Source organism: Peribacillus sp. NPDC097198, from assembly GCF_044762055.1.
Taxonomy (GTDB): domain Bacteria; phylum Bacillota; class Bacilli; order Bacillales; family DSM-1321; genus Peribacillus.
The window spans coordinates 1-57,671 of sequence record NZ_JBIWDO010000006.1 but is presented as its reverse complement, the minus strand read 5'-3'; the positions used below and the strand labels follow the sequence as shown (position 1 = coordinate 57,671).

Annotated in this window: 56 protein-coding genes and 1 other annotated feature (1 of these 57 running past the window's edge); of the genes, 44 read left to right on the top strand and 12 right to left on the bottom strand. The window is 43.0% G+C overall.

Going from position 1 to position 57,671, the window contains the following annotated elements; translation table 11 throughout:
- Positions 1–324, bottom strand: partial view of a universal stress protein gene (locus tag ACIQXQ_RS12185; RefSeq protein WP_402874335.1) — the 5' portion only. Its footprint begins 126 nt before the window's first position; only the first 324 of its 450 coding nucleotides appear in the window; it begins with the start codon at positions 322–324; its stop codon lies off the left edge, out of view.
- An 86-nt stretch (positions 325–410) separates the two neighbouring features.
- Positions 411–1,508, bottom strand: a complete 1,098-nt coding sequence (locus tag ACIQXQ_RS12180; RefSeq protein ID WP_402957729.1) for a M24 family metallopeptidase — start codon at positions 1,506–1,508, stop codon at positions 411–413.
- A gap of 114 nt (positions 1,509–1,622) precedes the next feature.
- On the opposite strand from ACIQXQ_RS12180, the gene ACIQXQ_RS12175 reads away from it, so the two are divergent.
- The 3 genes from ACIQXQ_RS12175 to ACIQXQ_RS12165 all read left to right on the top strand — a co-directional run bounded on the left by ACIQXQ_RS12175 (position 1,623) and on the right by ACIQXQ_RS12165 (position 4,092).
- On the top strand, positions 1,623–2,303 hold the full coding sequence (locus ACIQXQ_RS12175; protein ID WP_402874340.1) for a metal-dependent hydrolase: 681 nt from the start codon (positions 1,623–1,625) through the stop codon (positions 2,301–2,303).
- Between the two features lie 173 nt (positions 2,304–2,476).
- Complete coding sequence (locus ACIQXQ_RS12170) at positions 2,477–2,704, top strand: hypothetical protein (RefSeq protein ID WP_402874343.1); 228 nt, start codon at positions 2,477–2,479, stop codon at positions 2,702–2,704.
- 68 nt (positions 2,705–2,772) lie between these two features.
- On the top strand, positions 2,773–4,092 hold the full coding sequence (locus ACIQXQ_RS12165; protein WP_402874345.1) for a DRTGG domain-containing protein: 1,320 nt from the start codon (positions 2,773–2,775) through the stop codon (positions 4,090–4,092).
- Between the two features lie 27 nt (positions 4,093–4,119).
- Here ACIQXQ_RS12165 and ACIQXQ_RS12160 read toward each other — a convergent pair whose 3' ends face one another.
- Entirely contained in the window at positions 4,120–4,422 is a 303-nt protein-coding gene (locus tag ACIQXQ_RS12160) for a YtpI family protein (protein WP_402874347.1), read from the bottom strand.
- A gap of 165 nt (positions 4,423–4,587) precedes the next feature.
- Between ACIQXQ_RS12160 and ACIQXQ_RS12155 the strand changes: the two genes are divergently transcribed.
- Positions 4,588–5,526, top strand: coding sequence for a DHH family phosphoesterase (locus ACIQXQ_RS12155; protein ID WP_402874350.1), 939 nt, complete (start codon positions 4,588–4,590; stop codon positions 5,524–5,526).
- Positions 5,527–5,545: 19 nt separating this feature from the next.
- Here ACIQXQ_RS12155 and ACIQXQ_RS12150 read toward each other — a convergent pair whose 3' ends face one another.
- The 3 genes from ACIQXQ_RS12150 to ACIQXQ_RS12140 are packed head-to-tail and all read right to left on the bottom strand — an operon-like array spanning position 5,546 to position 6,728.
- Positions 5,546–5,929, bottom strand: a complete 384-nt coding sequence (locus tag ACIQXQ_RS12150; protein ID WP_402874354.1) for a VOC family protein — start codon at positions 5,927–5,929, stop codon at positions 5,546–5,548.
- Between the two features lie 20 nt (positions 5,930–5,949).
- A complete protein-coding gene (ytrI, locus tag ACIQXQ_RS12145) occupies positions 5,950–6,453 on the bottom strand; it encodes a sporulation membrane protein YtrI (protein WP_402874357.1) in 504 nt (167 codons plus the stop codon).
- A complete protein-coding gene (locus ACIQXQ_RS12140) occupies positions 6,450–6,728 on the bottom strand; it encodes a YtrH family sporulation protein (protein ID WP_402874635.1) in 279 nt (92 codons plus the stop codon). The genes ytrI and ACIQXQ_RS12140 overlap by 4 nt, the downstream gene beginning before the upstream one ends.
- On the opposite strand from ACIQXQ_RS12140, the gene ACIQXQ_RS12135 reads away from it, so the two are divergent.
- The 11 genes from ACIQXQ_RS12135 (at position 6,613) to aceA (ending at position 21,084) form a co-directional block, all read left to right on the top strand.
- Positions 6,613–6,885, top strand: a complete 273-nt coding sequence (locus ACIQXQ_RS12135) for a hypothetical protein (RefSeq protein ID WP_402874647.1) — start codon at positions 6,613–6,615, stop codon at positions 6,883–6,885. The genes ACIQXQ_RS12140 and ACIQXQ_RS12135 overlap by 116 nt on opposite strands.
- Positions 6,886–6,970: 85 nt before the next feature.
- Positions 6,971–10,330 carry a DNA polymerase III subunit alpha gene (gene dnaE / locus ACIQXQ_RS12130; RefSeq protein ID WP_402957727.1) on the top strand — a complete coding sequence of 1,120 codons (3,360 nt, stop codon included), beginning with the start codon at positions 6,971–6,973 and terminating at the stop codon, positions 10,328–10,330.
- A gap of 110 nt (positions 10,331–10,440) precedes the next feature.
- Entirely contained in the window at positions 10,441–11,682 is a 1,242-nt protein-coding gene (ystJ, locus tag ACIQXQ_RS12125; protein WP_402874363.1) for an NADP-dependent malic enzyme, read from the top strand.
- 5 nt (positions 11,683–11,687) lie between these two features.
- Positions 11,688–12,317, top strand: coding sequence for a FadR/GntR family transcriptional regulator (locus ACIQXQ_RS12120; RefSeq protein ID WP_402874365.1), 630 nt, complete (start codon positions 11,688–11,690; stop codon positions 12,315–12,317).
- 91 nt (positions 12,318–12,408) lie between these two features.
- On the top strand, positions 12,409–13,272 hold the full coding sequence (accD, locus tag ACIQXQ_RS12115; RefSeq protein WP_402874367.1) for an acetyl-CoA carboxylase, carboxyltransferase subunit beta: 864 nt from the start codon (positions 12,409–12,411) through the stop codon (positions 13,270–13,272).
- Positions 13,269–14,267, top strand: a complete 999-nt coding sequence (accA, locus tag ACIQXQ_RS12110; protein ID WP_402957724.1) for an acetyl-CoA carboxylase carboxyl transferase subunit alpha — start codon at positions 13,269–13,271, stop codon at positions 14,265–14,267. Before accD ends, accA begins: the two co-directional genes overlap by 4 nt.
- 274 nt (positions 14,268–14,541) lie before the next feature.
- Complete coding sequence (gene pfkA / locus ACIQXQ_RS12105; RefSeq protein WP_402957721.1) at positions 14,542–15,501, top strand: 6-phosphofructokinase; 960 nt, start codon at positions 14,542–14,544, stop codon at positions 15,499–15,501.
- Positions 15,502–15,584: 83 nt separating this feature from the next.
- Positions 15,585–17,345: a pyruvate kinase gene (pyk, locus tag ACIQXQ_RS12100; protein WP_402957718.1), complete on the top strand. Its 1,761-nt coding sequence runs from the start codon at positions 15,585–15,587 to the stop codon at positions 17,343–17,345.
- An 81-nt stretch (positions 17,346–17,426) separates the two neighbouring features.
- Complete coding sequence (locus tag ACIQXQ_RS12095; protein ID WP_402874380.1) at positions 17,427–17,819, top strand: FxsA family protein; 393 nt, start codon at positions 17,427–17,429, stop codon at positions 17,817–17,819.
- A gap of 340 nt (positions 17,820–18,159) precedes the next feature.
- Positions 18,160–19,752, top strand: coding sequence for a malate synthase A (gene aceB / locus ACIQXQ_RS12090; RefSeq protein WP_402874382.1), 1,593 nt, complete (start codon positions 18,160–18,162; stop codon positions 19,750–19,752).
- Positions 19,753–19,800: 48 nt separating this feature from the next.
- Positions 19,801–21,084 (top strand): isocitrate lyase, encoded by a 1,284-nt coding sequence (gene aceA / locus ACIQXQ_RS12085; protein ID WP_402874385.1) that lies wholly within the window; start codon positions 19,801–19,803, stop codon positions 21,082–21,084.
- Positions 21,085–21,136: 52 nt separating this feature from the next.
- Here the strand turns inward: aceA and ytvI are convergent, their stop codons facing one another.
- On the bottom strand, positions 21,137–22,279 hold the full coding sequence (gene ytvI, locus ACIQXQ_RS12080; protein WP_402957716.1) for a sporulation integral membrane protein YtvI: 1,143 nt from the start codon (positions 22,277–22,279) through the stop codon (positions 21,137–21,139).
- A gap of 188 nt (positions 22,280–22,467) precedes the next feature.
- On the opposite strand from ytvI, the gene ACIQXQ_RS12075 reads away from it, so the two are divergent.
- From ACIQXQ_RS12075 to ACIQXQ_RS11955, 25 genes are all read left to right on the top strand, one after another.
- Positions 22,468–22,929 (top strand): DUF441 domain-containing protein, encoded by a 462-nt coding sequence (locus ACIQXQ_RS12075; RefSeq protein WP_402874391.1) that lies wholly within the window; start codon positions 22,468–22,470, stop codon positions 22,927–22,929.
- Positions 22,930–23,472: 543 nt separating this feature from the next.
- Positions 23,473–24,588: a citrate synthase gene (gene citZ / locus ACIQXQ_RS12070; RefSeq protein WP_402874394.1), complete on the top strand. Its 1,116-nt coding sequence runs from the start codon at positions 23,473–23,475 to the stop codon at positions 24,586–24,588.
- A 155-nt stretch (positions 24,589–24,743) separates the two neighbouring features.
- Positions 24,744–26,012, top strand: coding sequence for an NADP-dependent isocitrate dehydrogenase (gene icd, locus ACIQXQ_RS12065; RefSeq protein WP_402874397.1), 1,269 nt, complete (start codon positions 24,744–24,746; stop codon positions 26,010–26,012).
- A 123-nt stretch (positions 26,013–26,135) separates the two neighbouring features.
- Positions 26,136–27,071, top strand: coding sequence for a malate dehydrogenase (mdh, locus tag ACIQXQ_RS12060; protein WP_402957714.1), 936 nt, complete (start codon positions 26,136–26,138; stop codon positions 27,069–27,071).
- 252 nt (positions 27,072–27,323) lie between these two features.
- On the top strand, positions 27,324–28,040 hold the full coding sequence (locus ACIQXQ_RS12055; RefSeq protein ID WP_402874401.1) for a response regulator transcription factor: 717 nt from the start codon (positions 27,324–27,326) through the stop codon (positions 28,038–28,040).
- Positions 28,037–29,815: a two-component system histidine kinase PnpS gene (pnpS, locus tag ACIQXQ_RS12050; protein WP_402957711.1), complete on the top strand. Its 1,779-nt coding sequence runs from the start codon at positions 28,037–28,039 to the stop codon at positions 29,813–29,815. The genes ACIQXQ_RS12055 and pnpS overlap by 4 nt, the downstream gene beginning before the upstream one ends.
- Before the next feature lie 220 nt (positions 29,816–30,035).
- Positions 30,036–31,049 carry an FtsH protease activity modulator HflK gene (hflK, locus tag ACIQXQ_RS12045; protein WP_402958065.1) on the top strand — a complete coding sequence of 338 codons (1,014 nt, stop codon included), beginning with the start codon at positions 30,036–30,038 and terminating at the stop codon, positions 31,047–31,049.
- Positions 31,046–31,975, top strand: coding sequence for a protease modulator HflC (gene hflC, locus ACIQXQ_RS12040; RefSeq protein ID WP_402957709.1), 930 nt, complete (start codon positions 31,046–31,048; stop codon positions 31,973–31,975). Before hflK ends, hflC begins: the two co-directional genes overlap by 4 nt.
- A gap of 128 nt (positions 31,976–32,103) precedes the next feature.
- Entirely contained in the window at positions 32,104–34,731 is a 2,628-nt protein-coding gene (gene polA / locus ACIQXQ_RS12035; RefSeq protein WP_402957707.1) for a DNA polymerase I, read from the top strand.
- A gap of 19 nt (positions 34,732–34,750) precedes the next feature.
- Positions 34,751–35,581 (top strand): DNA-formamidopyrimidine glycosylase, encoded by an 831-nt coding sequence (gene mutM / locus ACIQXQ_RS12030; protein WP_402957705.1) that lies wholly within the window; start codon positions 34,751–34,753, stop codon positions 35,579–35,581.
- Positions 35,582–35,658: 77 nt separating this feature from the next.
- Positions 35,659–36,291, top strand: coding sequence for a sporulation membrane protein YtaF (ytaF, locus tag ACIQXQ_RS12025; RefSeq protein WP_402957703.1), 633 nt, complete (start codon positions 35,659–35,661; stop codon positions 36,289–36,291).
- Positions 36,292–36,314: 23 nt separating this feature from the next.
- Positions 36,315–36,914, top strand: coding sequence for a dephospho-CoA kinase (gene coaE / locus ACIQXQ_RS12020; protein ID WP_402957702.1), 600 nt, complete (start codon positions 36,315–36,317; stop codon positions 36,912–36,914).
- Positions 36,915–37,071: 157 nt separating this feature from the next.
- On the top strand, positions 37,072–38,109 hold the full coding sequence (locus tag ACIQXQ_RS12015) for a glyceraldehyde-3-phosphate dehydrogenase (protein WP_402874420.1): 1,038 nt from the start codon (positions 37,072–37,074) through the stop codon (positions 38,107–38,109).
- Positions 38,110–38,425: 316 nt separating this feature from the next.
- Entirely contained in the window at positions 38,426–38,806 is a 381-nt protein-coding gene (gene speD, locus ACIQXQ_RS12010; protein WP_402874640.1) for an adenosylmethionine decarboxylase, read from the top strand.
- A 239-nt stretch (positions 38,807–39,045) separates the two neighbouring features.
- Positions 39,046–39,507 (top strand): transcriptional regulator NrdR, encoded by a 462-nt coding sequence (nrdR, locus tag ACIQXQ_RS12005; RefSeq protein WP_402874421.1) that lies wholly within the window; start codon positions 39,046–39,048, stop codon positions 39,505–39,507.
- Positions 39,508–39,565: 58 nt separating this feature from the next.
- Complete coding sequence (locus ACIQXQ_RS12000; protein ID WP_402874424.1) at positions 39,566–40,984, top strand: replication initiation and membrane attachment family protein; 1,419 nt, start codon at positions 39,566–39,568, stop codon at positions 40,982–40,984.
- Positions 40,971–41,909, top strand: a complete 939-nt coding sequence (gene dnaI, locus ACIQXQ_RS11995) for a primosomal protein DnaI (RefSeq protein ID WP_402874427.1) — start codon at positions 40,971–40,973, stop codon at positions 41,907–41,909. Before ACIQXQ_RS12000 ends, dnaI begins: the two co-directional genes overlap by 14 nt.
- Before the next feature lie 124 nt (positions 41,910–42,033).
- Positions 42,034–42,870, top strand: coding sequence for a sporulation protein YtxC (gene ytxC / locus ACIQXQ_RS11990; protein ID WP_402874430.1), 837 nt, complete (start codon positions 42,034–42,036; stop codon positions 42,868–42,870).
- 438 nt (positions 42,871–43,308) lie between these two features.
- Positions 43,309–45,240, top strand: a complete 1,932-nt coding sequence (thrS, locus tag ACIQXQ_RS11985; RefSeq protein ID WP_402874433.1) for a threonine--tRNA ligase — start codon at positions 43,309–43,311, stop codon at positions 45,238–45,240.
- Positions 45,241–45,321: 81 nt separating this feature from the next.
- On the top strand, positions 45,322–45,498 hold the full coding sequence (locus ACIQXQ_RS11980; RefSeq protein WP_402874436.1) for a hypothetical protein: 177 nt from the start codon (positions 45,322–45,324) through the stop codon (positions 45,496–45,498).
- Positions 45,499–45,782: 284 nt separating this feature from the next.
- Positions 45,783–45,919: a sequence feature (ribosomal protein L20 leader region), on the top strand.
- A gap of 98 nt (positions 45,920–46,017) precedes the next feature.
- On the top strand, positions 46,018–46,518 hold the full coding sequence (gene infC, locus ACIQXQ_RS11975; protein WP_402874439.1) for a translation initiation factor IF-3: 501 nt from the start codon (positions 46,018–46,020) through the stop codon (positions 46,516–46,518).
- Between the two features lie 34 nt (positions 46,519–46,552).
- Positions 46,553–46,753, top strand: coding sequence for a 50S ribosomal protein L35 (gene rpmI, locus ACIQXQ_RS11970; protein ID WP_034309070.1), 201 nt, complete (start codon positions 46,553–46,555; stop codon positions 46,751–46,753).
- A gap of 35 nt (positions 46,754–46,788) precedes the next feature.
- On the top strand, positions 46,789–47,148 hold the full coding sequence (gene rplT, locus ACIQXQ_RS11965; protein ID WP_402874442.1) for a 50S ribosomal protein L20: 360 nt from the start codon (positions 46,789–46,791) through the stop codon (positions 47,146–47,148).
- 67 nt (positions 47,149–47,215) lie between these two features.
- Positions 47,216–47,488 (top strand): DUF1294 domain-containing protein, encoded by a 273-nt coding sequence (locus tag ACIQXQ_RS11960; protein ID WP_402957701.1) that lies wholly within the window; start codon positions 47,216–47,218, stop codon positions 47,486–47,488.
- Between the two features lie 63 nt (positions 47,489–47,551).
- Entirely contained in the window at positions 47,552–48,124 is a 573-nt protein-coding gene (locus ACIQXQ_RS11955; RefSeq protein ID WP_402874448.1) for a TVP38/TMEM64 family protein, read from the top strand.
- A gap of 37 nt (positions 48,125–48,161) precedes the next feature.
- Here the strand turns inward: ACIQXQ_RS11955 and ACIQXQ_RS11950 are convergent, their stop codons facing one another.
- Positions 48,162–48,542: a sigma-w pathway protein ysdB gene (locus ACIQXQ_RS11950; RefSeq protein ID WP_402874451.1), complete on the bottom strand. Its 381-nt coding sequence runs from the start codon at positions 48,540–48,542 to the stop codon at positions 48,162–48,164.
- 106 nt (positions 48,543–48,648) lie between these two features.
- Between ACIQXQ_RS11950 and ACIQXQ_RS11945 the strand changes: the two genes are divergently transcribed.
- The gene (locus tag ACIQXQ_RS11945; RefSeq protein ID WP_402957700.1) at positions 48,649–49,137 is read left to right on the top strand and encodes a dUTP diphosphatase; all 489 of its coding nucleotides are present in this window, start codon (positions 48,649–48,651) and stop codon (positions 49,135–49,137) included.
- 63 nt (positions 49,138–49,200) lie between these two features.
- Positions 49,201–50,286: a M42 family metallopeptidase gene (locus ACIQXQ_RS11940; protein ID WP_402874454.1), complete on the top strand. Its 1,086-nt coding sequence runs from the start codon at positions 49,201–49,203 to the stop codon at positions 50,284–50,286.
- A gap of 54 nt (positions 50,287–50,340) precedes the next feature.
- On the opposite strand, the gene ACIQXQ_RS11935 is transcribed toward ACIQXQ_RS11940, so the two are convergent.
- From ACIQXQ_RS11935 to ACIQXQ_RS11920, 4 genes are all read right to left on the bottom strand, one after another.
- Positions 50,341–51,042: a LutC/YkgG family protein gene (locus ACIQXQ_RS11935; RefSeq protein WP_402874456.1), complete on the bottom strand. Its 702-nt coding sequence runs from the start codon at positions 51,040–51,042 to the stop codon at positions 50,341–50,343.
- Entirely contained in the window at positions 51,039–52,469 is a 1,431-nt protein-coding gene (locus ACIQXQ_RS11930) for a LutB/LldF family L-lactate oxidation iron-sulfur protein (RefSeq protein WP_402874459.1), read from the bottom strand. Before ACIQXQ_RS11930 ends, ACIQXQ_RS11935 begins: the two co-directional genes overlap by 4 nt.
- Positions 52,470–52,490: 21 nt before the next feature.
- Positions 52,491–53,207, bottom strand: a complete 717-nt coding sequence (locus ACIQXQ_RS11925) for a (Fe-S)-binding protein (RefSeq protein WP_402874462.1) — start codon at positions 53,205–53,207, stop codon at positions 52,491–52,493.
- 167 nt (positions 53,208–53,374) lie between these two features.
- The gene (locus ACIQXQ_RS11920) at positions 53,375–54,106 is read right to left on the bottom strand and encodes a FadR/GntR family transcriptional regulator (protein WP_402957697.1); all 732 of its coding nucleotides are present in this window, start codon (positions 54,104–54,106) and stop codon (positions 53,375–53,377) included.
- Positions 54,107–54,367: 261 nt separating this feature from the next.
- Here ACIQXQ_RS11920 and ACIQXQ_RS11915 point away from each other — a divergent pair, with 261 nt between their 5' ends.
- The gene (locus ACIQXQ_RS11915) at positions 54,368–56,059 is read left to right on the top strand and encodes an L-lactate permease (protein ID WP_402874468.1); all 1,692 of its coding nucleotides are present in this window, start codon (positions 54,368–54,370) and stop codon (positions 56,057–56,059) included.
- 375 nt (positions 56,060–56,434) lie between these two features.
- The gene (locus tag ACIQXQ_RS11910) at positions 56,435–57,514 is read left to right on the top strand and encodes a YsnF/AvaK domain-containing protein (RefSeq protein WP_402957695.1); all 1,080 of its coding nucleotides are present in this window, start codon (positions 56,435–56,437) and stop codon (positions 57,512–57,514) included.
- The last annotated feature ends 157 nt before the right edge of the window (positions 57,515–57,671 follow it).

The following is a 57,671-nucleotide window of genomic DNA, read 5'->3' as shown; positions in this document are numbered from 1 at the left end:
AATCGTATGTTTTTTCGCTAAGTCTCTTGGTATTTTGACTTTAGGAGAACCATACTCCACTTCCGTAATTACGTTAGTGATGCCAGAGGCAACCGCTTCTGTTTTATACTTTTCCAATAAGTCATTGGCAAAGGTTTCAGAACGATCGCGGATAGTCATATCGTAAGCTTCGATAGTCGGGAAATTCCTGGTGTCGACGATATGAGCCAGAACTAGAGTCGCGTTACTTAGTTTTGCAAGGTATATCGCTTTTTTTAAGGCCCATTCTGCTTCTTCAGAACCGTCCACCGCTACAAGGATATTTTTATAATCTATCGTACCCATTATGAATCTCCTCCTTCTACTTCACTCCCATTATACTATAATTTTCCTTATTGAATTGTAACAAATTTACGAATTTTTGGTGAAGTCTATCTTAATATTTGGAGGCTTTTCGGATATTTCGTCAAGACTTCACAACCTGTTTCGGTTATATACAGATCATCCTCTATCCTCACACCAGCCACATCGGGAACATAGATACCTGGTTCGATTGTATAAACCATGCCCTTTTGTAACTTAAGTGAATTCGTTTCCTTTAACGATGGATATTCGTGGACGCTAATGCCAAGTCCGTGCCCAAGACGGTGTGGGAAATAGTCGCCGTAGCCTTTGTTCTGGATGATGCTTCTGGCAGTCCGGTCGATCTCGGAGCAAGCAACACCGGGTTTGCTTGCTGCAATGGCAGCTTCCTGCGCTTTTCGAACCGTTTCATAGATCTCGGCTTGCTTGTCATTGATGTCCCCGAACGCGACGGTCCTGGTGATGTCTGAGCAATACCCTTCATATACGACACCTAGATCAAAAAGAACGAGGTCACCACGCTGAACTTTCGATGCCCCTGGTGTTCCATGAGGCGAAGCTCCGTTCTTTCCAGTCAGGACCATTGTAGAGAATGACATGTGGCTAACGCCGACCTTCTTCATTTCGAATTCAATTGCAGCCAGGATTTCCATTTCGGTTTTCCCTTCACGGATTTCGCTGACTCCGACTTCGATAGCCACGTCGGCAAGTCGGCAGGCTTCACGAATCTTGACCATTTCATCTTCGGATTTGATCATTCGCATCTTTTGTAGCTTCTCCTCGGCTGAAACGAGTACCGGCGCATCAAAATGATGCTGTATGTTTTCATAGCGTTCCACATTCATATGTTGTTTTTCAATCGCGATTTTCTTCAAGGATAATCCACGTTGACTAACCGCTTTCTGGATTTTCAACCATGGATCTTCAATATCGGTGTAGCCAGTGATCTCGCCTTGCCATCCAGCATTCTTGGCATCAGGCACTTCCATTTGGGGACAAACCAAAAATGGCTCTGCGTTCGCAAAAATGGCTAGTGCCAGCAGTCTTTCATTCGGGTCACTAAAGAATCCACTGCAATAAAAGACGTTTTCGGTAGAAGTTAGAATGGCTGCGTCCAACTCATTGGTTTGCAACCAGTTTTGTATTTCATTCAAATGTTTATTCATGACGATTCCTCCATAGATAGGATATAATTACCTTAGCAATAACTATTTAAATAGTAAATGGTAAAGCTTTTGAAAAAATTCAAAAAAGTGTGTATCGGAAAGGAGCATCATTTAATGAAAGTATCTTTTCATGGACATGCCATCGTGAAAGTGGAGACCAATGGCAAGACGATTCTTTTTGACCCATTCATCACTGGAAATGAACTAACGGATCTAAAGGTGGCGGACGTAAAGCCGGATGTAATCATCTTAACACATGGTCATAATGATCACATTGGTGACACGGTGGAATTAGCGAAAAAGCACGATGCCCTTGTCATCGGAATTGCTGAAATAGCCGTTTATTTAGGAAATCAAGGCGTCAGGACACATGGCATGAGCATTGGTGGTGCTTATGAATTTGATTTTGGCACTGTGAAGTTGACCCCTGCATTTCATGGAACCGGATTCAATACGGCAGATGGTCAGATCATCTATCTAGGGATGCCTGCCGGCGTATTGTTGACTGTAGAAGGAAAAACGATCTATCATGCTGGTGACACGGCCGTTTATTCCGACATGAAACTAATTGGGGAAAGACATCCGATTGATCTGGCATTTCTGCCTATCGGCGATAACTTCACAATGGGGCCGGAAGATGCAGCGCTTGCCGCAAAATTCCTCCAGGCGAAGCAGGTCGTGCCGATCCACTACAACACGTTCCCGGTCATCAAACAGGATCCTAACAAATTCATCGATATACTAGAAGCAAAAAATGGACTGGTTATGGAACCCGGAGATGCAATCGATTTATAATGACACAACAACAGGGGCCTGATTCGGAGGCTCCTTTTTATATAGGAAATGAATAATCAAGAAGCATGGATGTAGTATGTCTCGACGACAAGCTTAAAAATCCCCTGTAGGCTCCATTCTTTTTATTCATCCTCTTGCATAAAATTAAGGGATGGAATGAAGGAGGGGGTTGGATGAAGCAAAGGTTATTGCTCTGTTTGCTTTTATGCGGTGTGATGCTGTATTATGCAGTGCCGCGCCTATCGTTGGAAAGCGGGGGCCCAGAGAGTTTGTTTGGGGGAACTTGGCTTTTGTTCGCGCTATTAGCCGTGGCGGGGAATTTGACAGGCATTCTGTATTCACCTGCAAAACGGAAAGTGAAACGGCAGCATCAAAAGAAAAGGTTGCGTGAATATCAGTAGTTGTTTGATAATCTAGGCTCTTTGACCTTATAATGGGATATAGGAATACCGTGAAAAGGGTGAAGCGCTTGGCTACAAAGCATGAACAAATATTAAAACATATCGATGGACTTCCGGTTGGTGAAAAGATTTCCGTCCGCCAGATTGCCAAAGTCCTGAATGTAAGTGAGGGCACGGCATACCGTGCGATTAAAGAGGCGGAGAATCAAGGCTATGTAAGTTCCATTGAGCGGGTCGGCACGATCCGTATTGAGAAAAAGAAAAAAGAGAATATTGAGAAGCTAACGTTTGCCGAGGTAGTCAATATAGTTGATGGACAAGTCTTAGGTGGAAAAACGGGTCTTCATAAAACGTTAAATAAATTCGTTATCGGTGCGATGAAGCTTGAAGCGATGATGAGATATACGGGTGCAGGAAACCTGTTGATTGTAGGGAATCGTACCCAGGCGCATGAGCACGCATTAAAAGCGGGTGCAGCGGTGCTGATTACCGGTGGGTTCGATGCCGAAGAATCCGTTAAGATATTGGCCGATGAATTGGAGATGCCGGTCATTTCAACGAGTTACGATACCTTTACTGTCGCGACCATGATCAATCGGGCCATTTATGACCAATTGATCAAAAAGGAAATCCTATTGGTAGAGGATATTTTGACGCCCGTTCAGGAAACGACCTTCTTAACCGTGGGTGATCGGGTTCAAAATTGGCATGAATTGAATCAGGAGTCGGGTCATAGCCGTTTCCCTGTCGTTGATGAAAACATGAAGGTTCAGGGTATGGTCACCTCAAAAGATGTCATGGGCCAAGAAGAAACGACGCTCATTGATAAGGTGATGACGAAGAATCCGATGACCGTAGGCGACAAAATGAGTGTTGCCTCATCTGCCCATATGATGGTGTGGGAAGGGATCGAGTTGATCCCAGTCGTTAGTGACAGTCACATCCTGAAAGGGATCGTGAGCAGGCAGGATGTACTGAAGGCGTTACAGATGAGCCAAAGACAGCCACAGGTCGGTGAAACGATTGACGATACGATCACGAGTCAGCTGGTGATGACGTCAAACCAAGGCAAGGGACAAGAAGTGTATAGCTATGGTGTTACACCTCAAATGACCAATTATCTTGGTACGATTTCAAGTGGGGTGTTCACGACACTGGTTACGGATTCAGCCAATCGTGCGCTCAGAGGCTATAAACGCGGCGATTTAGTCGTTGAAAATATGACGATTTACTTCATCAAGCCTGTTCAGATCGACAGTACGCTTGAAATTCATCCTCGTGTCCTGGATGTGGGGCGTAAGTTCGGGAAAGTGGATGTCGAGGTATTTAACCAAGGCAAGCTTGTAGGGAAAGCCATGCTGACATGTCAGTTGCTTGATCGTTCTTAACTAGCGAAAGAGGATAATCGAATTCGATTATCCTCTTTGATTTGTGGCTTCTTCAATGGCATGTGGGAGGTAGAACTTATACATTTTATAACCGCCCCAAACGCTGAATAGTCCGACAACAATGAATACGGCAGCAATGATGTATGTAACGGTCGTTTGGAAAAGGAAAAGCTGATTGACTCCAAATAAGGCTACAAAGGCACCGAGGGCAATGGATGATTTTCCTGAAATCCACTTTTTCTCCATCGGCATTTTCGTGCGTACCATTTTAATTTTGTAAAATACATAAATCCCTAGTGACAGAACGATCAAGGTGACAAGGATAGGCATGGTTTATAATTCCCCCAATTTAACATATGTACCTTATTATTGTAGCGGGAAACTCTGGAGATTGCCACCTAAAACAAGATGAGCCTTCCTATTTCGCCAATTTTTTGATTAAATAAAATATATCGTCTTAATTTGTACAATAACATATATAAAAAGGAGATTTATATGAAGGCTGAAATTTTAGCAGATATAAAGCGTTATGATACGATTATCATTCATCGCCATGTCCGGCCTGACCCGGATGCTTATGGTTCGCAAGGGGGATTGGCTGAAATTCTGAAGGCGTCATTTCCTGAGAAGCGCATTTTCACGGTCGGGAAAGAAGAGCCTTCGTTACATTATTTAAGGAGGCTTGATGTGATTTCGGATGAAATGTACCAAGGGGCTTTGGTCATCGTTTGTGACACCGCCAATACTGACCGAATCTGCGACAGCCGTTATCCGACAGGGGATAAGCTGATCAAGATTGATCACCATCCAAACGAAGATCCCTATGGAGACATGCGTTGGGTCGATACGTCCGCTAGCTCGACGAGTGAAATGATTTATGAATTTTATCTATTTGGTAAAGATCAAGGATTGAAGATGAGCGATGAGGCAGCCCGTCTACTTTATGCAGGTATCGTTGGTGATACGGGACGTTTTCTTTTTCAAAGCACGACCGAGAAAACATTCGCCTATGCAAGTGAGTTGATTCATTATTCATTCTCCCGTCCACAGTTATATCAAGAGATGTATGATGTCGATGAAAGCATTACCCGCCTGAATGGTTATGTGCTGCAAAACTTCGAGATTCTACCAAACGGAACAGGGAAGATGATCATCACGAAGGATATCCTGGAAAAATTTCATGCGACGCCTTCAGAAGCCTCCCAGCTTGTCTCCTCGCTGGGTTCGATTAAAAACGTGAAATCTTGGGTCTTTTTCATTGAAGAAGAAAAGGAGATCCGGGTTCGTTTCCGTTCTAAAGGTCCAATCATCAACATGATCGCCAGGAAATACAATGGTGGCGGACACCCATTTGCAGCAGGGGCCTCTATTTATTCTTGGGATGCAGTGGATGATATTTTGGCTGATCTAGAAGAGGTAAACAAAGCCGAATAAGAAAAGCAAAAAGACCAAATCATCTTGAATTTGGTCTTTTGCCATGTAGATATTCACGATGTTGGGAAATTTTTAGCTGGTTGCCATCGGGATCTTTGAAATTGAACCATCGGTCATGTTCGATTCCTGTTGTACATTCTACTTTCCCTTTCATATATTCATACGCTTCGATGACGTTCGTCGTGTTGAAGTGAAAGGGAGGGACTTTGAAAATGCGATCTTCGGAAAATATCTTACTGTCCAAAACAATGCCCGTTCCGATCATAGGCAAGGCATACAGGTGCCCGAATAAAATATCTCCGGTCACCGGGATGCCCAACAGGTCAGAATACCAATCGCGGGCCACTTCAATATTACGAACCGGGATAAAGACCGTACCGATTTGGTTTAAGATTGGGTTCATCGTTCACCTCTCCAATAGCATCATTTCGCCCTCTTGATTGTGAGTTCAATATTCATTTTTGTATAAAACATAATTTCATTGACTTCCAGTTCGTATCGTTTCTTATTAATCTCGATGATTTTGTTTTCAATCGACTTCTTAAGCAACACTTTTCCGTTATATACACTAACGACATCTTTAGCGAGAAGGGAAGAGAGGTCATCTTCTATGACATCCTCGGCATCGGCGATACTCAGCTTATCGAGGCTGTAAAATTGCCCGTTGGTGATTTTCACCTCGACTTCTTGAATCGTTAAAATCTCTTCGTTTTGCTGATTTAATTTTTTGTAATCCTGCTCCCAAATCGCGATTTTTTCGGTCAAATCCTTCATCTCTTCTCTTTGCTCATGAATGATCCGGATCTGCGTTTCCTGCTGCACTCCGTACATGTAAAAGAAAATCACCCAGCTGAGCAGTCCGCCTAATGCTGCACCGGCAAAAAAACGCTGCCAGGTGGGAAGCCGATGATAAGGGGGGATCCTCATGGTGAAATATGCTCCTGTGTGAACCAATTGATGATTAACGCTCCTGTCTGTGCACCCCCGAGGGCGGAGAGGATCAATAGCACCTGCTTCACGATATCCTTTGTTTGTCCGTGGAAAATGCCACGTTCAAAATTATAGACCATATCGAAGGTCCCTCCGATGGCAGCGACGATCGCCCAAATCCTTAGGCTGTCCGATAAGCGGAAAACGGTCGTCATCGGGGCTTGTCCCGTGAAAAAAGCCGCCAGTCCGCCAATGATCGACCCGCCAAGCAAAACGCCGAGCGCGATGAAAAAACTGTTGATAAATGCCGGAACAAAGGCTTCGTTCATGTATCATCATCCTTTTTGGCTTGATATTCTTCTACTCTATTTATATGGGAAGCGCGGAGGTAATATGATAGCCTGTGAAAATCAAAGTGGACGAACCTGATTGGCAATGAGAACATATTTTCTTTTTTTGAAATAAACACTATAATAAAAAGAAACATGCCCTTTCAAAGGTGGGAGAAAAAAACGTGTATACACATCTCCATATTCAGAGCGGATACAGCCTGCTGAGCAGTACGGTGAAAATTCGTGAACTTGTGGCTAAAGCGAAAGCGGATGGCTGTACGAGTCTAGCATTAACCGACCGAAATGTTATGTATGGATCGGTTTATTTTTATAAGGAATGCAAAAAACAGGGGATAAAACCGATTATCGGGATTCTCGCGGATGTTCTAGATGAACAAGATGCCGCACATCCTCTTCTTTTACTAGCAAGAAATCTTCAAGGCTACCAAAACCTGCTGAAAATAAGCAGTGCTATCAAAACGAAATCTCCGTCGGGCATTCCATTTAATTGGCTTAAAGCCTATTCTACGGGATTGATTGCGCTTTCCCCGGGTGCGGAAGGGCAAATCGAAAGGTTATTGGAAGAAGAAAGGCCCGAGGAGGCGAGGAAAGCTGCCGAGCAATTTTTGAAAGTGTTCGGACATGATAACTTTTATTTATCCCTTCAACGGCTGGATATTGCCAAGGAGGAGCAGCAAATACAAGCAATCTGTCAATTGGCCAAAGAGCTGAAAATCGAGCTTGTAGCGACGAACCCGGTCTATTACTTGAACCAAAGTGATGCACTGGCACATGAAGCGCTACTGGCCATCGGTAATGGCGACAAGCTGGCGGACGAAACGAGGGTGGTGCTTCCATCCACACAGTTTTATATGAAAAGCCGTGCTGAAATGGCTGAACGGTTCAGTGACTTGCCGGATGCCCTTCAAAATACGCTACATATAGCCGCGCAATGCAATCTTACTATTCCTTTTCATCGTTCCCTGCTACCCAAATACCCTACAGCAACTGGAGTTACGGCTGAAGAAATGCTCGAAACCCTCTGCTTCCAGGGCTTGAAGAAACGAATACCTGAACCATCTATCCAATATGAAGAGCGTCTGCGCTTTGAATTGGCTGTCATTAAGCAAATGAAATTCAGCGATTATTTCTTAATCGTTTGGGATTTCATGAAATTTGCAAGGGACCACCAGATTTTGACGGGGCCGGGACGGGGGTCTGCAGCAGGATCGATGGTCGCCTACGTTCTGTCGATTACGGATGTCGATCCAATCGAACATTCTCTGCTGTTCGAGCGATTTCTAAATCCTGAGCGGGTAACTATGCCCGATATCGATATTGACTTCCCGGATAACCGCCGCGAGGAAGTGATTGCTTATGTCGCGAAGAAATACGGGGAATTGCATGTTGCCCAAATCATCACATTTGGTACTTTAGCCGCAAAGGCGGCGTTGCGTGATACCGGACGCGTCTTCGGTTTGAATACAAAAGAGCAGGAAATGGTATCGAAAATGATCCCGGGACGCCTTGGAATCACCTTGCCTGAAGCGTTAAAAGAATCCAAGCGATTACAGGACTTCATAAAGGAAAGTGAGCGGAACCAGAAGCTTTTTGAAACGGCACTTCTGCTTGAGGGGCTTCCACGCCATACCTCCACACATGCGGCTGGTGTCGTCATAAGCGATCAGGCGCTCACTGAGCATATCCCGATTCAGGAAGGGCATGATGGCATCCACCTGACTCAATATCCAATGGACCTCCTCGAGGAACTCGGCCTTCTGAAAATGGATTTTCTAGGTCTGCGCAATTTAACGCTCCTGGATAATATTTTGAAAAACATCCAAAAGGGGATGGGGAAAAAACTGAATTTGTCCCATATACCGATGGATGATCCGCAGACCCTGTCCATGCTGGGACGGGGTGAAACGACGGGCGTGTTCCAGTTCGAATCGGATGGGATACGGAAGGTGTTAATGAACCTGAAGCCAAACCGTTTTGAAGATATCGTCGCGGTCAATGCCTTATATCGTCCAGGTCCCATGGAAAACATTCCACTTTTCATCGAGCGCAAACACGGGCTGGTCCCAATAGAATATCACCATCCGGATTTGAAGGAGATTCTCGATCCTACATACGGCGTTATCGTATATCAGGAGCAGATCATGCAGATTGCATCACGACTTGCCGGTTTCTCCCTGGGAGAGGCCGATTTATTAAGGCGTGCCGTCTCGAAGAAGAAAAAGGAAGTATTGGACCAGGAGAGGGAGCATTTCGTGAATGGTGCCTTGAAGCAAGGGTATTCCGAGAAAACAGCGGACGACATCTATACCCTGATCGTCCGGTTCGCCAATTATGGATTCAACAGGAGCCATGCTGTAGCATACAGTGTCATTGCCTATCAGCTTGCCTATTTGAAAACCCATTATCCTGAGTATTTCATGGCTGCCCTCATGACCTCTGCCGTCGGAAATGATGATAAGATTGCCCAGTATGTCCGTGAAGCCAAGAAGAAAGGCATTTCCGTGCTGCCTCCTTCCATTAATGAAAGCGGCTATCCTTTTTTACCGGAGAAAGAAGGGATTCGATTCAGTCTTGGTGCCATAAAAGGAATCGGTGGGACGGTCCTGAAGGAAATCTTTGCGGCTAGACGCCAAAAGAAATTCGGGGACCTATTCGATTTCTGTTTGCGGGTGTCGGGAAAAATCGTCAATCGAAAGGTATTGGAAGCATTGGTGCATTCAGGTGCCTTTGATGAATTTGGCGAAGACCGTGCCACCTTGCTAGCTAGCCTGGATGTCGCAATCAGCCATACCGAATTGGTCAATCCGGATGATGATTTATTCGATATGTTTTCGGATGGCGAATTCTCGCTAAAGCCTAAATACAATCATGTCGATCCCATTCCGGTGGAGGACAAGTTATCCTTTGAAAAGAGTGTACTTGGCCTATACCTTTCCAATCATCCCGTGACGAGCTATAAAGGAATTTTCGGCCACTTCGGTTGCTTGACCATCGATGAAGCATTAAGTAAGAAAGAGGCAAAAATCCTGCTTGGCGTGTACATCACGGCGGTTAAGACCATTCGAACGAAAAAGGGGGATGTCATGGCATTCTTGACTGTCAGTGATGAAGAAGGCGATCTTGAAGCCGTCGTATTCCCCAATGTGTATAAAAACTACTCTGCCATCTTGAATCACGGACAGTTGGCCATGCTTCAAGGTACATTGGAGGAGCGGAGCGGAAAAACGCAGCTCATCATCCAATATGTCTATCCGTTGGACCAAGTGAAAGATATGGCCCAGCAAAAAACCGGAACGCTTTTCTTGAAGATTGAAGCGGAAAAGCAAACAAAAGACACTCTTCAAAAAATAAAAAAAATATTAATCCAGCATACTGGCGAAACGAAGGTCATGCTATTTTATGAGCGGGAAAACCGCTATGTACAGCTATCCTATTGGGATTGGGTCAACCCGAGCGATAAGTTAATCGATCTTTTAAATGGATTGTTAGGAAAAGGAAATGTCGTTTATAAGAGAGAATAACTATTTTACAACTTTATCAGGTATGTTATATTGAATGCAGGCCCATGTGGTCTGACCACTAGATTTCAGCATAATTTCCGGGTTGCCCAATTCGTTCTAGGAGTGAGAATATGACATTAAGAGAAGAAGCATTACATATGCATCGCTTGAATCAAGGGAAATTAGAAACCGTTTCGAAAGTACCAGTTAGGAATGCAGTGGATTTAAGCTTGGCTTATTCTCCTGGTGTCGCCGAACCATGTAAGGAAATTTACGAAAAACCTGAAACCGTTTATGACTATACAATGAAAGGGAATACGGTAGCCGTTATTTCTGATGGAACGGCAGTGTTGGGCCTAGGCAATATCGGTCCTGAAGCCGCCTTGCCTGTCATGGAAGGCAAAGCTGTCTTGTTCAAGAGTTTTGCGGGAGTGGATTCATTTCCAATCTGTTTAAAAACGACGGATGTGGATAAGATTGTAGAGACCGTCAAATTGCTCGAACCGACATTCGGCGGAGTGAACCTAGAAGATATTGCAGCACCGAATTGTTTTGAAATCGAAGAACGATTAAAAAAAGAAATGAATATCCCTGTATTTCATGATGATCAGCACGGTACAGCAATTGTAACCGTGGCCGGTCTTGTAAATGCTTTGCGTCTTGTAGGAAAATCGATAACGGAAATTAAAGTCGTGGCCAGTGGTGCCGGAGCGGCAGGCATTGCCATCATAAAGTTGCTTTATAGCTATGGAGTGCGTGACATTATCATGTGTGACACGAAAGGTGCCATCTATGAAGGGCGTACGTTAGGTATGAATGATATAAAAGAACAAGTAGCGAAAGTAACCAACCGGGATAAGGTTCAAGGAAACCTTGCGACTGTTATCAAGGGAGCGGACGTATTCATCGGTGTGTCTGCCGCGGGAGCTTTGAATAAGGATATGATTTCTTCCATGAACGAAGATCCAATCATTTTCGCCATGGCTAATCCCAATCCTGAAATCATGCCGGAGGAAGCGAAAGCTGCGGGTGCCAAAGTGGTGGGGACAGGTCGCTCTGACTTCCCAAACCAGGTCAATAATGTACTGGCTTTCCCTGGAATCTTTCGAGGCGCTTTAGATGTACGTGCCACACATATCAATGAAAAAATGAAGGTGGCGGCTGTACAGGCGATTGCCGGTTTAATAGAAGAGCATGAACTTCATGAAGACTATGTTATTCCCGCACCTTTTGATGCTAGAGTTGCACCTGCAGTCGCTGCAGCCGTGGCAAAGGCAGCTATGGAAACCGGGGTTGCAAGAATTCACGCGGATCCAGAACAAATTAAAGAAAAAACAAGAAAACTAGCAAACATTGGACAAAGTGAGGAATAACTAATTTGGCAGAACGTACTTCTTCAACCAAAATTTATCTCGATGTTGTGGAAAGCCTACGGAGCATGATTGAAGCGGATAACCTCTTACCGGGCGATAAAATTCCTTCTGAACGGGAGTTATCCGACCGTCTGAATGTTGGACGTTCATCTGTCCGTGAAGCATTGCGAGCACTAGAGCTTTTAGGATTGATAGAAACTAGACGTGGTGAAGGAACGTTTATTAGGGATTTCCAGGAGCATAAGTTAGTCGAGCTTCTGGGAACCTTTTTTTTGCAAGATAAAAAAGTTCAAGAAGATTTAGCCGAGACCAAACGGTTAATTGAAATCGATTGTTTGAAGATCGTGGCCTTCTTCGCCACGGCCCAAGAGGTTAAATCGTTAATGGACTGGGTCAAGGTAGAAGAATTCCATGATGATGATTTCTTCTTGAGGATCGCCATATTAAATCGCAATCGTTTGCTTGAAAGAATTTGGCGTATTGTCAACAGCTATGCTAGAGCATCAGAGCAAATCAAAACAAAAACGAAAAAAGAAGATTATCTTTTGTTGCTTACATATTTGCTTGAACGTGATGAAGAAAAAGCCATCGAAGCATACCTTACTAAAATCAGAAATTTGTCGAAGGAAGAGTGACAGCATTTTACACGATTTTGAATATATTTCTGATATAGTTTGGACCAAAGTTTCTTTAAAAAGAGGTTTGGTGGCAAAGGGAGGATTAGACTTGCTTAAAGAGCTATTTGCAAAATCTAAGAAGAAATATGCAACGGTTCCTTTAGATCGTGAAAAACAGGATGTACCTGAAGGAATTATGACGAAGTGCCCAGGTTGCAAAAAAATCATGTATACAAAAGAATTAGTGAAAAACGTAAAAGTCTGTTTGCATTGTGGGTTCCATCATTCCATGTCCTCTCATGAGCGCATAGAATTTCTTTTCGACGCCAATAGTTTCACTGAATTTGATAAAGAAATGATTTCCGTTAACCCCCTTCAATTCCCGGATTATCTGGAAAAACTGGAAAAGGATAAAGTGAAGGCCAAAATTAATGAGGCAGTGGTTACAGGGGTAGGAAGCATAAATGGTTTCCAAATATCAACGGCCATCATGGATTCCAATTTCCGGATGGGAAGTATGGGGTCCGTCGTTGGGGAAAAAATCACACGGGCGATTGAACGGGCCGGCGAATTGAAGATACCGTTCATCATTTTTACCGCATCTGGTGGGGCGCGAATGCAAGAAGGTGTTCTGAGCCTCATGCAAATGGCCAAAACAAGTGCTGCCCTTAAAATGTTCAGCAATGAAGGTGGATTGATCATTTCGATGATGACCCATCCTACAACTGGTGGCGTTTCAGCCAGCTTTGCATCTCTTGGGGATATTAACCTTGCAGAACCTGGTGCCCTGATAGGATTCGCTGGAAGACGGATCATTGAACAAACGATCCATGAAGATCTTCCTGAAGATTTCCAAACAGCTGAATTTTTGATGAAGCATGGCCAATTGGATGCTGTGGTTAAACGGACGGAAATGAAAGATACCTTGACAACGATCCTGAAAATTCATGCCCCGGGTGGTGAATGGTTATGATTTACGAATTGGAATTTGAACGCCCTGTCACAGAGCTTCGAAGCAAGATTAAAGAACTAAGGGAAATAACAAAGGGAGCAGATGTTGATTTGACAGCTGAAATTGAAAGCTTGGAACAGCGTCTCGAGAAGTTGGAAACGGACATTTATAATAACTTAAAGCCATGGGATCGCGTGCAAATCGCTCGTCACCCAGCCCGTCCGACAACAATTGATTATATCCCTCTTATATTTAATGAGTTCATGGAATTCCATGGTGACCGATACTATGGTGATGATGAAGCCATCGTAGCCGGCATCGGGGAATTTGATGGACGTGCTGTGACCATCATCGGCCATCAGCGTGGTAAGGATACAAAGGAAAATATCCGTCGTAATTTTGGTATGCCTCATCCTGAAGGTTATCGAAAGGCTTTACGTCTGATGAAACAGGCCGAAAAGTTCAATCGCCCCATCATTTGTTTCATAGATACGAAGGGTGCCTTCCCTGGTAAAGCAGCGGAAGAGCGTGGCCAGAGTGAAGCCATCGCAAAAAACCTTTTTGAAATGGCAGGACTTAATGTACCTGTTATCAGTATTGTCATTGGTGAAGGTGGAAGTGGTGGTGCTTTGGCTCTAGGAGTAGCGGATCGGATTTATATGCTGGAGAACTCCACCTATTCTGTCATTTCTCCTGAAGGAGCAGCCGCTATCTTGTGGAAGGATGCTTCCCAAGCCAAGCGTGCAGCCGAAACCATGAAAATCACGGCTCCTGACCTCAACCGATTGGGAGTCATTGATGAAATCATCCCTGAAGTGAAAGGCGGGGCCCATCGCGATGCCGAGGAGCAAGCCAAAGCGATTAAGGATATATTGAAGCAATCAATCAATGAGCTTCTTTCCCTGAATAGTGAGGAACTGATCAATCAGCGTTATATGAAATTTAAAAATATCGGTGAATATGAATTTGAAGGACAGCCAGAAGGACCGGTACTGGAAGTAAAACAACATTCATAAATACATGGCCAAGAAAAAACGTGCTGCCGGCAGGCAACACGTTTTTTCAACCTTAATATGATACTTAAATACCCAGGTGACTAAATTGATTCCTATTTTGGGAAATAAAACAATCTTTAACGCAATTTACTTCAATTTCTGTTCAGAATACGTTAGTCTTAATACATTGGATTAAGCAGTAAGAAGAGTTCCTTGCTTATCTTAGGTGAAAAAAGGGTACAATGAGGTTATTGAAAAGTTTTATGTCATTAGCGCAGTAGGAGAGGTGAACATAATGAAAAAAATAGGGGTATTAACAAGTGGAGGGGATTCTCCAGGCATGAATGCTGCAGTCCGGGCAGTCGTCCGGAAAGCGATTTTTCATGAAATGGAGGTCTATGGCATCTACCATGGCTATGAAGGGTTGATCAATGGCGACATAAGACGTCTTGAGCTTGGTTCTGTCGGGGATATCATACACCGCGGAGGCACGATGTTACATACTGCCCGCTGTCCTGAATTCAAAACGGAAGAGGGACAGTTAAAGGCAATCGAACAACTGAAAAAAGTGGGTATTGAGGGCATCGTCATCATTGGCGGTGACGGGTCTTACCTTGGAGCGAAGGCATTGACGGAACGAGGTTTTCCTTGCATTGGCGTTCCTGGAACGATCGATAACGATATTCCGGGAACGGACTTTACGATTGGTTTTGATACAGCCCTTAATACGGTCATCGATGCGATTGATAAAATCAGGGATACAGCGACTTCCCACGAACGGACGTATGTGGTTGAAGTGATGGGCCGAAACGCCGGGGACATTGCTCTTTGGGCCGGTCTTGCAGGAGGGGCTGAGACCATCTTATGCCCGGAATACGATTTCGACATAGAAGAGATGATAGGGAAGCTAAACCGGGGACATGAACGAGGGAAAAAGCATAGTATCATCGTTGTGGCAGAAGGTGTAGGCAGTGCCATGGAGATTTCCAAACAGATAGAAGCGAAAGCAGGGTTCGAAACGCGTGTTACGGTTCTGGGTCATGTACAACGTGGCGGCTCTCCTACTGCGTCTGACCGTGTGTTGGCAAGCAGGCTTGGCGCCCGCGCAGTCGAATTGCTTCTTGAAGGTTTAGGTGGCAGGGCTGTGGGCATTGAGGAAAATAAACTGGTTGATTACGATATCATCGATGCCTTATCGAAGAAGCACACGATTGATAAGAAAATGTATGACCTATCAGAAGAATTGTCTATTTAAATGATTGAAAAAAATATGTTTAATACTACGTCACTCTCCGTCATATGGCGGTAGAAGACGAGTTTCTTTAGGAGGTTGACACCATGCGCAAAACTAAAATTGTATGTACCATTGGGCCAGCTAGTGAAAGTGTAGAAAAATTGGCTCAATTAATCGAGGCAGGGATGAATGTAGCACGTCTTAATTTTTCCCACGGTAATCATGAGGAACATGCTGCAAGAATTCGCAACATAAGAGAAGCATCAGAGAAAACGGGGAAACAGGTCGCTATCTTGCTTGATACAAAAGGTCCTGAAATACGGACGAATAACATGGAGAATGACTCGATTGAGTTGACGGCAGGTAAAGAAGTAACGATTTCGATGCAAGAAGTTTTGGGGACACCAGAGAAATTCTCCATTACCTATGAAGGGCTTCTATATGATGTACAAGCTGGATCTAGAATTTTGCTGGACGATGGCTTGATTGGTCTTGAAGTGTTAGCAATTGATGAAACAAAAAAAGAAATTCATACGAAAATCCTAAACAGCGGTACATTGAAAAATAAAAAAGGCGTCAACGTTCCTGGCGTTTCCGTAAACTTGCCAGGGATCACGGAAAAAGATGAAAAGGACATCCTTTTCGGTATCGAACAAGGAATCGATTTCGTGGCCGCTTCTTTCGTCCGCAGGGCGTCGGATGTACTGGAAGTCCGGGAATTGTTGCAACAAAATAAAGCAGAGCATATTCAAATCATCCCTAAAATTGAAAACCAGGAAGGCGTGGACCGTCTCGATGAAATTTTAGAAGTAGCTGATGGTTTGATGGTTGCGCGTGGTGATTTAGGTGTTGAAATCCCTGCGGAAGAAGTGCCACTTGTTCAAAAAGATATGATCAAGAAATGTAACAATGCAGGCAAACCGGTCATTACCGCTACACAAATGCTTGATTCGATGCAGCGTAATCCACGTCCGACACGAGCTGAGGCAAGTGATGTGGCGAATGCGATTTTCGATGGAACGGATGCCATCATGCTTTCTGGTGAAACAGCTGCGGGAACTTACCCAGTCGAAGCCGTTCAGACTATGCATAATATTGCTTCACGTGCAGAAACAGCGCTTAATTATCGGGATATCCTTACAAGGAATAGTAAGTCGGATCGACATAATGTGACAGATGCCATTGGGGAATCCGTTGCACATACTGCGCTTAACCTTAATGCAGGTGCAATCATCACACCGACTGAAAGTGGTCATACAGCACGGATGATTTCTAAGTATCGTCCAAAAGCGCCTATCATTGCCGTTACCTCTAATGAAGATGTATCCAGACGGCTTGCATTGGTCTGGGGCGTTTATCCGCAGATGGGGCCTAAAGCAGAGACGACAGATGATATGCTCCAAACAGCGATAGACCAAAGCCTGGAATCCGGAATCGTTTCCCATGGGGACTTAGTGGTGATTACCGCTGGTGTGCCTGTAGGTGAAATAGGGACGACTAACTTGATGAAAATTCATGTGTTAGGAGAGGTTCTATTGAAGGCTCAAGGAATCGGTAGGAAAACAGCGAAGGGTGAAGTGGTCGTTGCCAAGAATGCCAAGGAAGCCTTAGAAAAAGTACAAGAAGGATCTGTTTTGGTTACAATCGGTTCGGATCGTGAAATGATGCCGGCAATAGAAAAGTGTGCCGCATTGATTACTGAAGAAGGCGGTTTGACTAGCCATGCGGCAGTTGTCGGCGTTACCTTAGGCATTCCTGTCATTGTCGGGGCTGATAATGCGACAAAGGCCTTTAAGGATGGACAGAGAATAACGGTCGATGCCAGCCGTGGAATCATTTATGATGGTCATGCCAAAGTTTTGTAAAACAAAATTTTGGATGAAATCCAATCGTTGATGTAAGATAGGTGTACCGCACCAGAAGTGGGCTGTGCAGGAGGAATGTAAATGAAGTACTTTTTATTGTTTATCATTGCGATGCCGATCATTGAGATTATTGTCCTCTTATTATCTGGCAATCTGATTGGGTTTTGGCCAACGCTGTTCCTAATTGTAGCCACTGGTTTAATCGGAGCTTATTTGGCTAAACGCCAAGGAATGGAAATATGGAAAAAGGCACAGGGTCAGGTTCGTCAAGGGATGATGCCTGGAAATGAAATCGTCGATGGAATCTGTATCTTCATCGGATCCGCTCTGTTGCTATCACCCGGACTGATTTCGGATGTCTTGGGATTGATCCTGGTATTTCCACCCACCCGTAATCTTCTAAAACCAATTGTTATTCGGATTATGATGAACAGGATGAATAAAGGAAAAGTAACGATCATTCAACATAAATAGAAAAAGGCTATCCACAAAGATAAGAATGTGGATAGCCTTTTTTTGCGTTCAGCCCATAAATGCTTCCACATATGAAGGAAATCTTGCCACTCAAAATCTTAACTGTTTCATGCAAAAAGTGGACAAGGAAGAAAAAATGAAATGGAAAAAACAGAATCTTTGCAATTATTTTTTTAATAGAAATGCCTATATACCAGGCTTTCTATAGTCAATTAATATCTTTTTTTAAAAAAGTTGGAAAAGTAGGTGACAAATTTATACATCGTGTTATATAATACAAACAGGAAATAAAATAACTGTATTATAACATATAAGAGTTTGAAAGGATGTGGAAAGCAACATGATTACTGAAGCAAAAGGTTTACAAATAACAGGGGATATCAAGCCTGGATATGAACAAATACTTACTACGGAAGCGCTTCAATTCATTGAACGGATTGAACGGCAGTTCGGTGCAAGGAGAAGGGAACTGTTAGAGCGACGTAAAACGGTCCAAGAGGAAATAAACCAAGGAAAGCAGCTTGATTTCCTGGAGGAAACGAAACATATCCGTGAAGGTGATTGGACAATCGCTCCCCTCCCGAAGGACTTGCAAGACCGCAGGGTTGAAATTACAGGGCCGGTTGATCGTAAGATGATCATCAATGCATTAAACTCAGGGGCTTGCGTGTTTATGGCAGACTTTGAAGATGCCAACTCGCCTACTTGGGAAAATTGCATAGATGGGCAACTGAACTTGAGGGATGCCATCCGCGGTACCATCTCATTTGAAAATCCAAACGGTAAAGTATATAGATTGAATGAAAAAACGGCAGTCTTGAAAATCAGACCCCGTGGCTGGCACTTGGAAGAAAAACACGTTCTATTAAATGGACAGCCTATATCCGCCAGCATATTCGACTTCGGACTTTACTTTTATCATAATGTGAAAGCATTGATCGAAAATGGAAGCGGTCCATACTTCTATCTTCCGAAGATGGAAAGTCATCTCGAAGCCAGATTATGGAATGACATCTTTGTCTATGCCCAGAATGATTTAAGAATTCCGCAGGGGACAATTAGAGCGACGGTACTAATCGAAACGATTCTTGCAGCATTCGAAATGGACGAAATCTTGTATGAGTTGAAAGAACACTCAGCAGGCCTAAACTGCGGTCGCTGGGATTACATCTTCAGCTTCCTGAAGAAATTCCGTCACTCAGAGGACGTAATCTTCCCAGATCGATTACAGGTTACAATGACGGTTCCGAACATGAGAGCTTACTCCCTTCTCGCAATCAAGACTTGCCACACCCGTAATGCTCCGGCAATCGGTGGAATGGCTGCCCAAATTCCGGTCAAGAATGACCCGGTCAAGAATGATGAGGCGTTCGCGAAGGTTCGTGCGGATAAAGAACGTGAAGCGAGAGATGGGCATGACGGTACATGGGTCGCTCATCCAGGCATGGTCAGTACTGCGAAAGAAGTGTTTGACCTTCTTGTTCCGAAACCGAATCAAATTTACCGCAAACGTGAAGATGTAGAAGTGACGGCTAAAGATTTGCTGGAAGTCCCAGAAGGATCCATTACGGAGGCTGGCTTACGGACAAATATAAACGTCGGCATTCAGTATATCGCTTCCTGGTTATGTGGTAGAGGAGCGGCTCCTATCAATAACTTGATGGAAGATGCCGCTACAGCAGAAATTTCCCGCGCTCAAGTGTGGCAGTGGATTCGTCATCCTAAAGGCATACTAGAAGATGGCAGGAAAGTGACGGAAGAATTATTCCATCAAATTAAAGAGGAAGAATTGGAAGTCATTAAATCCGAGATTGGTGAAGAAGCTTTCAAAACAGGGAAATTTGAAGAATCTACTAAACTATTCGAAGAATTGATTGTGGCTGAAGACTTCGCTGATTTCTTAACGAATCCAGCATACGAAAAATTATCTTAATATTCTATTAATTATGAACGTACTATAAACTATTAGGGGGAAAATATAATGACGAACGAAAGAGTAGAGCAATTACAACAAAGCTGGGAAACTGATTCAAGATGGAATGGAATTAAACGCACGTATACAGCTGAGGAAGTTATCAAATTAAGAGGGTCCATTGACATCGAGCAAACCTTAGCGCGTCGGGGAGCTGAAAAACTATGGAATCTCCTGAAACAAGAAGATTTCATCAATGCACTAGGAGCATTGACTGGTAATCAAGCGATGCAACAAGTAAAAGCGGGTTTAAAGGCCATCTATCTAAGTGGTTGGCAAGTGGCTGCAGATGCGAATATCGCTGGCCAGATGTACCCGGATCAAAGCTTATACCCAGCAAACTCTGTACCACAAGTCGTTAAACGCATCAATCAAACACTGCAACGGGCCGATCAAATCAGCTTTGCTGAAGGAAAAGACGATATCGATTGGTTTGCCCCTATCGTAGCTGATGCGGAAGCAGGTTTTGGTGGAGCCCTTAATGTTTTCGAACTAATGAAAGGGATGATCGAAGCTGGAGCTGCCGGTGTTCACTTTGAAGATCAGCTTTCCTCCGAGAAAAAATGTGGCCATTTAGGTGGGAAAGTGCTTCTTCCAACACAAATTGCCGTACGTAACCTGATTTCTGCCCGCTTGGCTGCAGACGTAATGGGAACACCGACTATATTGATTGCTCGCACGGATGCTGACGCCGCTGACTTGATCACGGATGATATCGATCCAGTCGATGCCCCATTCATCACAGGCGAACGTACTCCAGAAGGATTCTACCGCACGAAAGCGGGACTTGACCAAGCGATTGCTCGTGGCCTGGCTTATGCACCATACGCTGACCTTATCTGGTGTGAAACGTCCGAGCCAAACCTTGCAGATGCCCGTCGTTTTGCCGAAGCGATTCATGCTGAGTTCCCAGGAAAACTACTAGCATACAATTGCTCGCCATCGTTTAACTGGAAAGCGAAATTGAGTGATGAGGAAATTGCGAGCTACCAAGTCGAATTAGGGAAACTGGGTTACAAATTCCAATTCGTTACACTTGCTGGATTCCATTCATTGAACCATAGCATGTTTAACCTTGCTCTTGGATACAAAGACCGTGGAATGGCAGCATACTCAGAACTTCAACAAGCAGAATTCGCTAGTGAAGGGGACGGCTATACGGCAACTCGTCACCAACGCGAGGTTGGAACTGGATACTTCGATGAAGTGGCACAGGTTGTATCTGGTGGAACTTCTTCTACAACAGCACTTGCTGGTTCTACTGAAGCTGAACAATTCGAAACTTCAAAATAAGAGATAGATAGAAAAAATCCGCCCCGAATATCGGGCGGATTTTTCTTTGATTCTAAAGAAATTTGTTTGGAGTAGGTTTTTTCGTATCCGGTCCCATGATGTACGACCAAATGGCTTGAAAGACATGAGCACGTTGAAGGGTATTGAATATGACTAGGGCTACTGGCCCGGCGATCAATCCAAGAAACCCGATTAATTTAAAACCAATGAATAAGGCGATGAGAGTAGCAAGTGGATCCAAGCCAATACTAGAAGAAAGAACTTTTGGTTCAATTAGTTGGCGCTGGACAACAACGATGATGTAAAGCACAGACAGCCCGATGGCAAGACTGGTATTCCCAGAGATGAATTCGAAGATGATCCATGGAATGAAGATGGTCCCTGTACCCAAATAAGGAATGATATCGACTAAGCCGCAAATTAAAGCGATGGTAATCGAATACTTGACCCCTAATATAAGAAATCCGATTAAAATGGTAACGGTCGTTAATGAAACTAGAGTGAATTGAGCGCGAATGAATCCGAATAATGCTCGTTTTAAATCACGGAATAAACGTTTGGCCCCGGAAAATAGTTTATTTGGCAATACATTTCCCGTCATTCGTCCGAAACGGTCATAGTCTTTGCTGATGAAGAAAGTGCCCAGTAGGGTAAAGAGTAGTGCTGTCACCGTCGTTGGAAACCAGCCGATGATGGCGGGGATGTTTTTCAGGAATGCCTGAATGAAACCGCTGACCCCGGTAGTGATGGATTCACCAATATTTTGGATGTTCTTTAGGATGGTGTCCTGCTGATCTTGATCTAATGTATTGAACATGGCTGTGGTTTGGTTATATAGGGGAATGATCTTGGTGGCAATGAGCGTTTCTATGTAATCTACGATGGTTTCGATATGTTCCGGTATCACACCCGCAAGGTAATTAGTACCTGATATGATTTCGGTAACTAATAGGGTAATGAGTCCGGCAAAAATAAGGAAAATGAGTAATAGGGAGACAAATACAGCAAGTCCTCGTGGCAAGTGAGCTTTCTTTTCGAAGAAAGTCACAAGGGGGTTCATCAAGAAAGCAATGATCATGGCAATAATGAATGGATACGTATACTTAGATAAATAAAATAAGGCGATCCCGCCCAAAATGATGATTCCGATGACTGATATGAAACGAATGAAACGGTAGATGTAAACAGGATTCAAGACATTCCCTCCTTCTAACGGCTGCATTGTATTATAATTGTAACGACAATGGTAAAGAAAGGAAAGTTCCTTTTGGATCCAATCTGAACTATTTCTATTGGTAGCCAAATAAATACCATGGGTTTTGACAAAGGTAAACAGGCGGTTTGTTATGTTAAAATAACAAAAAGGAAAGAGGAGGAGGAGAAGTGATAAACGGCCCGGTCGTGTTTTTAATTTTACTTGCGGCAATCGGTTGGTTTGGGAAAAACACATCCCTTATTGCCGCAGCAGGTTTTCTTTTACTCATGAAAATCATTGGTCTTGATGCCAAAGTGTTCCCTTATTTAGAAGCAAAGGGAATCAACCTAGGCGTTACGATCATTACGATTGCAGTGCTCATCCCTATTGCTAATGGAGCGATTGGCTTCAAGGAACTGGGGGATGCGATTAAATCGCCCTATGCATGGATTGCGCTGGCTTCTGGTATAGCTGTTGCCTTGATTGCGAAAAATGGAATTACCTTGCTTTCTCACGATCCACATATTACAACCGCATTGGTTTTTGGGACGATTCTAGCCGTCGCATTATTTAAAGGTGTGGCTGTAGGTCCGTTGATCGGTGCTGGAATTGCTTATTTATGCATGCAGATTTTTGATTTTTTTAAATAATTGACACAGGGAATGAATAGTAATTGTTTAATTTTTCTGGAATCTTTTTTTCTTTTCTATGTTAGATTTATTCTGCTTCATTTCATTTTTTTGTAAGAATGTGGTGGAAAAAGCTGAAAAAAAAGGTGGATTAGGAATAGAGATTTTTCTAATGAAATAATAATTTTTTCATATTTTAAGCGCTTTTCATTCCCAAAAAAGTGATTATTGTTTATAATAATGTTGTAACTACTCCGAGTCATTATATTAGGATTTAGAAATAGTAGTTTCTGATGATCTAAAAAAAGAGTGTAGTTATTTGAGCAAGCGCTCACTAGGAAGCGAAGCTACAAGCATTAATTTTTAGAATTCGTATAAGCGATTGTAAAAGGTCGTGCATGCTCCTTTGATTGGCATTCACATCAGTGAATACTTATCGATGGGTGACGCATGTCTTCAGCTAAAAAATAGATGGTTGGGTAGGATAGCTTACTCTTGGAAGCGCTATATTTATACGTAATGAGCAAGGATATAGGGGAATTTTAGAAAAAGGAGAGATTTTATATGACAGCAACAAAAGGTCTAGAAGGTGTGGTAGCAACCACTTCATCCGTAAGCTCGATTATCGACGATACACTAACTTACGTTGGGTACGATATCGATGATTTAGCTACAAATGCCACTTTTGAGGAAGTAATCTATCTTTTATGGCATGGAGCTCTTCCAAACAAAAGCCAATTAGCTGAATTAACTAAACAACTAGCTGAAAACGCAGAACTTCCTGCAGAAGTTGTTAATCATTTCAAAACATACCCAATAGATAAAGTACATCCAATGGGTGCTCTTCGCACAGCGGTATCACTTCTTGGTCTATATGATGAAGAAGCTGACGTAATGAGTGAAGAAGCTAACTATCGTAAAGCCATTCGCATCCAAGCTAAAATCCCAACGTTGGTAACAACTTTCGCCCGTACCCGTCAAGGTAAGGAAGCGGTTGCACCACGTAAAGATCTAAGCTTCGCTGCTAACTTCTTATATATGTTAAGTGGTAACGAGCCAACTGCAATCGAAGAAGAAGCATTCAACAAAGCATTGGTTCTACATGCTGACCATGAATTAAACGCTTCTACTTTCACTGCACGCGTTTGCGTTGCTACTCTTTCTGATATCTATTCTGGCGTTACATCTGCCATTGGCGCATTAAAAGGCCCACTTCATGGCGGAGCTAACGAACAAGTTATGAAAATGCTTACAGAAATCGGTTCAGTAGAAAACGTTGAGCCTTATATCAACGAAAAACTAGCTAACAAAGAAAAAATCATGGGCTTTGGCCACCGTGTATACCGTAAAGGTGACCCACGTGCTAAACACCTTAAAGAAATGTCTAAAAAATTGACTGAGCTTACTGGTCAGCCTCAATATTATGAAATGTCGACTAAAATTCACGAAATCGTGACTGGTCAAAAAAATCTTCCGCCAAACGTAGATTTCTATTCAGCTTCTGTATACCACAGCCTAGGTATCGAGCATGACCTATTCACACCAGTCTTTGCTGTTAGCCGTGCATCAGGTTGGATCGCTCATATCCTTGAGCAATATTCAAACAACCGCCTTATCCGTCCACGTGCAGAGTATGTTGGACCAGGTATGCAAAAGTACATTCCAATTGAAAATCGATAAAATTTTTGAATAAATAAAAGTTTTTTCAAAATTTATATTTAATTTCATCGGATTTGTAGTAAATTAAAAGATGTGAGTAAACGAGGTTAGTGGTTCTGCCAAGAATTATAAGGCAGACCAACTAGCCTTTGAATTTGAATCGGAGGTAAAGAGACATGACACAAAGCCAAAAAATCACAGTTACTAACGGTGTTCTTAACGTACCAAACAATCCAATCGTTCCTTTCATTGAAGGTGACGGAATCGGTCCTGATATCTGGGCAGCAGCAGTACGCGTTTTAGACGCAGCTGTAGAAAAAGCATACAATGGCGAAAAGAAAATCGAATGGAAAGAAGTTTTAGCTGGACAAAAAGCATTTGACCAAACAGGCGAATGGCTTCCACAAGAAACTCTTGATGTCATCAACGAATATCTAATCGCTATTAAAGGACCACTTACAACTCCAATCGGTGGCGGTATCCGTTCATTGAACGTAGCATTACGCCAAGTATTAGACTTATTCGTATGTCTACGCCCAGTACGTTACTTCGAAGGTGTACCTTCTCCAGTAAAACGTCCTGAAGACACTGATATGGTTATCTTCCGTGAAAACACTGAAGATATCTATGCTGGTATCGAATATGCTAAAGGTTCTGACCAAGCGAAAAAACTTATCGACTTCTTGCAAACTGAGTTCGGTGTTAAAAACATCCGTTTCCCTGAAACTTCTGGTATTGGTATCAAGCCAATTTCTGAAGAAGGTACAAAACGTCTTGTTCGCGCTGCACTTAACTATGCAATCAAAGAAGGCCGTAAATCATTAACACTTGTTCATAAAGGTAATATCATGAAGTTCACGGAAGGCGCATTCAAAACTTGGGGTTATGAAGTTGCAGAAACTGAATTCGCTGACAAAGTGTTCACTTGGAACCAATATGATCAAATCAAAGAAGCTGAAGGAACAGAAGCTGCTAACAAAGCACAATCTGCTGCAGAAGCTGAAGGCAAAATCATCGTTAAAGATTCTATTGCCGATATCTTCTTACAACAAATCCTAACTCGTCCAAGAGAGTTTGACGTTGTTGCAACAATGAACTTAAACGGAGATTACATCTCTGATGCACTAGCTGCTCAAGTTGGCGGAATTGGTATTGCTCCAGGAGCTAACATCAACTACGAAACTGGACATGCTATTTTCGAAGCAACTCACGGTACTGCTCCTAAATATGCTGGTCTTGACAAAGTTAACCCATCTTCAGTTCTTCTTTCAGGCGTTCTTTTACTTGAACACCTTGGATGGAATGAAGCTGCGGACAGCATCACTAAATCAGTAGAACAAACAATCGCTTCTAAAGTTGTTACATACGACTTTGCCCGCCTAATGGAAGGTGCAAAAGAAGTTAAATGTTCTGAGTTCGCTGACGAGCTAATCAAAAACCTTTAATTTTTACTAATGACGCCTTCAGGAAAAGAGCTGACTTCAGCTCCTTTTCCGGGAGGCGTATAATTATGTATACAGCTGTTAAAAGTATTCCGAAATATTTGCATATTTTAAGGAGGAATTAACATGTCTACACGTAAAAAGATTACAGTAGTTGGTGCAGGATTCACTGGAGCTACCGCAGCATTCCTTGCCGCTCAAAAAGAACTCGGTGACATCGTTTTAGTTGATATTCCACAATCAGAAAACCCTACAAAAGGTAAGGCACTTGATATGGCTGAAGCAGGTCCTGTCCTAGGATTTGACGCCTCTATCATCGGCACTTCCGACTACTCAGATACAGCAGACTCAGACGTCGTCATCATCACTGCCGGGATCGCCCGCAAACCAGGCATGAGCCGTGATGATTTAGTTCAGACGAACCAAAAAGTCATGAAAGCTGTAACGAAAGAAGTGGTCAAATACTCTCCACATACAACCATCATCGTTTTAACCAATCCAGTAGATGCAATGACTTATACGGTTTACAAAGAATCGGGTTTTCCAAAAGAACGAGTAATCGGACAATCGGGCGTGCTTGATACTGCCCGTTTCCGTACGTTCGTCGCTCAAGAATTGAATATGTCGGTTAAGGACGTAACCGGTTTCGTCCTGGGTGGGCATGGTGACGACATGGTGCCTTTAGTACGTTACTCATACGCCGGAGGCATTCCTTTGGAAACATTAATACCCCAAGAACGTCTAGACACAATCGTTGCCCGTACTCGTACTGGCGGCGGGGAAATCGTCAACCTACTTGGCAATGGTAGTGCCTATTACGCACCTGCGGCATCCCTTGTGGAAATGGCGGAAGCAATCCTGAAAGACCAACATCGCGTTCTTCCATCAATCGCCTACCTTGAAGGTGAATATGGATTCGAAGGAATCTACCTTGGTGTGCCTACGGTCTTAGGTGCCAATGGAATTGAACGAATCATCGAACTTGAATTGACGGAATCTGAAAAAGCTGCCCTTTCGAAATCAGTCGATTCCGTTAAAGCAGTCATGAAAATCTTACGATAACTCATCCGTTTCATAACAAGACTGCCCGAAACGTGACAGGAATGCTTGTGTTCCTTTCACCTATCAGGTGGTCTTTTTATGTATCGGTCCGGATTTTTCGTCCTTACCTTACTTGAGGCAGTAAAAGGAATTGGTGATTTTGGGAGGACGAGAGAATTTTAAGTGTGAATTACAGATAATATTCTTTATAATAGAATTGGATGAGTAGACAAAAGCATGTCTTAGGGGTAATACATAATTCAGGAGGATCTAATGTCAAAGAAAATTCTCGTAGTGGATGATGAACAATCAATTGTTACCTTACTTCAATACAATTTAGAGCAGGCTGGTTACTCTGTAATTACAGCATTGGACGGGGAAGAAGGTTTACAGGCAGCTGTTGAGCTTTGTCCTGATTTGGTCGTATTGGATTTAATGCTACCCAAATTGGATGGGCTTGAAGTGTGTAAACAGCTTCGCCAACAGAAAATAAATATCCCGATTTTGATGTTAACAGCTAAAGATGATGAATTTGATAAGGTGCTTGGCCTGGAATTAGGAGCAGATGATTACTTAACGAAGCCCTTTAGCCCACGTGAGGTAGTTGCCCGGATTAAAGCGATACTAAGAAGATCACAGCATTCTAATAGTACTGAAAATAATGATGATCCAGAGAATGATTCACTGAAAATAGGCGACTTGAAGATCTTCCCTGAACGCTATGAAGCCTATTTCGAGGAGAATCAACTAGAATTGACTCCAAAGGAATTTGAATTACTTTTATACCTCGTGAAGAATAAAGGAAGAGTGTTAACGAGGGATCAATTATTGAGCACGGTGTGGAATTATGATTTTGCCGGAGATTCTCGTATCGTAGATGTCCATATCAGCCATCTGAGGGAGAAAATTGAATCAGACACAAAGAAACCTCTGTATATCAAAACGATAAGGGGCTTGGGTTACAAGTTCGAGGAGCCTAAAAGAGAATGACGACCTACCGTAAGAAACTGCTATTTACCCTCATCACGCTGGTGATGGTCGTACTGATGGCCGTTGGTTTTTTGTTGGGCCATCTTTTCAAAAGCTATTATATTAAAACATTCAACGAACGAATTCAAAATGAAACGTTTTTCATTTCTACATATATTAAAGAGCATGGCGGTATCACCTCCTTTTTGGAAAAAGGTAAAACGTCGAAACTAACGCCGTTGCTTGAATCCAACTTAACCATTCTTTCGACAGATGGAGAGGTTTTATATGATTCGTCCTCTTCAAATGAGTTGCTTGATAGCCATGCAGAAGTCCTTCGGAAAATCACCCTTGAAAAAACGGGGGAGCAGCGTGAAGGCTATGAAGTGGTGGAGGGGGATTCGGACCTTCATTATTACTGGAGCGCCGTTGAAAAGGATGGCGAGATTGAAGGATTTGTCATCCATAGTAATGAAATCGAGGCAATTCAACAAGTCAACCGGCAAATGTGGAGCATATTGGTCATTTGCTTGGGTGCAGCCCTGATCATCATCCTGATGCTGGCAAGTAAAATCACTTCCTATTACACACGGCCGATTGAAGAGGCCACAATGGCAGCGATTGACCTGGCAAAAGGAAATTACCGTACCCGAAAATTCGAGCAACATTCAGATGAAACGGGGATGTTGACGAACTCGTTGAATATCCTGGCAAGGAACCTCCAAGAAACCGAAATGGCGAGGGAAATGAACCAGGACCGTTTGGAAACACTCGTCGAAAACATGGGGAGTGGTGTGCTGTTGATTGACAGCAAGGGATATACAACCCTAATCAACCGGGAATTCAAGAAAATCTTTGATGTAGATTCACATACTTTCCTATATCAAGACTATTATTCTGTGATAAAGGATGAAGAAGTCATAGCTCTAATCGAAGAGATTTTCAGGACGGAAAAAACGATAAAACGTCAGGTGAAAATTCCTCTTTCCCTTAAACGTAAGCATTTCGAAATCTATGGAGCTCCCATCATCGGGGATTATGATGAATGGAAGGGAATCCTTCTTATTTTCCATGACATCACGGAACTGAAAAGACTGGAACAGATGCGGAAGGATTTTGTGGCCAATGTCTCCCATGAATTGAGGACACCGATTACTTCTATTAAAGGCTTTTCGGAAACATTGCTGGATGGGGCCTGGAAGGATGAGAAAACCCTAAAGCACTTTTTATCGATCATTTTAAATGAAAGCGATCGGCTTCAAGAGCTCATTCAGGAGCTTCTTAACTTATCCAAAATGGAACAGCAGGAATTTGTCCTGAAAACGGACAAGGTAGATATGACTACCATCCTCAAAGAGATCCAGGAAATGCTCATGGGTAAATTACGAAAAAAAGAACTCTCACTCGAAGTCAAAGTGCCTTCCCATTCGGTGGTTATTGAAGGGGAATCGGATCGGATCAAACAAGTGTTCATCAACTTGATTACCAATGCCTTGGCTTATACACCCAATGGAGGGACTGTGACTGTAACGATTGTGGAGAAGGAACAAACCGTGGATGTTATCGTGCAGGACAACGGAATCGGCATTGAGGAGAAAGAGCTTCCAAGGATCTTTGAACGATTTTATCGAATCGACAAGGCAAGGAGCCGAGATTCAGGTGGTACCGGGATCGGACTTGCCATCGTCAAACATATCGTGGAAGTTCATAAAGGCAAAATTAACGTAGAGAGTAAACCGGGTACCGGTACGACTTTCACCGTCACATTGAATAAAAAATTGAAAGGGAATGGGTAGAGTTTACACAGACTTTACACTTCCTTTATACAACCTTCATGATGGAGGGGTACAATGATGACAACCCCTCATCCAAGGAGTTAAGTAAGGCAGGGACATTTTAGTCCCTGCCTTTTTCTGTGTTGTCATTTCTAATTTGCTAAAAATTTTCAATTTTACGAAACTTTGGGCCCTTCTTTGCGTAAATAAGATATAACACCAAATTGAAGGGGTGATACATATCGTAAGCTTGAAAAGGATTTATACTATAACGGGACTTGTTTTACTTATTTTAATTCTTGGAGTGGTGGCCATTTCCACTTGGTATACGGTGGATGAATCAGATCAATCCGTCATTATGACGTTTGGTAAGGTGGAGGAGACGATAACAGAGCCAGGTCTTCATTTTAAATTACCTTGGCCGATTCAATCGGTCCATAAACTATCCAAGGAAACATTCAGCCTCCAATTCGGGTATAAGGAAGAAGGAGGAAAAGTGAAGGAGTATCCGAGAGAGACCAAGATGATAACAGGTGATGAGAATATTGTACTGGCTGACTTGGTGGTGCAATGGAAAATTACCGACCCTCCTAAATATCTCTTCAATTCGGATGATCCACAGAAGATTTTATATGATACGACTTCCGCGTCTTTAAGGAGCATCATCGGAAGTACGAAAATCGACGATGCCCTCACTTCCGGTAAGGCGAAAATTGAAGCGGATGTTCGTGAATTGCTGTCGGAATTGATGAAGAAATATGACGTGGGCATTTCCATCTCCGCGGTTAAACTGCAGGATGTCGAGCTGCCCAACGAAGAAGTGCGTAAAGCTTTCACGAACGTAACGGATGCCAGGGAGACGGCGAATACGAAAATCAATGAAGCCAATAAATACGAGAACAAAAGGATTAATGAAGCGGAAGGGGAGAAAGATGCCCTTATTTCAAAAGCGAACGGCGATAAAGCAGCCCGTACGGAAGCGGCCCGCGGTGATGTGGCAGTATTTGAAAAACTATATAGTGAATATAAAGGCAATAAGGATATCACCCGGGACCGTCTGATTATTGAGACGCTTGAACAGGTATTGCCGAATGCGGATATTTATATCATGAATGATGATGGCAATACAATGAAGTATCTACCGCTGCGCCCATTAGAAAAAGAAGAAACGAAAACGGTGCCTGTCCCTGAGGAAGAAGAAGCGAAAGCACCGGATAACGAAGAGTCGGCAGTGAAAGGGGGCACCCAGCCATGAGTGGAAAAGTGATTGATTTCAATGAGCTAAAAAAGGGCGATTTTCATTGGAGAGGTTATGTGAAAATAGGGATATTCTTCATCATCTTTATCATCCTCATGCTTATCATCTTCACTAATGTGTATATCGTCAAAGAAGGGGAATACAAAGTCGTCCGCCAATTTGGAGAAGTGGTTAGGATTGATAAAACACCAGGACTGAAAGCCAAGGTGCCATTCATTCAAAGCGTTGTGACCTTGCCCAAGTATCAAATGAGCTCCGATGTATCCGAGGCAGAAATCAATACAAGAGATAAAAAAAGGATGTTGATCGATAATTATGCGGTCTGGCGGATTGAAGACCCGAAAAAATTGATCACCAATGCGAGAACACTGGAAAACGCCGAAACAAGGATGGAAGAGTTCATCTATTCTGCGGTCCGTTCAGAGTTGGGGCAGCTGAACTATGATGAAATCATCAACGAGAAATCATCGAGGGGAAGCTTGAACGACCGCATCACAGATAAGGTCAATGAACTGTTAGTGAAGGACAACTATGGAATCAGTCTTACAGATGTTCGCATCAAACGGACGGATTTACCTACTGAAAATGAGGAGTCGGTCTATAAGCGGATGATATCCGAGCGGGAAAGTAAAGCGCAGGAATATCTATCAAAAGGGGATGCGAAGAAAAACCGGACCATCGCAAACACTGACCGAAAAGTGAAGGAAATGCTTTCATCGGCGGAAGCTGATGCAGAAGTCATCCGTGCTGAAGGAGAAGGAGAATCAGCCAAGATATATAATAAATCATTCTCCAAGGATCCTGAGTTTTATAAACTATACCGGACGCTGGAGTCTTACAAAAAAACGGTCGGTAATCAAACGGTTATCATTTTACCATCCGACTCGCCGTACGCAAGCTTGTTAATGGGAAATACTAAATAACAGCATAGCCGTTCATTTTTCTTTCCACTTCCACTCATGGTAGAATGGAAAGAGACGATGAACGGTTTTTTTGTGTGATTAATAGAAGCCGACCTACATAAAACGGGTGTGACTGGAGGAAGACAATTTTGAATAAAAAGTTAGTACTTATAGATGGAAATAGCATAGCTTACCGCGCATTTTTTGCGCTTCCGCTTTTGAATAACGACAAAGGGGTCCATACGAATTCCGTATATGGCTTCACCATGATGCTCAATCGCATTCTGGAGGAAGAAAAGCCGACCCATATACTCGTGGCCTTTGATGCCGGCAAAACGACGTTTAGACATGCGTCCTTTAAGGAATACAAGGGTGGCCGTCAGAAAACGCCACCGGAACTATCTGAACAGTTCCCCTTCATAAGGGAGCTGCTTGATTGCTTTCAAATAAAACGGTACGAACTGGAAAATTATGAAGCGGACGATATTATCGGAACGCTTTCCCTTCAGGCCGAGAAAGATGGGTTCGAGGTGAAGGTCATTTCCGGGGATAAGGATTTAACACAATTAGCTTCGCCAAAAACGACCGTCTCGATTACGAAGAAGGGCATCACTGAAATCGAGGAGTATACACCGAAGCACATCCATGAAAAGTATGGCCTTTCCCCCGTGCAAATCATTGATCTTAAAGGATTGATGGGCGATGCATCCGATAATATCCCAGGCATCCCCGGTGTGGGCGAGAAAACGGCACTTAAATTGCTGCATCAATTCGAAACGGTCGAAAACCTGCTACAATCGATTGATGAGGTTAGCGGACAGAAGTTAAAAGAAAAGATCGAGGAGCATAAAGACCTTGCGCTACTAAGTAAGGAGCTTGCGACGATCACACGAGAAGCTCCCATTGAAGTGGGTGTGGACGAAACGGAATATAACGGTATGGATCAGGAAAAGGTCATTGACTTTTATAAAGAGTTAGGTTTCTCGACTCTTCTGGAAAAACTGGACGTATCAGGACGGGAACCGCTAGAACAGGAAGACATCCATGTTCAGACGGGTTCAGAATTGACAATGGATATGCTTGCTAATGAGAATGCCCTATACCTTGAAATTCTTGAGGATAACTATCATCGTGCAGAGATCCTGGGTATTTCCATCAGTAATGAACATGGACATTTTTATTTCCCGGGTGAAAGCCTACTGACATCTGAAGTGTTCAAAACATGGGCGGAGGATGAAACCAAAAAGAAAACGGTCTTTGATGCGAAGCGTACGGTCGTCCTTCTGCGCCACCGTGGAATCGATATAAAAGGCATTGATTTTGATGTATTTCTAGCTTCCTATATCTTGGATCCCGGAGAATCTGTAGATGAAGTGGCGGAAATCACGAAAACGCAAGGGCTTGTGCGGCTAGAGAGCGATGATGTCTTTTATGGAAAAGGGGCAAAGCGGAAGATACCTGGAGATGCAGAACTTAGTGAGCATATTGCCAGAAAAGCGAAGGGCATTTTTGCATTGAAGGAACCGATGATCGAAAAGTTGCGTGAGTTCGAACAATACGATTTATTGACGGACCTTGAGCTGCCATTGTCCATCATCCTAGCAAATATGGAGTGGCAGGGCGTAAAGGTGGACATCGGAAGGCTGAAAAAGATGGGACAGGAATTGGCTGTCCGCTTAAGAAGCATTGAGGAACGAATTTTCGATTTGACCGGGGAAGCCTTCAATATCAATTCCCCGAAACAGCTCGGGGTGATCTTATTTGAAAAATTGGAGCTCCCCGTGTACAAAAAGACGAAAACGGGCTACTCCACGTCAGCGGATGTACTGGAAAAACTGGAAAGCCAGCATGATATCGTAAAGGAAATCCTGCTCTACCGGCAATTGGGCAAGTTGCAATCGACTTATATCGAGGGCTTGCTCAAAGTGGTGAACCAGGAAACGGATAAAGTGCATACCCGATTCAATCAGGCGTTGACCCAAACGGGCCGCCTTAGTTCAACGGACCCTAACTTGCAAAATATCCCGATTCGTCTAGAGGAAGGTCGGAAAATCAGACAGGCGTTCATTCCTTCCGAAAAGGATTGGATTATCTTCGCAGCCGACTATTCGCAAATCGAGCTCCGCGTATTGGCGCATATCGCCAATGACAGTGGATTGGTTGAAGCGTTCAGGGCCGGGATGGATATTCATACAAGGACGGCAATGGATGTATTCCATGTGCCTTCCGAGGAAGTCACATCAAATATGCGTAGACACGCTAAAGCCGTAAACTTCGGAATCGTTTATGGAATAAGTGACTATGGACTTTCTCAAAGTCTTGGGATAACACGTAAGGAAGCTGGGGAGTTCATCGAGAGGTATTTCAAAAGCTTCCCTGGTGTGCAGGATTATATGGAAGAAAGCATTCATGAAGCACGTAAGAACGGATACAGCACAACATTACTGCAAAGAAGGCGCTACATTCCCGAAATCACGAGCCGTAATTTCAATATCAGAAGTTTTGCTGAAAGGACAGCGATGAATACCCCAATCCAGGGAAGTGCCGCAGATGTCATTAAACTAGCGATGATCAATATGAACGAACGCCTGAAAAAAGAAGGGCTTAAAACGAGGATGCTTCTGCAGGTACATGATGAATTGATTTTCGAAACACCACCGGAGGAGCTCGAGATCCTGATGAAGATCGTTCCGGAAGAAATGGAAAATGCGATTGAATTGAACGTTCCACTCAAAGTGGATTATGCATATGGACCAACATGGTTTGATGCTAAATAAATGAAGATAGGTGATTGTAATGCCAGAACTTCCTGAAGTGGAAACCGTCAGAAGAACATTGGAACAGCTTGTATTAGGAAAGGAAATCATGGAGGTTTCCGTCTTCTGGCCCAAAATCATAAAGGCACCTGAGCCAGTTGAACAGTTTCAAGATGCATTAAGGGGCCAGACGATTCACAGCATTGGCCGTCGGGGCAAGTTCCTCATTTTCACCATGGATGATTATTCCATGGTCTCCCACTTAAGGATGGAAGGGAAATACGGTGTCCATCTGAAAGGGGACCCTTACGATAAACATACCCATGTCATCTTCACGTTCACGGATGGCAGTGAGCTTAGGTATCGGGATGTCCGCAAATTCGGAACGATGCATTTATTCCGTAAAGGAGAGGAAATGGAGCAAATGCCTCTGTTGCATTTAGGTCCTGAACCTCTATCGGACGAGTTCACCGTCGAGGGACTTCGGGCAAAACTTGCGAAAACGAGCAGGAAGATCAAACCTGTTCTACTCGATCAAACCGTCGTGGTCGGGATCGGTAATATATATGTGGACGAATCCTTATTCCGTTCGGGCATTCATCCTGAACGGGTGGCTTCCACCCTTACATTGGAAGAAATTCAAAGGCTGCATGGCGAAATCATCGCCACTTTGAGCGAAGCCGTGGAAAAAGGCGGGAGCACGATACGTTCATACGTCAACTCGCAAGGTCAAATCGGCATGTTCCAGTTGGAATTGAATGTATACGGACGCAAAGGGGAGAACTGCAAGATCTGCGGTACCCCGCTCGAAAAGCTGGTCGTCGCAGGACGGGGCACGCATATATGCCCGACTTGCCAGCCATATAAGTAATCATTTGATCAAACACATCGGATGGGCTCCTCCCATATACTAGGGTAGCAACAAGAAGGGAAGGAGCATTCATTCCGATGTGGCTACAAATTATTTTTCTTGCTTTTGCAGTAAGCATTGACGGTTTCGGTGTTGGCATGACGTTCGGTATGCGCAAGGTGAAAATACCCTTGAAATCCATTGCCGTCGTATCGGTCTGTTCGGCAATGAGCCTAGGTATTGCGATGGTCATCGGTGAATTCATCAGTCAGCTTATCTCTGTCGGGGCCGCAGAAAGAACAGGGGGCATTATCCTCGTGCTTCTGGGCTCGTGGATGGTGTACCAATATTTTAGGCCCGAGAAGGAAACGAATGATGAGCGATACCATGAAAAAATCATCTTCAATTTTGAAATAAAATCACTTGGAGTGGCTATCAATATCTTACAAAAACCAATGAATGCCGATTTTGATAAATCAGGGACGATTACCGGTATCGAGGCGCTTGTATTGGGCTTCGCATTGTCACTGGATGCGTTCGGTGCCGGAGTGGGAGCTGCCATGATGGGGATTTCCCCAATCATTCTTGCCCTTTGCATTGCTGTGATGAGCTTCATCTTTATCGGGAGCGGACTTCAATGCGGCAAATTGCTTTCCAATAACAAAATCGTGCAGCATCTGACCTTTCTTCCGGGGTTATTACTGATTTTAATCGGCCTATTCAAGTTATAGAGAGCGGGGAAAAGGGGGAGCTTATGGGACAAATCATCGGAATTACTGGTGGAATTGCCAGTGGGAAAAGTAGTGTCAGTCAATATTTAAGGGAATTGGGATTCGTGATAGTGGATGCGGACGTGGCTTCCCGTGCAGTCGTGGAACCTGGGGAAGAGGCCTATCTACAGTTGGTGAAGGCTTTCGGCGAAGATCTTTTATTACCTGATGGAAGTATCGACCGGGCAAAGTTAGGCTCGATCATATTTCACGATCAAGAAAAAAGATTGCTTTTAAATAGTATCGTACATCCTGCCGTGAGAAAATGGATGCGCCAAGAAACGGAAAAGGCTCTTGCTGCTGGAGCGAAAACGGTATTCATGGACATTCCACTCCTGTTCGAAAGCAAGTTGACGTTTATGGTGGAAAGGACACTTTTGGTATACGTGGATGAATCGGTGCAACTAGAGCGATTAATGAACCGGAATGCGTTGACGGAAACCGACGCTTTAGCGAGAATCCATTCGCAAATGCCATTGAAAGATAAAAAGGAACTGGCGGATGCCATCGTCGACAATAATGGCAATATAGAAGAAACCAAAAAGCAGGTTGTTGAAATACTTAAGAAATGGGAGATCCTATAGAGTGGAAAAGGAAGGGACTTTAACGGTTTCTTCCTTTTTGTTTTGAAAAAGGAAGAAATCCGCTTTTTTATTAACACATTTCAAGAGTAATGTGTTATACTAATTACATATGAAGGGTATTAAGTATAACATTAATATATTCAGGAGGGTCCGATAAATGAATTCAAGAATAGCGATTAACGGATTTGGAAGAATTGGAAGAATGGTTTTCCGTAAGGCAATAGTAGATGAGAGTCTGGACATCGTTGCCATTAATGCAAGCTATCCCGCTGAAACGTTAGCCCATTTATTGAAGTATGATACAATTCATGGGAAGTTTGACGGCATAATCATTGCCGAAAATGATTCTCTTGTAGTGAATGGACGACGTGTACAACTGATAAATAATCGCGATCCAAAGCTATTGCCTTGGAAAGAGATGGATATAGATATTGTAATCGAAGCTACGGGTAAATTCAATGAGCGTTCTAAAGCCGCCATGCACTTAGAAGCAGGGGCAAAAAGGGTCATCCTTTCCGCGCCGGGTAAAAATGAAGACGTTACCATTGTGATGGGCGTAAATCAGGAAGCGTTAGAAATCGACAAGCATTTCGTCATTTCGAATGCGTCGTGTACGACTAATTGCCTTGGACCGGTTGCCAAAGTACTTGATCAAAAGTTCGGCATAGACAATGGTTTGATGACAACCATCCATTCTTATACGAATGACCAAAATAACATCGATAACCCGCACAAAGATTTAAGGCGTGCCCGTGCGGCTGCAGAAAGCATCATCCCTACGACTACAGGGGCGGCTAAAGCTCTTTCATTGGTGTTGCCTCAATTGAAGGGCAAACTTCATGGTATGGCCATACGTGTACCGACGCCGAACGTCTCTTTAGTCGACCTTGTTGTGGATTTAAACCGTGATGTTACGATTGATGAAGTGAATCAGGCTTTCATAGATGCCTCAGAAAATGAGCTTAAAGGAATTATGGAATATACAACAGAACCGCTTGTTTCAAGTGATTTTAAGACCAATCCGCATTCAGCCATCATCGATGGTCTGTCGACGATGATGATTGGTGATAGAAAAGTGAAAATTCTGGCTTGGTACGATAACGAGTGGGGTTACTCCAATCGAGTAGTCGATCTTGTAAAATTGGTGGCTTCGGAGTTGACGAAGGCTTCTGAAGTTCAAATGTCAGTTAAATAAGAGTAATGGCCCGTTATATGTTTAACGGGCTATTTTTATGGATACGTTTAGGAAAGTTACGGAACCTTGGGTATTAATTCCTTGGTCCTGTCAGATTAACAATTAATGATTAAATTTCCAAAAATGCAAAATGCAGTTGCAAAAGAAATCCATACATTATATACTATGAATCGTGAACTTCCTAAAAAGGGAGTTTGCGTAATGGCTACTTAAAGGGTTAGGACCTCTTTGGACTAACTTTCCCCCGTGGTAGTTATTAAGGATTCAGAATTTTTAATTATGTAAGGGGGAACAGAATATGGAAACAGCTTACACGATGGAAACGATGGGAAGACATGTCATTTCTGAACTTTGGGGTTGTGACTTTGAAAAACTGAACAATATTGATTTAATTGAGAGAATCTTCGTCGATGCTGCACTGAAATCGGGTGCTGAGGTTCGCGAGGTGGCATTCCATAAATTTGCTCCACAAGGAGTGAGCGGGGTCGTCATTATCTCTGAATCACATCTGACCATTCATAGCTTTCCGGAACATGGATATGCCAGCATTGATGTTTATACATGCGGCAACTTAGATCCTAATATTGCAGCCGATTATATCGCGGAGGCTTTGAATGCACAAACGCGCGAGAATATTGAACTTCCACGTGGACTTGGTCCCGTGCAAATGAAAAAAACTAAAATGGGTGCTTTATAATAAACGGGTTAACAAGAGATGCTATATATGCATCTCTTTTTTGATGCCATGAAATGGCCATTCTTCACTCATGGAAAAGCTCCATTAACAGGCATTTACATAGTAAGTACACACATCCTTTACCTGAAGTTTCACTTTTTACTTGTACTGGTTGTCCCTTTTATATAAGATTAAGATAAAATAGTATTCCTTAGGGAAGTTTGATTAGGAGTATCACTTAAAATACGGAGCTGGTAATGATGAAATGTCCATCATGTCAATATAACGGAACGAGAGTGCTCGATTCCAGGCCTGTCGATGAAAGTAAATCGATTCGACGACGCCGGGAATGCGAGGCATGCGGGTTTCGATTCACTACTTTTGAAAAGGTCGAGGAGACGCCGTTGATCGTCGTGAAAAAGGGCGGGACTCGGGAAGAGTTTAGCCGTGATAAAATCCTGCGTGGACTAATCAGGGCTTGTGAAAAGCGTCCGGTTCCATTGAAGGAACTAGAACAAATCACGAGTTATGTAGAAAAGGAATTGCGCAATCAGGGTATTTCGGAAGTGAAAAGTGACAGTGTCGGTGAAATGGTGATGGACCAACTGGCTGAAGTTGATGAAGTGGCCTATGTGAGATTTGCCTCCGTATACCGACAATTTAAAGATATTAATGTATTTATCGATGAACTGAAAGATTTAATAAATAAAGAAAGAAAGTAGAGCTGAAGATTTACTTTGGCTCTTTTTTCACTATATCTTTTGAAAGGTTTGAATGAAGATGTCAATGCATTGGCAGGAACTGCTCCCCGCGGATTCGTACATGGTGTCCTCTGCGGGGCTGCTTCATGATTATGATCGGAAAATACTGACACGGCTGTACCAACCTCTTATTGGACCGATCTGTATTAGCCTATACATGACGTTATGGAGCGAATTGGAGGAGAACCGGCTTTGGTCGGAGGCTTCCTCCCACTATCAATTGATGAATACCATGGGCCTGAAATTAGGCGATATATATGAAGCACGTCTTTTACTTGAAGGAATCGGATTGCTGAATGTGTACAAGAAATCGAAAGGGGATACGAAGGAATTCATCTATGAATTGAATCCGCCTCTATCCCCGCAGCAGTTTTTCACGGATGGCATGCTGAATATCTATTTATATAAAAAAATAGGAAAAGTCCAATTCAACCGGCTGAAGAGATTCTTTTGTGTGGACACGATTGCAACGGACCAGTTTGAATATGTGACGAAATCCTTTGCAGAGGTTTTTTCATCAGATCATCTAGATTCCCTCTATGTTACGGATGAAGCCAAAAACGAATGGAACCCATTGCCTAAACAGCAATTTATCGATCAATCTGACGGTGTCGAGCCTTCGGGGTTCGATGGCTTGTTTGATTTTGATCTTTTGTTCGCTGGGATGAAGAGCTCGATTGTACCCAAGAAGGCCTTTACGCCTAAGATTAGAAATACCATCGCCAAACTAGCTTTTTTATATGGCATCAATCCGCTTGAAATGCAAAAACTAGTAATGGATGCCGTAACGCTGGACGATGAGATCGATGAAGAGCTGCTTCGGAAAGCGGCAAGGGACTGGTACCAAATTGAACGCCAGGCCGACATGCCTTCCTTGATTAATCGTGTACAGCCTATACGGGAACGGACGCAAAAAGATGAACCGAAAACACAGGAGCAAGAGCTTATTCGCCATTTGGAGACTACTTCCCCGCGTGATCGGCTCATGCAATTATCCGGAGGAGCGGAACCGACCAGTGGTGATTTAAAAGTGGTGGAAGGTGTAATGATCAATCAGAAGCTGAATCCTGGAGTCGTGAATGTTTTAATCGAATACGTTATGCTTAAGACAGACATGAAATTCACAAAGGGATATGTGGAAAAACTGGCAGGTCATTGGGCACGATTGAAGGTTTCCACAGTCATAGAAGCGATGGAACTGGCTAAAAATGAACACCGGAAATACCAAGAGTGGGCACAAGGAAGCAAGAACGTTGCCAAAGGTGGCCGGAAAAAATCGATCAGAGAAGAAGTGGTTCCGGACTGGCTTGAACAGGACGAGGAGAAACAGCCTGAACAGAAAGCGGAACAGCCTGAACTGAGTGAACAAAAACGTGAGCTTCAAGAGAAGTGGAAGCAGTGGAAAGCTGGAGGTGAAATAAACGATGGAAAAGATTAACAGATCGCTTAATAAACTGGCCAATACGGGTGATTTCCAGAAACGCTATGAACAGTTGAAGCAGGAAATCTTTGAAAATGAACAGGTGCGTCTTTTTCTGAATGCCAATAGCTCAACGGTCACAGAGGAAATGATTGATAAGAATTTAGGTAAGCTTTACGAATTCATTTCTCAGAGCAACAAGTGTGATAGATGTCCAAGCCTGGATGGGTGCATCAATATGATGCATGGGTATTATCCAAAGCTCGTTGTTCAAGGGAAGGCCCTTAATTTGAATTATGAAATCTGTCCGAGGAAATTGGCAGAGGATGAGAAGCGGAAACGGGAGAGGCTCATTCGCAGTCTATACGTTCCCAAGGATATATTAAAGGCAACGATTGAAGACTTTTCACAAACGGACGATGAAAATAAACGGTTAGGCGTCCTAGGAAAAGCGATATCGTTCATCATGGAATATGAGCCTGGCAAACGTCAAAAGGGATTGTATATATACGGAAAGTTTGGCGTTGGTAAGACGTATTTATTGGGTGCGATCGCCAATGAACTTGCGCAAAGGCAAATCTCTTCGATGATCGTCTATGTTCCTGATTATTTACGGGAACTGAAAGGTTCAATCGGTGATAATACCGTCAACGAGAAAATAGAGATGGTCAAAACGGCGCCTGTCCTGATGCTTGATGATATTGGGGCAGAATCGATGACAAGCTGGGGACGGGATGAAGTCATAGGGCCCATCCTGCAATTTAGAATGCTTGAAAATTTACCGACGTTTTTCACTTCCAATTTTGATATGAAGGGTCTGGAGAATCACTTGACTTATTCCCAACGTGGTGAGAAAGAAGAAGTGAAAGCGGCAAGGGTATTGGAGAGGATTCAATATTTAGCGGAACCTGTAAAGCTTGATGGTATCAATCGCAGAAGGTAAAGGAAGGTGGTCTCTACAAAGAGGCTGCTTTTTTTTTGCCCTTTCACACCATCCTACTTCTAAATAAGCCCCTATTCCCATATACATGAAAAAAGTAAAGCAAGGGGGAAGGGGGGATGTCGTAGTGCAAATTACGTTCCAAAATGATTCGGAAGCTTTAAAACTGCTGAATTTCGTTTCTGTCCATCCTTTGGGGACAGAAGTTCAACCATATATTGAATTTTCCCCACAACAAGGTCTCGTTATCGATATGTCCAAACTAAAAACCGATAAATGGCTGACACTGCTCAGTGAAACATTTCATTCCTTTTTACTTGAAGAAAAAACGCTTCCTGTTCTTAAACAAATCATCATCGGCAAATTTTTCTATCGAGAACAAGAAGAAATCGATGCCATCATCGAGATAGCTTCTTCCATCATTGAAGCGGAAAACACCGAATGTGGAGGCAGTTTATTCAGTAGGGAAAAGCAATTGATCGAAGAAGGCCTTCAGAGTATATTGGCGGGAAAGGTGTCTTTTTCATTCGATTCGTTCACTACCTTTCGGTTAAGGTCTTTTCAGCATGCGTTGGAAAAGTATGCAGTTCGGGCCATCGATGAATATAAGCTCGAGCAGGATTACCAAAATTTCATTGCGATGCTCAGGGATTGCCTGCATGAACAGGAATCGAAGGTACCAAGGCTTCACCTTGTCAATCATGACGGGTTTCAATTCTATGATCATGAGCTTGGCAGGATGGATCGCCGAAAACTGACAAGCATGATTGACAGGAAGTTGCTGGCCGATATTTCATTCTTTCTTGATACGGTCCTTTGGGCACCACTCTTATCCATCGCACCGGCTAGCTTATATATTTATACGGATAATAAGGAGGAAGGCCTGATTCAAACGATGACACGAATCTTCGAGGAAAGGGCGACCGTCCTGCCGCTTTCAGCCTTTAAGCAGGCCACTGAATGATTATCTTGGGGATTTTGGGTAAAATCTAATTTTAACCTTGATTTTCAATGCATAACGAATTATAATTTCCTACATACTATTAAAAACAAAAAGTTATGATGAGGACACGGGTATTCTAGTCGCCAATTTACAGAGAGGGAAGCCAGCAGGCTGTAAGCTTCCTATTAGCATAGAACACTTACCACCTTTAAACTTCGGTTCGGAAAGCAATTTTTTTGCGACTATGAGCTGACGGGAAGCTGCCGTTATCTAGTTACAAGTGTCACTTTGCCGTGAAAAGCAGAGTGGAACGAGGGTGGAACCGCGGGTTAATTTAATTACTAAGCTCGTCCCTGTTTTATACAGGGGCGGGCTTTTTTGTGTTTTAATCCGCGCAATTGCTTGGTATCCCCCTGAAACTTGAAACGGATGGTAACTAAAAGAAGGAGTGAAGCTACAATGTCAGAACAACTGAAAATATCTTTTCCTGATGGAGCGGTGAAGGAGTTTGCTAAAGGCACAACAACTGAAGACATCGCAGCATCCATCAGCCCAGGACTAAGAAAAAAATCCATTGCAGGTAAATTCAATGGTGAACTATATGATTTGAAACGTCCAATCGAAGAAGACGGTACCATTGAAATCGTTACACAAGATGCTGCGGAAGCACTTGAAGTTCTTCGCCACAGTACCGCCCATTTAATGGCACAAGCCATCAAACGTCTTTATAAAAACGCTAAATTCGGTGTCGGTCCAGTCATCGAAGGCGGTTTTTATTACGATATCGATCTTGAGGAATCATTGACTCCTGATGACCTTTCAGCGATTGAAAAAGAAATGAAGAAAATCGTCAATGAAAACCTGGAAATCTCACGTATTGAAGTAACCCGTGATGAAGCCATTTCCCGTTTTAAAGAGATTGGCGACGAATATAAATTGGAATTGATCGATGCGATTCCAGCTGAACAGCAAGTAACGATTTATGAACAAGGTGAGTTTTTTGACCTTTGCCGGGGAATTCATGTACCTTCCACTGGAAAGATCAAAGAATTCAAGCTGTTAAGCATTGCAGGGGCCTATTGGAGAGGCGACAGCAAGAACAAAATGTTGCAACGTATTTATGGTACGGCTTTCTTCAAAAAAGAAGACTTGGCTGACCACCTACGTTTCTTAGAGGAAGCAAAAGAGCGTGATCACCGTAAAATCGGTAAAGAATTGGATCTGTTCATGACTTCACAAAAAGTCGGCCAAGGGCTGCCTATGTGGCTGCCAAAAGGTGCAACAATCCGCCGTACGATTGAGCGTTATATTGTGGACAAGGAAGAACGCCTGGGATATGACCACGTATACACACCTGTCATGGGTAGTGTCGACCTTTACAAAACATCTGGACACTGGGACCACTATCAAGACGGAATGTTCCCAGCGATGGACATGGATAATGAACAGCTTGTTCTTCGTCCGATGAACTGCCCACATCATATGATGGTGTATAAAAACAGCATCCATAGCTACCGGGAACTTCCGATCAGGATTGCTGAACTTGGCATGATGCACCGCTATGAAATGTCAGGCGCATTGTCAGGATTGCAGCGCGTACGTGGAATGACATTGAATGATGCTCATATTTTCGTCCGTCCGGATCAAATCAAAGACGAATTAAAACGTGTCGTGAACCTGATTTTAGAAGTCTATAAGGATTTCGATATCAAGGATTATTCATTCCGTTTATCTTACCGCGATCCAAACAATACTGAGAAATACTTCGACGATGATGCAATGTGGGAAAAAGCGCAAAGCATGTTAAAAGGCGCGATGGACGAGCTTGGCCTTGATTACTTCGAAGCGGAAGACGAAGCGGCATTTTACGGTCCGAAACTGGACGTCCAAGTGCGGACGGCTTTAGGAAAAGACGAAACATTATCGACTGTTCAGCTTGATTTCTTGCTTCCTGAACGTTTTGACTTAAACTATGTCGGTGAAGATGGTAAACATCACCGTCCGGTCGTTATCCACCGTGGCGTAGTTTCTACCATGGAACGCTTTGTCGCTTACTTGATCGAAGAATACAAAGGGGCTTTCCCAACTTGGTTATCCCCAATCCAAGCACAAGTGATTCCAGTCTCACCTGAAGTGCATCTTGAATATGCAAAAGAAATCCAAGATAAACTGAAGGCAGCAGGCATCCGTGTTAATTTGGACACTCGTGATGAGAAAATCGGGTACAAAATCCGTGAAGCACAAATGCAAAAAATCCCTTACATGCTTGTCGTTGGTGATAATGAAGTAAACGAAGGCAGTGTGAACGTCCGTAAATACGGCGAACAAAAATCCGAAACGGTATCTTTCGAAGACTTCGTTTCAGCCATTAAAGCAGAAGTGAGTCGTTAACAAAAAAAGGGAGGCACATATTGTTGTGTCTCCCTTTTAATTAAGGCATGATAAAGACAACGAAGAATAAGGAGTGACATCATGAAAAAGAAATTTTCCTATTTATTTGCACCGGCTTTTTTGTTAGTCATCGTTTTATTGATGTTGGATGATTACCGACAATATGCCATTTTCCCAGTCCTGCTGTTTTGGATCGCTCTATTTTCGTGGGATTCGATTGAGAAAAAGAAAAAGGCAAAAGAAAATCCTAACAGGTGATGATCATGCAGGAAATGGAGTGACAGGCTATGGTAGGCCTGAGCATCGGTGAATCAAAAGATGGGTTTATGAATTCGAGGATGTAGTGAAGCACTCCCATTTCGACGTGGTCGTATGATGGTGAATGTTATTTATTCAAAATACTTTAGGAAAATGTATTGTCAAATCTCCTAATGTTTGATAAGATTAATTCTGTTGTGAAAAACGAACGAATTAAAACGAATTAAGTATTTGACAAGTCATCAGTGTTTATGATATATTTCTAAAGTGAATTGAATACGGTTTGAGGAAAGAAGAGGCACCCGCTTCTCACCTGGTTGACGCAAGCAATGCAGTTAACAGGTCATGATTTGATTATTTGGATCTTTCTAAATTAGTCTATCAGTGTGGGTGCTGCATGCATCCACACTTTTTTTATTTTATTATATCCTGTAAGCGAGTTGTGAGCGTGACCTAATTGATTCAAACGTTCGTATTCGCCAATATCTTTGGAGGTGGCTAACTATTAGTAAAGACGCGATGGTAAACGAGGGCATCCGAGCCCGTGAAGTTCGTCTTATTGACCAAAACGGAGAACAACTTGGAATTAAAACGAAATTCGAGGCAATGGAAATAGCCGCTCGTGTAAATCTTGATCTAGTTTTAGTTGCTGCAAATGCAAAGCCTCCGGTAGCCCGGATTATGGACTACGGAAAACACCGCTTCGAGCAGCAAAAGAAAGACAAGGAAGCTCGTAAGAATCAAAAGGTCATCAGTCTGAAAGAGGTTCGCTTGAGCCCGACGATTGAAGAACATGATTTCAATACGAAACTTCGCAACGGAATCAAATTCCTTGAAAAAGGCGATAAAGTAAAAGCTTCTATCCGATTCAAAGGTCGTGCTATCACGCATAAGGAAATCGGTCAACGCGTATTGGTTCGTTTTGCAGATGCATGTAAAGAAGTGGCTACAATCGAGCAACATCCAAAAATGGATGGACGCAGCATGTTCATTATTTTAGCACCAAAAGCCGAAAAGTAATTATTAAGTATTTTGTAATGAGGAGGAATACCTTATGCCTAAAATGAAAACTCACCGCGGTTCAGCTAAACGTTTCAAAAAAACTGGATCCGGTAAACTTAAGCGTTCTAACGCTTACACAAGCCATTTATTTGCTAACAAATCTACTAAGCAAAAGCGTAAGCTTCGCAAAGCTAGCCTTGTAAGCAAAGGTGACTTCAAACGTATTCGTCATATGTTAGATAACATTAAATAAGTTCGATTTATCGAGTTAAATAGGAGGGAAATAACATGCCACGTGTAAAAGGCGGTACTGTTACTCGCAAACGTCGTAAAAAGGTTATAAAATTAGCTAAAGGTTACTATGGCTCGAAACATATTCTTTTCAAAGTAGCTAACCAACAAGTAATGAAGTCAGGAAACTATGCTTTCCGTGACCGTCGTCAGAAAAAACGTGATTTCCGCAAACTTTGGATCACTCGTATCAACGCAGCTGCTCGCATCAACGGACTATCTTATAGCCGTTTAATGCATGGCTTAAAGCTTGCTGGTATCGAAGTGAACCGTAAGATGCTTGCTGATCTTGCTGTAGCTGACGAACAAGCTTTTGCTCAATTAGCAACTGCTGCTAAACAACAATTAGACAAATAAGTCTGACTGATATAAGCCGCTCTCTTTTTTAAGAGGGCGGCTTTTTATATGCAAGGAGGGAAAGAAGATGGAAGCGATATGGTTCGTTCTTGCCTATTTCATCATGGTCAACATCATCGGGTTTGTGTTGATGGGCATCGATAAAAAGAAGGCACGGAAGAGGGAATACCGGATCAGTGAAAAGACACTCTGGACCTGGGCCATCATTGGCGGGGGAACGGGAGCATTCATGGGGATGCGTCATTTCCGCCATAAAACGAAGCACTTCACTTTTAAATGGGGGCTACCTGCTTTAATGGTTATCCAGATTGTGCTATTACTCACCAACATCATTCGTTAGTCATATGTTACTGAAATTGCGTATATGCTTGTAGAAGCAGCAAGAATTGGCTGGAGGGAGAACATGGATGAAAAACTGACACTTTTAATGGGTTACGTTCAATCCGGCAGTGTGTTTGCACCATTAATTTTCATCACTTTCCATTTGTTACGACAGTTTTTATTCATACCTGTGATAGTCGTTTGCATTTCAGGGGGCATTTTATTCGGGGCAGCTTTTGGAACCATCTACTCCATCATCGGTCTGACCCTTGCTAATATGATTTTTTATTTCGTCATTGAAAAGTTTCCTAAAATGCAGGAAAAACTGTTTCGTCTTAAAAATAAGCTATTCGGAAATCGGAAACTTAACAGCCGTCAAATTGCGGTATTGCGGCTCATTCCGTTCATCCATTACTATTTATTATCCCTCTGTCTTTTGGAATCCAATAAAGGATTAAAGAACTACTTTTATTTATCCTTCATGACAAATATCCCCGTTGCCTTCGTCTATACGGTTTTCGGTCATTATATTGCGGATTTCAGCCCGACACTCATCATCATCATTTTATTATCGCTTACCTTATTGCTGTACTTATTGAGGGAAAAGCAGACGGTCGTGCCATGGAAAGAATTTTTTCAATCGCATGAAAAATAAAAGCCTTGAGTGGAAGTCACTCAAGGCCATTGCCATTTTAGTCGGTCAAAAACTCCTTAACCGGACTTTTCCAGTCAATCATGGCATCTGGATATTGTTTTTTTATGGCTCTTTCAATCTTTAAGAAATCATCACGCTTTAAGCCTTTCAAAGCGGAAGTTTTCTTCGGCCAGATGAAAATGGAGATCACCTCAAAGGAACGTTCGGTCGTACCTAAATATTTTTCCCCTTCAAACATCACCCCGTTGTAGGTCAATAAAAAATTCTTGCGGATATTCGATGTATCATCGAGCAAAAAGAACTTTTTCTGTTCGTGTGCAAGTTCCAATTTTCGTTTCGGATTAAATAAATATTTGATTGTCGTGTATATGAAAAAGATGATAAGAGCCAAAAGCAAGATCCGTAGTATTAATACCATCATGTTTCCTCCTAAACAGAGTGATTCCTTTCTTTTACGTATAGGTTTTTAATAAGTTTCATTTATTTGATATAATTTAAGCATGACTGATGAAAGTAGTGATGAAATGAATATCGAAAAATTGATGGACATGCAGGCTGCCTTGGATAAACATATTGAGAAGAAGCATGCATTACATAATGAGGATCTTGTTGAGAGAAAGATTCTGGCTCTATTAGTAGAGCTTGGCGAGCTGGCGAACGAAACAAGATGTTTTAAGTTTTGGAGTCTTAAAGGCCCTTCGGATAAGGATACGGTTTTAGCTGAATATGTCGATGGCATACATTTTATTCTGTCACTTGGCATTGAAAAAGGGTTTATGCCCAAAGTGGAATCAGCTTCCCATCTGAAAGGGGAGGATGTAACTGCGCAATTTATAAAGATTTATGGATCCATCAATGAGTTTCGTGTACAGCAGGAGGAGCCTGCCTTTCAAGCGGTATTTACCGAGTACTTACGCTTAGGGGAGATGCTTGGCTTTTCTGCGGTGGATGTAGAGGCCGCGTATGTCAGTAAGAATGAAGTGAATTATGAACGGCAGAAGAATGGCTATTAATTGTGGGTTATACCCATATTTTGTATAATGAAAGTTGAAGTGTATGAATGAGGAGGAACGGGAATGGTTCAATTAGATGGAACGCTTAAGATGTTGAAAGACTTAACGGATGCAAAAGGGATTGCCGGGAATGAAAGTGAAGTAAGAAAGGTCATGACTGAATACATAACTCCATATGCGGATGAAATTTCCACGGATGGATTGGGTAGTTTGATTGCTAAGAAAACAGGTGAGGAAAATGGGCCGAAGATTGTCGTGACGGGCCATTTGGATGAGGTCGGTTTCATGATTACACGAATCGACGATAAAGGATTTTTACGTTTCCAGCCGGTAGGGGGATGGTGGTCACAGGTCATGCTTGCACAGCGTGTGACGATCGTGACGAGCAAAGGCGATGTGACAGGCATCATCGGGTCAAAACCGCCGCATATCTTAACGGCAGAAGCGAGGAAGAAGCCGGTTGAGATAAAGGATATGTTCATTGATATCGGAGCGACCAGTAAGGAAGAAGCACAGGGGTGGGGAATCAAGCCAGGAGACATGGTGGTGCCTTATTTCGAATTCACGGTCATGAATAATGATAAGATGCTTCTTGCCAAAGCTTGGGACAACCGAATTGGTTGCGCCATCGCGATCGATGTTCTGAAACAATTGAAAGATAGTGAACATCCGAATGTAGTGTATGGAATTGGAGCAGTCCAAGAAGAAGTGGGCCTGCGTGGATCTAAAACATCGACATTCAAGATCCAGCCGGATATCGGTTTTGCCGTTGATGTAGGGATTGCAGGGGATACACCTGGTGTAAGTGATAAAGAAGCGATGAGTAAAATGGGGAATGGCCCGCAAATCGTCATTTATGATGCATCGATGGTGGCCCATAAAGGATTACGGGATTTCGTTACGAATACAGCTGATGAAATGAACATTCCTTATCAATATGAATCGATTCCAGGCGGTGGAACGGATGCCGGTTCCATTCACCTAACCGCAAATGGTGTACCCGCATTAGCCATTACGATTGCGACGCGCTATATTCATTCCCATGCTGCGATGCTACACCGTGATGATTATGAGAATGCCGTCAAACTCATAGTTGAAGTGATCAAACGCCTCGACCGGGAAACGGTGGACCGGATTATCTATGAATAATCAATGAGATGAAAATGGAGAGCTTCCTACTAAAAGGAGCTCTCCATTTTTTCTTTATTTATCCTCAACGATGATATAGACTGCTTTGATTGGGCCATGAACGCCTACGACCAAATCCATTTCGATGTCAGCGGAATTGCTTGGCCCTGTAATGAAGTTAATACAGGATGGAACAAGCTCACCTTGCTGAACCTTGGACCGGAGTGCCATAGCGGCCTGGGTCATCCTCGGAACGATGCTGCTCTTTGGAATGATGGAAACATGGCAAGCGGGCAAGAAGCTAATCGAGCGGCCATGGTCCTTATCACTATACAGAACGACTGTAGCAGATTCGGCCAGCGTGATTTCACTGAACGTTATGCCGATGTTGGCACGTTCCGCCATTTCAATATTCTTTCTCCCGATTTGATGATCCCAAACATGGACGCCTGTATCATTCAATACATCCATTAATTGATAGTCTGTGAATCTTTGGTCTTTCGGGATGATGACAGGCCCATGTCCAAGTTCTTCCATGACCTGTTGCAAAACATGTGCAGTCTGACTTGAATCCGTAAGATGGACCTGAGTATGAATCCGGGTGCACTGTTCTCGTAATTCCTCGACGAGCTCTTCTTGTGTTGCATGTTTCAAGACTTCCATCTGTGGGGCATGTTTCCATACGGGGCGGGATATGCCTTCCGTAATGGGGGACCTCCCCAAGTTCTTGGCTATCTTCGCTAAAAATGTATCTTCGTTTTGAATGGTTCCGGTCATGATGATTGCCCTCCTTTGTCACGGTTCTTGAACCAATCTCGGAAGCTTTCCTTATTAGGGGCAGGAAATTCACGGCTTTCCGTCCAAGACTTAAGTGGTCCTGGTCCTTTTGAAATAATATCCCCAGTCTTGAAAGGAGACATGGCGGAAGGAGCCATTTTGGATCCGAATTTATAAAGCATCGGGGAGGCAGCGCCAATTCCGAATGCCTTCATCGCCATTTTTTCAGAAAAAGGAGCCATTTTTTCTTTTTCGACAATGACTTCACGATGCTTCCTCAATAGATCATGAAGCGGGATCTTTACTGGACAGGCATCTGTACAGGCTGCACAAAGCGTCGATGCATAAGGCAATTCCTTATAATCTTCATATCCACCAAGAAGAGGGGAAAGTACCGCCCCGATTGGGCCTGGATAAATCGAACCGTAGGAATGACCGCCAACCTGACGATAGACCGGACAAACATTAATACAAGCGGCACAGCGAATGCATTGGAGTACCGATTGGAATTCAGTCCCTAAAATCTTGGAACGTCCATTATCCACGATGACAAGGTGAAATTCCTCGGGGCCATCAATATCCCCTTCATCTCTTGGTCCGGTAAGGGCGGTAATGTAACTGGTCAATCTCTGGCCGACCGCACTCCTCGTCAATAAACTGACAAGGATTTCAAATTCATCGAACGTCGGCACGAGACGTTCCATCCCCATCACCGTAATCTGGGTTTTTGGAAGGGCCGTCACTAAATCTGCGTTGCCTTCGTTCGTTACCAAACCGATGGAGCCCGTTTCAGCAACCGCAAAGTTACAGCCAGTAATTCCAATATCGGCACTCAGGAACTCTTTCCGCAGGATTCCCCGGACATGGTCCGTCAGCTCTTCAGGCTTTTCAGTTTTCGTATAGGCGAGCTTTTCTTTGAAAACGTCTCTAATTTGTTCTTTGTTCTTATGAAGCGCTGGTGCCACGATATGTGAAGGAGGATCATTGTTATCAAGCTGCAGGATATATTCGCCTAGGTCCGTTTCGATGACATCGACTCCCGCTGATTCTAGTGTTGCGTTCAGGTTAATTTCTTCCGTGACCATGGATTTCGACTTCACGACTTTTTTTGCGTTCTTTTTTTCGATGACGTCCTTAACATACCCACTAGCTTCTTCCGCCGTTTCCGCAAAAAAGACATGACCGCCCCTTTTGGATACGTTTTCGGCAAGCTGATGTAAATAAAAATCAAGGTTACTTAGTACATGCTGGCGGATTTCTTCCCCAAGGGAGCGCCATTCCTCCCAGTTTCCCAATTCATCAACGGCCGTTAGGCGGCGTCCATGTAAACGTTCTTGGGCACTCGAAACGGCCAATCGCATAAAGTCATTCTGTATTCCTTCGTCCACCCGGTCTTTAAACTTGGCAGAACTCGTTTTCATAGACATCGTTTTGCCTCCTCGGTTTCTTTAAATGCTATTTAATACTTCTGCAATATGTAAAACCTTGATGGGTTGCCCTTTACGTTGGATACGGCCCCCGATATTCATTAAGCAACCAGCGTCTCCGCCGATAAGAAAGTCGGCTCCGGTGTCTTCCACATTACAAGCCTTTTCCTCCACCATTTGTCCGGAAATGTCTCCCATCTTGACTGAAAAGGTCCCCCCAAAGCCACAACAGTTTTGGGCGTCCGGAAGCGGTGTCATTTCCAGTCCCTTAACATGGCTCAATAAAATGGCAGGAGCTTCTTTCACTTTGAGCAATCGAGTCATATGGCAGGATGTATGATAGGTCGCTTTACCTTCAAGCTTAGCACCGACATCCGTCACCTTTAGTACATCCACGATGAATTGAGTCAGTTCATATGTTTTTTCTGCCAATGCAACAGCTTTCTTTTCCCAAACCGGATCTCCTTTAAAAAGAACCGGGTACTCTTTGAACATAGCTGCACAGGAACCAGAAGGGGTGACAATATATTGTGCATCCTCAAATGTATGGATCATCTTTTTCATTGCTTCTTTTGAATCCTTTGTATAGCCGCTATTATAAGCCGGTTGTCCACAGCAAATCTGTGATTCCGGAAAGTCAATTTCACAACCAAGCCGCTCAAGCAGTTCCACCGTCGCTTTTCCGACATTGGATTGAAATAAATCCACTAAACATGTGGCGAATAAAGTCACTTTCATAATTTTTCCTCCTTTTTCAAATGAGTTAACAGGTCATCTGATGACTAAAATAGAAAAAGGAAATGGTTGAATAACTTGCCATTTTCCCTAGAAACATGGAATCTTTTTCAGAATAATATATCAAATTCTGTATAATTTGTATAGTTCATTTTTAGAAATCGTGCGTATTATTGATTTTTCTCACTGGTTTGGAGGATGAATTTATCAAAAGATTCCTCGACATTTTGCAAATGGAAAAGCATGGCATGGCGGGCGCCGGCTTCGTCCTTGTCGACGATTGCTTGGTAAATTTGGGTATGTTGCTGATAAAGCCGTTTAAGGGACATTTCTTCAGAATAGAGAGCAAGACGTCGAATGTCACGCATCTTTTCGGTCATCATCACTGACACCTGGCTCATCAATGTAATGAGCAACTCATTTTTAGAAGCGTTCGCAATGGTCACGTGAAACCCTATATCAGCTCTATCACTCAATGCTTCATCGTCGGCTACCTTTAGCATTTCCGCAAGCTTCGTCTCCATTTCGGCAATGTCCTCAGCGGTCCGCTTTTTCGCGGCTAACTCGGCAGTTCCAGATTCAAGTATTTTTCGGACTTCCAGTAAATCTTTAATATTTTCTTTATCCATCAACAGAGCTGTAGTCAATGGGTAGTTCATGATGCTAGGGTCGAAAGTTTTCACGAATGTTCCTTCGCCCTGCTTAATTTCAATGAGCCCCATCGAGCTAAGGGCACTTAATGCTTCACGAATGGCCGGGCGGCCGACCTGGAAATTTTCCGCAAGCTGTTGAATGGAATCTAATTTATCGCCCGGTTTCAAAGTACCGGAACGAATCATTTCATACAGTTCATCACTGACTTCTTCATAAATTTTCTTTGGTTTTATTTTTTTGTAGGTCAAGTAGGAACACCCCGATTTTCTTTGCTTTTTCTAGTTATCTTTATTATATAACACATTGTTGGTTTCTCATCTGTCGATAAGGAAATATGATCAAAAAAGAAAAAAACCTTGATTTTCCATTTCTAATCATTTACCTTAAATAAATAATCATCAAGTCATCTGATGACTTCCAGCAATATGAAGAAATATAAATATGAAAGGGTTTTCACTGAATATAAATATCTGAAAGTTTGAAAAATATAGTGAATGGAGTCGAAACGAATGACATGGACACAGAACTTTACACCGATTCTTGATAATCTGGTACTATCATCTCTAGTAGCGCTTATACCCATTTTGTACTTTTTCTGGGCTCTTACCATCAAACGGATGAAAGGATACCTAGCGGGTTTGACAACCTTGCTTGTTGCTTTTGTAACTGCCGTTTTCGCGTATGGGATGCCGGCAGGAAAAGTCGTGATGTCTGCTTCTCAAGGGGCCGTTTACGGACTGTTGCCTATCGGATGGATCATCATCACATCCGTATTCTTGTACAAGATGACTGTGAAAAGTGGACAATTTGACATTATCCGATCTTCTGTCCTGTCCTTGACGGAAGATCGCCGCCTTCAAGCTTTATTGGTGGCATTCTCATTCGGGGCCTTTTTAGAGGGGGCGGCTGGATTTGGTGCACCAGTGGCCATTTCTGCAGCTCTTCTGGTGGGACTTGGATTTAATCCGCTATATGCAGCGGGAATCTGTTTAATCGCCAATACGGCACCTGTTGCATTCGGTGCGGTCGGGATTCCGATTATTGCGATGGAAGGACCTACTGGTATTGCGGCTATGGAAATATCCAAAATGGTCGGTCGCCAGTTACCTTTCTTGTCGGCTTTCATCCCACTATATCTCATCATGATCATGTCTGGATGGAAACGGACGATTGAAGTGTTGCCGGCTGTCATCGTTTCCGGTCTATCTTTTGCCATTACCCAATATGTAAGTTCGAATTTCCTTGGACCTGAATTACCGGATATTCTTTCTGCATTAGTATCATTGTTTGCCTTAGCCATCTTCCTGAAATTCTGGAAGCCAAAAACGATTTTTCGATTCAAGTCGGAAGAAACGGCAGCAGCTGTTGAAGAATTTGCTTCCGAACAAGAAACAGAGAAAAAGTATACAAAATGGCAGATATTTCATGCGTGGTCTCCATTCCTTCTGTTGACGGGTTTCATTTCCATTTGGGGATTGAATCCAATAAAGCCGGCATTATCCGGTCATTATGAGGGAACGAATGCCATTTTAAAAGGAATCAATGAAATTGGTAAACTATTAACTTTCCAAATTGAAGTGCCTGGTTTGCATAATGAAATTATTGGTAGCAATGGCCTGCCCATTGCAGCTTTTTATAAAATCGAACTGCTCGGTACAGCAGGAACGGCCATTTTACTGGCGGCCATTGTGACAAAGTTCATCGTACATATGTCTTCAAAAGTATTCTTGGATACATTTGTGGAAGCCATGAAAGAATTAGCCAAGCCAATCTTGATGATCTCCTCTGTCGTTGCTTTCGCTTATGTGACGAATTCTTCGGGGATGTCGACGACCTTGGGAATGACACTTGCAAAGACCGGAGACTTCTTCCCGTTTTTCGCACCGGTCCTTGGCTGGTTAGGTGTGTTCATTACAGGTTCGGATACATCTGCCAATCTATTATTTGGAGGTCTGCAAAAAGTTACCGCTTTAAAGATTGGAATGGAGCCGGTATTGGCGCTCGCGGCGAATTCCTCCGGGGGTGTAACCGGAAAGATGATTTCCCCTCAGTCGATTGCCATCGCTTGTGCGGCTGTCGGACTGGCTGGTAGGGAGTCCGAATTATTGAGATTCACCCTCAAGCATAGTTTGTTCTTATTGCTTCTTGTATGTATTATCACGTTCTTGCAAAATGGCATCCTTTCTTGGATGATTCCATAATGAGAGTAAAACCCCCTCCTGCTTTAAGGATAACCTTAAACAGGAGGGGGTTTTTTTGATTCTAAAATTCTAGTTGGTGAGATTTGGAGACACTTCTTTAGTAGGTAGGACGCCTATATATAGAAGAAAGCGAATCTATTGAATTTATGCAAACTAGTAAAATGGGGGTATTGATTCTAAACATTACATTTATATAATGCTTGCATCCCTAGTCCAGATGGGGTCTGGAGGGAAAAGTCATTCGTTTTTGAGAACGTAATGTAATGTTATAACACAAATGTAATATGGCTTATTCGTTTAGTTCGCATACTAACGGGTACATTCTAAATATACCAACTACCAAATACATCGATAAAATACGAGGAGGAATTTAATATGAATAAGACAGTTTATGGAGTATATGAATCTAATGCAGAAGTGATCCAAGCAATCAATGCACTTAAAGCGAAAGGCTATGAAGGGGAAGATATAACGGTTGTAGCAGACAAAGAAGAAACACTGGACTTTACGAATCAACAAAGGGAAACGGATGTCCATACCATTACGAATGCATCACATGATGATAGCTTTATGGACAAGGTGGCACGCTTCTTCATGCCAGATGAGCATGCGAACCTTTCAACGAAACTAGCGGATGCAGGGCTTTCTAATAGTGAAGCAGCTGAATACGTGTATGATGTAGAACGAGGAAAAGTGTTGGTTTTAGTCGAAGAAGGCAAAGGTCATCTAACTGCACCAAGAGATTCATTCAAGGCTGGAACAGAAGGAAGCACCCGTCCGGTTGGAAAGACGTTGGATAGCAACTCGGAAAACCCACGTTTCAACGGAGCTGAACAGAATGGTTTGTTGAACGATAAGGATACTTCTGTCATGAATGGCCGTGGTCGTGGAACGACAGAAGATGAAAAAACGATTCGACTACGTGAAGAACAGTTGAATATTGATAAAGAAAGAGTTCAGGCAGGCGAAGTCGTCATCGATAAAGAAGTGAAGGAACAGCAAAAAACCATTAATGTTCCGGTTGAGCACGAAGAAGTAACAATTGAACGTCGGCCTGTTACAGGTAGAGAAAACGGACTGGAAGCAGGAAGCATTAAAGATGGGGAAACTGTAAGAATTCCAGTTGTTGAGGAAAAATTGGAAGTGACCAAAAAACCGGTGGTCACTGATGAAATTGTCATCAAGAAACAAGTGGTACAAGATACTGAACAAGTTCAGGATACTCTTAAAAAAGAAGATATCCAGCTTGATAGTAGTGATTCATCCATCGTACGTGAAAAAAATCTAGGTGAAACGACCAAGAGAGATGCTTTAAATAAAACGGATTCAGTGAAGAACCGCGATTCTCTCAATACCGGAAGAGTCAATACTGGGGTCAATACCGGAGTAGGGCATGACCCATTGGAAGAAAAGAGAAATGTGAAAACCCTTGAAGAACAACAAAAACTTCGTTAAGGGAATAATAGAGAATGACCTGCCGTTTACGAGACGGCAGGTCTTTTTTTTTTGTAGAAAAGAAAGGGGCTGTCCCAAAAGTCAGGAAAATGACTTTTAGGGCAACCCTTTTTTTATGAAATTTATGCACAAAAAAATCGCCCTTTTTAGTAAAATG

Excerpts from the sequence above, each read along its gene's own strand:
- ACIQXQ_RS11945 (WP_402957700.1), top strand. The coding sequence starts at position 48,649 with ATGAATATCGAAAAATTGATGGACATGCAGGCTGCCTTGGATAAACAT.
- ACIQXQ_RS11980 (WP_402874436.1), top strand. The coding sequence starts at position 45,322 with ATGAAAAAGAAATTTTCCTATTTATTTGCACCGGCTTTTTTGTTAGTC.
- ACIQXQ_RS11915 (WP_402874468.1), top strand. The coding sequence starts at position 54,368 with ATGACATGGACACAGAACTTTACACCGATTCTTGATAATCTGGTACTA.
- ACIQXQ_RS12160 (WP_402874347.1), bottom strand. The coding sequence starts at position 4,422 with ATGCCTATCCTTGTCACCTTGATCGTTCTGTCACTAGGGATTTATGTA.
- pnpS (WP_402957711.1), top strand. The coding sequence starts at position 28,037 with ATGACGACCTACCGTAAGAAACTGCTATTTACCCTCATCACGCTGGTG.
- ACIQXQ_RS11960 (WP_402957701.1), top strand. The coding sequence starts at position 47,216 with ATGGAAGCGATATGGTTCGTTCTTGCCTATTTCATCATGGTCAACATC.
- aceB (WP_402874382.1), top strand. The coding sequence starts at position 18,160 with ATGATTACTGAAGCAAAAGGTTTACAAATAACAGGGGATATCAAGCCT.
- ACIQXQ_RS12055 (WP_402874401.1), top strand. The coding sequence starts at position 27,324 with ATGTCAAAGAAAATTCTCGTAGTGGATGATGAACAATCAATTGTTACC.
- ACIQXQ_RS12150 (WP_402874354.1), bottom strand. The coding sequence starts at position 5,929 with ATGAACCCAATCTTAAACCAAATCGGTACGGTCTTTATCCCGGTTCGT.
- ACIQXQ_RS12155 (WP_402874350.1), top strand. The coding sequence starts at position 4,588 with ATGAAGGCTGAAATTTTAGCAGATATAAAGCGTTATGATACGATTATC.
- rplT (WP_402874442.1), top strand. The coding sequence starts at position 46,789 with ATGCCACGTGTAAAAGGCGGTACTGTTACTCGCAAACGTCGTAAAAAG.
- infC (WP_402874439.1), top strand. The coding sequence starts at position 46,018 with ATGGTAAACGAGGGCATCCGAGCCCGTGAAGTTCGTCTTATTGACCAA.
- pyk (WP_402957718.1), top strand. The coding sequence starts at position 15,585 with ATGCGCAAAACTAAAATTGTATGTACCATTGGGCCAGCTAGTGAAAGT.
- ACIQXQ_RS11910 (WP_402957695.1), top strand. The coding sequence starts at position 56,435 with ATGAATAAGACAGTTTATGGAGTATATGAATCTAATGCAGAAGTGATC.
- accA (WP_402957724.1), top strand. The coding sequence starts at position 13,269 with ATGATTTACGAATTGGAATTTGAACGCCCTGTCACAGAGCTTCGAAGC.
- aceA (WP_402874385.1), top strand. The coding sequence starts at position 19,801 with ATGACGAACGAAAGAGTAGAGCAATTACAACAAAGCTGGGAAACTGAT.
- ACIQXQ_RS11935 (WP_402874456.1), bottom strand. The coding sequence starts at position 51,042 with ATGACCGGAACCATTCAAAACGAAGATACATTTTTAGCGAAGATAGCC.
- ACIQXQ_RS12170 (WP_402874343.1), top strand. The coding sequence starts at position 2,477 with ATGAAGCAAAGGTTATTGCTCTGTTTGCTTTTATGCGGTGTGATGCTG.
- mutM (WP_402957705.1), top strand. The coding sequence starts at position 34,751 with ATGCCAGAACTTCCTGAAGTGGAAACCGTCAGAAGAACATTGGAACAG.
- ACIQXQ_RS11955 (WP_402874448.1), top strand. The coding sequence starts at position 47,552 with ATGGATGAAAAACTGACACTTTTAATGGGTTACGTTCAATCCGGCAGT.
- thrS (WP_402874433.1), top strand. The coding sequence starts at position 43,309 with ATGTCAGAACAACTGAAAATATCTTTTCCTGATGGAGCGGTGAAGGAG.
- icd (WP_402874397.1), top strand. The coding sequence starts at position 24,744 with ATGACACAAAGCCAAAAAATCACAGTTACTAACGGTGTTCTTAACGTA.
- ACIQXQ_RS12000 (WP_402874424.1), top strand. The coding sequence starts at position 39,566 with ATGTCAATGCATTGGCAGGAACTGCTCCCCGCGGATTCGTACATGGTG.
- ACIQXQ_RS11930 (WP_402874459.1), bottom strand. The coding sequence starts at position 52,469 with ATGTCTATGAAAACGAGTTCTGCCAAGTTTAAAGACCGGGTGGACGAA.
- ACIQXQ_RS12135 (WP_402874647.1), top strand. The coding sequence starts at position 6,613 with ATGGCAGCGACGATCGCCCAAATCCTTAGGCTGTCCGATAAGCGGAAA.
- rpmI (WP_034309070.1), top strand. The coding sequence starts at position 46,553 with ATGCCTAAAATGAAAACTCACCGCGGTTCAGCTAAACGTTTCAAAAAA.
- ystJ (WP_402874363.1), top strand. The coding sequence starts at position 10,441 with ATGACATTAAGAGAAGAAGCATTACATATGCATCGCTTGAATCAAGGG.
- coaE (WP_402957702.1), top strand. The coding sequence starts at position 36,315 with ATGGGACAAATCATCGGAATTACTGGTGGAATTGCCAGTGGGAAAAGT.
- ACIQXQ_RS11925 (WP_402874462.1), bottom strand. The coding sequence starts at position 53,207 with ATGAAAGTGACTTTATTCGCCACATGTTTAGTGGATTTATTTCAATCC.
- ACIQXQ_RS12175 (WP_402874340.1), top strand. The coding sequence starts at position 1,623 with ATGAAAGTATCTTTTCATGGACATGCCATCGTGAAAGTGGAGACCAAT.
- ACIQXQ_RS11940 (WP_402874454.1), top strand. The coding sequence starts at position 49,201 with ATGGTTCAATTAGATGGAACGCTTAAGATGTTGAAAGACTTAACGGAT.
- mdh (WP_402957714.1), top strand. The coding sequence starts at position 26,136 with ATGTCTACACGTAAAAAGATTACAGTAGTTGGTGCAGGATTCACTGGA.
- pfkA (WP_402957721.1), top strand. The coding sequence starts at position 14,542 with ATGAAAAAAATAGGGGTATTAACAAGTGGAGGGGATTCTCCAGGCATG.
- ACIQXQ_RS11950 (WP_402874451.1), bottom strand. The coding sequence starts at position 48,542 with ATGGTATTAATACTACGGATCTTGCTTTTGGCTCTTATCATCTTTTTC.
- ytaF (WP_402957703.1), top strand. The coding sequence starts at position 35,659 with ATGTGGCTACAAATTATTTTTCTTGCTTTTGCAGTAAGCATTGACGGT.
- citZ (WP_402874394.1), top strand. The coding sequence starts at position 23,473 with ATGACAGCAACAAAAGGTCTAGAAGGTGTGGTAGCAACCACTTCATCC.
- speD (WP_402874640.1), top strand. The coding sequence starts at position 38,426 with ATGGAAACGATGGGAAGACATGTCATTTCTGAACTTTGGGGTTGTGAC.
- ACIQXQ_RS12095 (WP_402874380.1), top strand. The coding sequence starts at position 17,427 with ATGAAGTACTTTTTATTGTTTATCATTGCGATGCCGATCATTGAGATT.
- ACIQXQ_RS12015 (WP_402874420.1), top strand. The coding sequence starts at position 37,072 with ATGAATTCAAGAATAGCGATTAACGGATTTGGAAGAATTGGAAGAATG.
- ytrI (WP_402874357.1), bottom strand. The coding sequence starts at position 6,453 with ATGAGGATCCCCCCTTATCATCGGCTTCCCACCTGGCAGCGTTTTTTT.
- hflC (WP_402957709.1), top strand. The coding sequence starts at position 31,046 with ATGAGTGGAAAAGTGATTGATTTCAATGAGCTAAAAAAGGGCGATTTT.
- ACIQXQ_RS12180 (WP_402957729.1), bottom strand. The coding sequence starts at position 1,508 with ATGAATAAACATTTGAATGAAATACAAAACTGGTTGCAAACCAATGAG.
- nrdR (WP_402874421.1), top strand. The coding sequence starts at position 39,046 with ATGAAATGTCCATCATGTCAATATAACGGAACGAGAGTGCTCGATTCC.
- dnaI (WP_402874427.1), top strand. The coding sequence starts at position 40,971 with ATGGAAAAGATTAACAGATCGCTTAATAAACTGGCCAATACGGGTGAT.